At 73.2% G+C, this 57,671-nt stretch carries 41 protein-coding genes and 1 rRNA gene (1 of these 42 running past the window's edge); 12 read left to right on the top strand and 30 right to left on the bottom strand.

What is annotated here, in order from left to right:
• The 4 genes in view from ACIQIB_RS27690 to ACIQIB_RS27675 are tightly spaced (at most 14 nt apart) and all read right to left on the bottom strand, a layout consistent with a single transcriptional unit that may run on beyond the window.
• Positions 1–1,126 carry the 5' portion of an IucA/IucC family siderophore biosynthesis protein gene (locus tag ACIQIB_RS27690; protein WP_363609556.1) on the bottom strand. The gene continues 701 nt to the left of window position 1, outside the view, so only the first 1,126 of its 1,827 coding nucleotides appear in the window; its start codon is at positions 1,124–1,126; its stop codon lies off the left edge, out of view.
• Positions 1,104–2,555 (bottom strand): lysine N(6)-hydroxylase/L-ornithine N(5)-oxygenase family protein, encoded by a 1,452-nt coding sequence (locus ACIQIB_RS27685; protein WP_400761300.1) that lies wholly within the window; start codon positions 2,553–2,555, stop codon positions 1,104–1,106. Before ACIQIB_RS27685 ends, ACIQIB_RS27690 begins: the two co-directional genes overlap by 23 nt.
• A 14-nt stretch (positions 2,556–2,569) precedes the next feature.
• Positions 2,570–3,151: a GNAT family N-acetyltransferase gene (locus tag ACIQIB_RS27680; protein WP_363609560.1), complete on the bottom strand. Its 582-nt coding sequence runs from the start codon at positions 3,149–3,151 to the stop codon at positions 2,570–2,572.
• Positions 3,148–4,953, bottom strand: coding sequence for an IucA/IucC family protein (locus ACIQIB_RS27675; RefSeq protein WP_400657401.1), 1,806 nt, complete (start codon positions 4,951–4,953; stop codon positions 3,148–3,150). Before ACIQIB_RS27675 ends, ACIQIB_RS27680 begins: the two co-directional genes overlap by 4 nt.
• Positions 4,954–5,285: 332 nt before the next feature.
• Here ACIQIB_RS27675 and ACIQIB_RS27670 point away from each other — a divergent pair, with 332 nt between their 5' ends.
• Entirely contained in the window at positions 5,286–6,467 is a 1,182-nt protein-coding gene (locus ACIQIB_RS27670; protein WP_363609562.1) for a hypothetical protein, read from the top strand.
• A 40-nt stretch (positions 6,468–6,507) separates the two neighbouring features.
• Positions 6,508–7,647 carry a hypothetical protein gene (locus ACIQIB_RS27665; RefSeq protein ID WP_363609564.1) on the top strand — a complete coding sequence of 380 codons (1,140 nt, stop codon included), beginning with the start codon at positions 6,508–6,510 and terminating at the stop codon, positions 7,645–7,647.
• Between the two features lie 77 nt (positions 7,648–7,724).
• Here ACIQIB_RS27665 and hflX read toward each other — a convergent pair whose 3' ends face one another.
• From hflX to miaA, 5 genes are all read right to left on the bottom strand, one after another.
• Complete coding sequence (gene hflX / locus ACIQIB_RS27660; RefSeq protein WP_363609566.1) at positions 7,725–9,230, bottom strand: GTPase HflX; 1,506 nt, start codon at positions 9,228–9,230, stop codon at positions 7,725–7,727.
• Positions 9,231–9,338: 108 nt separating this feature from the next.
• The gene (locus ACIQIB_RS27655; RefSeq protein WP_400761296.1) at positions 9,339–11,735 is read right to left on the bottom strand and encodes a RelA/SpoT family protein; all 2,397 of its coding nucleotides are present in this window, start codon (positions 11,733–11,735) and stop codon (positions 9,339–9,341) included.
• 164 nt (positions 11,736–11,899) lie between these two features.
• Entirely contained in the window at positions 11,900–12,808 is a 909-nt protein-coding gene (gene dapF, locus ACIQIB_RS27650; protein WP_363609570.1) for a diaminopimelate epimerase, read from the bottom strand.
• Positions 12,809–12,895: 87 nt separating this feature from the next.
• Positions 12,896–13,405, bottom strand: a complete 510-nt coding sequence (locus tag ACIQIB_RS27645) for a hypothetical protein (RefSeq protein WP_363609572.1) — start codon at positions 13,403–13,405, stop codon at positions 12,896–12,898.
• 229 nt (positions 13,406–13,634) lie between these two features.
• Positions 13,635–14,585: a tRNA (adenosine(37)-N6)-dimethylallyltransferase MiaA gene (miaA, locus tag ACIQIB_RS27640; RefSeq protein ID WP_363609574.1), complete on the bottom strand. Its 951-nt coding sequence runs from the start codon at positions 14,583–14,585 to the stop codon at positions 13,635–13,637.
• 158 nt (positions 14,586–14,743) lie between these two features.
• On the opposite strand from miaA, the gene ACIQIB_RS27635 reads away from it, so the two are divergent.
• The gene (locus ACIQIB_RS27635; RefSeq protein ID WP_363609576.1) at positions 14,744–14,983 is read left to right on the top strand and encodes an antitoxin; all 240 of its coding nucleotides are present in this window, start codon (positions 14,744–14,746) and stop codon (positions 14,981–14,983) included.
• 50 nt (positions 14,984–15,033) lie between these two features.
• Here the strand turns inward: ACIQIB_RS27635 and ACIQIB_RS27630 are convergent, their stop codons facing one another.
• Entirely contained in the window at positions 15,034–15,732 is a 699-nt protein-coding gene (locus ACIQIB_RS27630; protein ID WP_363609578.1) for a class III extradiol dioxygenase subunit B-like domain-containing protein, read from the bottom strand.
• A gap of 66 nt (positions 15,733–15,798) precedes the next feature.
• Complete coding sequence (gene miaB / locus ACIQIB_RS27625; protein WP_400761293.1) at positions 15,799–17,295, bottom strand: tRNA (N6-isopentenyl adenosine(37)-C2)-methylthiotransferase MiaB; 1,497 nt, start codon at positions 17,293–17,295, stop codon at positions 15,799–15,801.
• A gap of 84 nt (positions 17,296–17,379) precedes the next feature.
• Between miaB and ACIQIB_RS27620 the strand changes: the two genes are divergently transcribed.
• Positions 17,380–18,399, top strand: coding sequence for a TAXI family TRAP transporter solute-binding subunit (locus tag ACIQIB_RS27620; protein WP_363609582.1), 1,020 nt, complete (start codon positions 17,380–17,382; stop codon positions 18,397–18,399).
• Positions 18,400–18,434: 35 nt separating this feature from the next.
• Here the strand turns inward: ACIQIB_RS27620 and ACIQIB_RS27615 are convergent, their stop codons facing one another.
• Together ACIQIB_RS27615 and ACIQIB_RS27610 are read right to left on the bottom strand one after the other, a co-directional pair.
• The gene (locus ACIQIB_RS27615) at positions 18,435–19,874 is read right to left on the bottom strand and encodes a sensor histidine kinase (protein ID WP_400761291.1); all 1,440 of its coding nucleotides are present in this window, start codon (positions 19,872–19,874) and stop codon (positions 18,435–18,437) included.
• 6 nt (positions 19,875–19,880) lie between these two features.
• Positions 19,881–20,633: a response regulator transcription factor gene (locus ACIQIB_RS27610; RefSeq protein ID WP_363609586.1), complete on the bottom strand. Its 753-nt coding sequence runs from the start codon at positions 20,631–20,633 to the stop codon at positions 19,881–19,883.
• A gap of 409 nt (positions 20,634–21,042) precedes the next feature.
• On the opposite strand from ACIQIB_RS27610, the gene ACIQIB_RS27605 reads away from it, so the two are divergent.
• The 5 genes from ACIQIB_RS27605 (at position 21,043) to ACIQIB_RS27585 (ending at position 26,449) form a co-directional block, all read left to right on the top strand.
• Entirely contained in the window at positions 21,043–21,816 is a 774-nt protein-coding gene (locus ACIQIB_RS27605) for an amino acid ABC transporter ATP-binding protein (protein ID WP_363609588.1), read from the top strand.
• Between the two features lie 133 nt (positions 21,817–21,949).
• Complete coding sequence (locus tag ACIQIB_RS27600) at positions 21,950–22,852, top strand: glutamate ABC transporter substrate-binding protein (protein ID WP_363609590.1); 903 nt, start codon at positions 21,950–21,952, stop codon at positions 22,850–22,852.
• Positions 22,853–22,905: 53 nt separating this feature from the next.
• On the top strand, positions 22,906–23,556 hold the full coding sequence (locus ACIQIB_RS27595) for an amino acid ABC transporter permease (protein ID WP_400761288.1): 651 nt from the start codon (positions 22,906–22,908) through the stop codon (positions 23,554–23,556).
• Positions 23,553–24,404 carry an amino acid ABC transporter permease gene (locus ACIQIB_RS27590; protein ID WP_400761285.1) on the top strand — a complete coding sequence of 284 codons (852 nt, stop codon included), beginning with the start codon at positions 23,553–23,555 and terminating at the stop codon, positions 24,402–24,404. The genes ACIQIB_RS27595 and ACIQIB_RS27590 overlap by 4 nt, the downstream gene beginning before the upstream one ends.
• A gap of 242 nt (positions 24,405–24,646) precedes the next feature.
• Entirely contained in the window at positions 24,647–26,449 is a 1,803-nt protein-coding gene (locus tag ACIQIB_RS27585; RefSeq protein ID WP_363609596.1) for an FAD-dependent monooxygenase, read from the top strand.
• 47 nt (positions 26,450–26,496) lie between these two features.
• Here ACIQIB_RS27585 and rny read toward each other — a convergent pair whose 3' ends face one another.
• The 7 genes from rny to ACIQIB_RS27550 form a co-directional block, all read right to left on the bottom strand.
• Entirely contained in the window at positions 26,497–27,951 is a 1,455-nt protein-coding gene (rny, locus tag ACIQIB_RS27580) for a ribonuclease Y (protein WP_400761282.1), read from the bottom strand.
• A 177-nt stretch (positions 27,952–28,128) separates the two neighbouring features.
• Positions 28,129–29,193, bottom strand: coding sequence for a recombination regulator RecX (recX, locus tag ACIQIB_RS27575; RefSeq protein WP_400761280.1), 1,065 nt, complete (start codon positions 29,191–29,193; stop codon positions 28,129–28,131).
• 4 nt (positions 29,194–29,197) lie between these two features.
• On the bottom strand, positions 29,198–30,313 hold the full coding sequence (gene recA, locus ACIQIB_RS27570; protein WP_363609600.1) for a recombinase RecA: 1,116 nt from the start codon (positions 30,311–30,313) through the stop codon (positions 29,198–29,200).
• Positions 30,314–30,489: 176 nt separating this feature from the next.
• The gene (locus ACIQIB_RS27565; protein ID WP_400657418.1) at positions 30,490–31,824 is read right to left on the bottom strand and encodes an AI-2E family transporter; all 1,335 of its coding nucleotides are present in this window, start codon (positions 31,822–31,824) and stop codon (positions 30,490–30,492) included.
• Positions 31,825–31,874: 50 nt separating this feature from the next.
• On the bottom strand, positions 31,875–32,069 hold the full coding sequence (locus ACIQIB_RS27560; RefSeq protein ID WP_363609603.1) for a DUF3046 domain-containing protein: 195 nt from the start codon (positions 32,067–32,069) through the stop codon (positions 31,875–31,877).
• Between the two features lie 49 nt (positions 32,070–32,118).
• Positions 32,119–32,673, bottom strand: a complete 555-nt coding sequence (locus ACIQIB_RS27555; RefSeq protein ID WP_400761277.1) for a GNAT family N-acetyltransferase — start codon at positions 32,671–32,673, stop codon at positions 32,119–32,121.
• Positions 32,674–32,759: 86 nt separating this feature from the next.
• Positions 32,760–34,328: a S8 family serine peptidase gene (locus tag ACIQIB_RS27550; protein ID WP_400761275.1), complete on the bottom strand. Its 1,569-nt coding sequence runs from the start codon at positions 34,326–34,328 to the stop codon at positions 32,760–32,762.
• A gap of 166 nt (positions 34,329–34,494) precedes the next feature.
• On the opposite strand from ACIQIB_RS27550, the gene ACIQIB_RS27545 reads away from it, so the two are divergent.
• Positions 34,495–39,249: an ATP-dependent helicase gene (locus tag ACIQIB_RS27545; RefSeq protein ID WP_400761272.1), complete on the top strand. Its 4,755-nt coding sequence runs from the start codon at positions 34,495–34,497 to the stop codon at positions 39,247–39,249.
• Between the two features lie 466 nt (positions 39,250–39,715).
• Here the strand turns inward: ACIQIB_RS27545 and ACIQIB_RS27540 are convergent, their stop codons facing one another.
• The 8 genes from ACIQIB_RS27540 to ACIQIB_RS27505 form a co-directional block, all read right to left on the bottom strand.
• Positions 39,716–40,084: a helix-turn-helix transcriptional regulator gene (locus tag ACIQIB_RS27540; RefSeq protein WP_363609610.1), complete on the bottom strand. Its 369-nt coding sequence runs from the start codon at positions 40,082–40,084 to the stop codon at positions 39,716–39,718.
• Between the two features lie 311 nt (positions 40,085–40,395).
• Positions 40,396–40,872 carry a CinA family protein gene (locus ACIQIB_RS27535; protein ID WP_363609636.1) on the bottom strand — a complete coding sequence of 159 codons (477 nt, stop codon included), beginning with the start codon at positions 40,870–40,872 and terminating at the stop codon, positions 40,396–40,398.
• A gap of 26 nt (positions 40,873–40,898) precedes the next feature.
• On the bottom strand, positions 40,899–41,480 hold the full coding sequence (gene pgsA, locus ACIQIB_RS27530) for a CDP-diacylglycerol--glycerol-3-phosphate 3-phosphatidyltransferase (RefSeq protein WP_400657447.1): 582 nt from the start codon (positions 41,478–41,480) through the stop codon (positions 40,899–40,901).
• Between the two features lie 53 nt (positions 41,481–41,533).
• Positions 41,534–43,015 (bottom strand): 30S ribosomal protein S12 methylthiotransferase RimO, encoded by a 1,482-nt coding sequence (gene rimO / locus ACIQIB_RS27525; protein ID WP_400657427.1) that lies wholly within the window; start codon positions 43,013–43,015, stop codon positions 41,534–41,536.
• A 96-nt stretch (positions 43,016–43,111) separates the two neighbouring features.
• Positions 43,112–43,975, bottom strand: coding sequence for a RodZ domain-containing protein (locus ACIQIB_RS27520; protein ID WP_363609616.1), 864 nt, complete (start codon positions 43,973–43,975; stop codon positions 43,112–43,114).
• A 275-nt stretch (positions 43,976–44,250) separates the two neighbouring features.
• Positions 44,251–46,938 (bottom strand): DNA translocase FtsK, encoded by a 2,688-nt coding sequence (locus ACIQIB_RS27515; RefSeq protein ID WP_363609618.1) that lies wholly within the window; start codon positions 46,936–46,938, stop codon positions 44,251–44,253.
• 124 nt (positions 46,939–47,062) lie between these two features.
• On the bottom strand, positions 47,063–47,695 hold the full coding sequence (locus ACIQIB_RS27510; protein ID WP_363609620.1) for a response regulator: 633 nt from the start codon (positions 47,693–47,695) through the stop codon (positions 47,063–47,065).
• A 300-nt stretch (positions 47,696–47,995) separates the two neighbouring features.
• On the bottom strand, positions 47,996–52,501 hold the full coding sequence (locus tag ACIQIB_RS27505) for a HAMP domain-containing protein (protein WP_400761349.1): 4,506 nt from the start codon (positions 52,499–52,501) through the stop codon (positions 47,996–47,998).
• A gap of 573 nt (positions 52,502–53,074) precedes the next feature.
• Between ACIQIB_RS27505 and ACIQIB_RS27500 the strand changes: the two genes are divergently transcribed.
• Both ACIQIB_RS27500 and ACIQIB_RS27495 read left to right on the top strand, forming a co-directional pair.
• Complete coding sequence (locus ACIQIB_RS27500; protein WP_400657434.1) at positions 53,075–55,636, top strand: SpoIIE family protein phosphatase; 2,562 nt, start codon at positions 53,075–53,077, stop codon at positions 55,634–55,636.
• 321 nt (positions 55,637–55,957) lie between these two features.
• Positions 55,958–56,521, top strand: coding sequence for an acetate uptake transporter (locus tag ACIQIB_RS27495; protein ID WP_400761269.1), 564 nt, complete (start codon positions 55,958–55,960; stop codon positions 56,519–56,521).
• A gap of 96 nt (positions 56,522–56,617) precedes the next feature.
• Here ACIQIB_RS27495 and ACIQIB_RS27490 read toward each other — a convergent pair whose 3' ends face one another.
• Positions 56,618–57,511: a phosphatase PAP2 family protein gene (locus ACIQIB_RS27490; RefSeq protein WP_400761267.1), complete on the bottom strand. Its 894-nt coding sequence runs from the start codon at positions 57,509–57,511 to the stop codon at positions 56,618–56,620.
• 75 nt (positions 57,512–57,586) lie between these two features.
• Positions 57,587–57,671 (bottom strand): 5S ribosomal RNA (gene rrf, locus ACIQIB_RS27485); the annotation flags it as partial.

Genomic DNA, 57,671 nt, shown 5'->3' with positions numbered 1-57,671 from the left:
CGGGGTCGAGGAACGGGCCGAGCGGTTCGCGCCAGATCGCGCCGAGGAGCTCCTTGTACTGGTACGGCGCCTCGGGCAGCTCGCGGTAGAGCGGGTGGTCGACGGTGACCGAGGCGATCTCGCCGAGCAGCACGACCCGGCACTCCTCGCGCAGGAATCGGTCGGCCTGCCGGAGGCCGTGGATCCAGGCGGTGACGGCGGGTGCGGCCAGCGTGCGCTCGGTGGGCAGGCCGCGCCAGACTAGGGTGTTGAGGATGGCGAGCGGCAGTTTGACGGTGCAGCGTTCGGGGTGGTCGGCGTTGAAGAAGGAGCGGATGGACTGCTGGGGCAGCCGTAGGTCGCCGTCGGAGGGCAGCGGGACGATCTCACCGGTGGCGATCCAGGGGGCGAACAGCGGGACGACGGTCTCGTCCCACTGCCAGGGGTGGACGGGCAGCAGCAGGTAGTCCCCGGCGTCCGGGCCGAGGGCCGCGAGCAGCGCGCCGGGGTCGTCGAGTTCACGCCGGTAGAGCAGTTCGGGGCGGTCGAGTCCGGGAACGCCGCGGTACTGGGCGAGGCGCTTGTGGACGGCGATCCAGGGCAGCGGCAGCGGGGTACGGGCCTCCGGGGTCCAGCGGGCGGCGTCGGTGGCGGAGAAGCCGATCCGGCCCTTGTTGGGGACGATCCAGGGGTGGCCGCCCTGCCGGCCCTCCAGCTCGGTGTGGCCGAGGTCGGCGAGTTCGGCGGCGGTGAGCGCGGTGGCGAGCTGGTGGGCGTCGGCGGTCAGGGTGGCGGTGAGTTCGCGGATCAGGTGCCCGGTGGTGTCGCCGCGCAGGCCGAGGGCATGCCGGGCGTACGGGAGGAACCGCAGCGGGTCGAGGCCGTCGGTCTTCGAACAGCGCACCGAGTCCTCGTCGACCTGCCAGCCGCCGTACGCCCCGCGGCGAGCGGTGAACCGGTACTCGGCCTCGGGCAGCCGCAGCAGGTAGCCGCCGACGGGCCCGTCGGGGGCCGGGGTGATCAGCTCCTCGTAGGCGAACTCGCCGAGCATCTTGGCCAGCAGCGTGCGGCCGGCCCGCCGCCAGTGCCCGGCGGTGAGCTGTGGTGGCAGGTACAGCTGCGGTTCAGCGGCCGGCGGCTGCGGCACGGGTCCACTCCTGGGGTCGCGGGAAGCCCGGGGCGGGGGCGGGGACGGGTGGTGCGGGCGGGGCGAAGCCGGTCCAGGCTGTACGGGTGGGCAGCCGGTGGACGGTCCGGCCGGTGACGGCGTTGAGGATCACGGCGGCCCGGTGGGCGCCGAGGCCCAGGTCGGGGGTGCCGACGCCGTGGGTGTGCAGTTCGGCGTTCTGAACGTACAGGCCTCCGGTGAGTTCGGGGAGGGTCGCGACACGGTGTTCGAGGTCGACCTGGTAGCGGCCGGCGGCGTCCCACTCGATCAGGTGGGAGAGCGGTTCCAGGGCGGCGGGGCGGGCGGCGCGGTAGCCGGTGGCGAGGACGACGGCGTCGGTGCGCAGCACGTGCTCGGTGCCGGAGTCGAGGTGCCGGCAGTGCAGTTCGAGGGCGCCGCCGGGGCCGGGCCGGGCGGCGGTGACGGCGGTGCCCGGGGTGATCTCGACCGGGGTGCTGTCGATCGGGCGGCCGATGGTCCGCTCGTACAGGTGGTCGTGGATCTCGGCGAGGGTCTCGGCGCTGGCGGCCTTGTGCAGCTGCCACTGGGCCTCGACCAGGGGATCGCGGACGCTCGCGGGCAGGCTGTGGAAGTAGCGGGTGTAGTCGGGGGTGAAGTGCTCCAGGCCGAGCTTGGAGTACTCCATGGGGGCGAGCGCCCTGGTCCGGGTCAGCCAGCGCAGCCCGGTCCCCTCGTCGCCGTGGGGCGCCGCGCCGCGAGCGGCACCACCGTGGACGGCATCGCCGTACCGGCGGAGCAGGTCCAGGAAGACCTCGGCGCCGGACTGACCGCTGCCGACGACGGTGATGTCACGGGCGCCGTCCAGGGCGTCCCGGCGGTCGAGGTAGTCGGCGGAGTGGAAGACGCGCGGGTGTCCGTCGAGGGCGGCGAAGGCCTCGGGCCGGACCGGCCGGGTGCCGACGCCGAGCGCGAGGTTGCGGGCCTGCACCTCGGTGCGCCGGCCGGTGGCGATGGACCGCAGCTCGACCCGGAAGTGGCCGCCGCCGGCCGCGGCCACCCAGTGCAGGGCGGTGACCTCGGTGCCGAAGCGGCAGTTGCCGAGCCGTTCGGCGGCCCAGCGGCAGTAGTGGTCGTACTCCCGGCGGGGCAGCTGGAAGCGCTCGGCGAAGTAGAACGGGAAGAGCCGGTCCTGGTCGCGCAGGTAGTTGAGGAAGGACCAGGGGCTGGTCGGGTCGACCAGGGAGACCAGGTCGGCAAGAAACGGCACCTGCATCCGGGCCCCGTCCACCAGCATCCCGGGGTGCCAGCGGAACTCCGGGCGCTGGTCGCAGAAGAGCGTGCGCAGGCCCGGCACGGGCTCGGCGAGCGCGGCGAGCGAGAGGTTGAACGGGCCGATGCCGACGCCGAGCAGGTCGTAGGGCCCGGCCTGGGGTGCGGGGGTGTCCATGGGGTGGGGGTGTCCTAGGAGGCGTGAGGGCGGCGCGCGCGGACCATCAGGGCGGCGCGTTTGGCGGGCAGGTCGAGGTCCGCGGCATGGGCGAAGCCGGCCCGTTCGAAGGCCCGCACCGAGCGCCGGTTCCGGACGTCGGGTTCGGCGACCACCCGCTCGCAGCGCGGCCGTTCCCGCAGGATCCGGTCGGCGAGGGCGGCGAGCAGGGTGGCGCCGAGGCCGCGGCCGCGGCGGTCGGCGGGGCCGAGCAGCAGGTGGACACCGGTGTCGTGGGGCCGGGCCGGGTAGTGCCGGGCGAGCGGGTCGAGGTCGGCGCGGTAGATCTCCCAGTAGCTCATCGGGGCGCCGTCCAGCAGCCCGAGACAGGGCACGCTGCGACCGTCGCCGTCGAGTTGGGCCCGCAGGTGCCGTTCGGTGGCGGCGGGCGGGCCGTCGAGCTCCCAGAAGGCGGCCACCTCGGGGTCGTTCATCCACCCGGCGAGCAGGTCCAGATCGGCGGGAAGCCGGACCGGCCGGAGCCGGAACTCACCGGCGGCGGTGGTCATGCCGCCCCGGCCGGGCACGCCGTCGAGCGGGCAGGCGGGAGGCGTCACGCGCCGGCCACCGGGTTGGGGATGTCCACGTAGACGGACTGGGTGGCGACCGGGCCGACGAGTTCGTCCATGCCGTTGATCCGGGTGAGCAGGTTGGCCTTGCAGGGCAGGGTGGGCGCGTCCAGCAGCAGGCCGGGCAGCGCGGAGCCGGTGGCGGTGACCCGCGGACCGGACAGGAAGCCGCGCAGGGCGGCCAGCAGCACGCTCTCGTCGGCGAGCCGCTGGGAGCCGAAGGCGCCGATCAGTCCGAGGATGTGGTTGATGCCGAGGTAGTAGGCGAAGTGATGGTCGATCACCTCGTCGGCGAGGAAGGTGTCGCTCCGGGCGCCGAGGCCGGGCAGCCGGGCGGCGAGCCGCTCGGCCGCGCTCTCCCGGTAGTAGAAGCCCTGGTTGTCGCGGTAACGGCCGCCGTTCGGCCAGCCGTCGGCGTCGAGCAGGACGAGGCTGTTCTGCTGGTGGGCCTCCAGCGCGATGCCGGCCTGACCGTCCAGCCACAGGACGGGCAGCACGACGGTCTCCAGGTAACGCAGGAACCATTCGGCGGCCACGGTGCGCAGCGGGCGGCCGCAGCGGGCGGCGAGCGCGCGCAGGGTGTCGCCGAGCCGGGACGGCACGACGGAGCCGGTGCCGAGCGGCTGTTCGGCGACCAGCCCGGCGACGCAGAGGGCGCGCTCGGTGGGGCCGAAGGGCTGGGCGCGCAGCACGGTGTCCAGGCCGCCCGGGTCGCCGAGGCCGGGGTGGTCCACGCCGATCCAGGCCGGGTCGCGGACGACGTCGAAGCCGGGGTGGGCGGCCCGCCACTCGGCGGCCAGGCCACTCTCCAGCAGCCGGTGCACCTCCAGGCCGCGGTGGAGTTCCTTGCGGAGGTTCTCCCGGCGGGAGTTGGTGATCCGCAGGCCGAGCGAGAGCTTCAGCATCCAGGGGGTGCCGGGCCGGTAGACGGTCCGAACCGAGGAGGTGGGGTGCCAGGGTTCGCCGGACGGGCCGAGGTCGTGCAGCAGGCCGGCGGCGAGCAGCTCGGCGACGGCCGGGCGCAGCGCCAGCTCGCGGGCCTGCCAGGGGTGCAGGGGCAGCGCGGCGGTTCCGCGCGGGAGCCGGGCCCGGTCGCCGAGGAGTCGGGCGGTGATCCGGTCGGCGCTCTCGGCGACGGCGGAGCCGGCCGCGAGCAGCTCGCGGTCGACGGCGTACCAGTGGAGCTGGAAGGAGCCGTGGAGTTCCGGGGAGTACGCGGCGCTCTGCGCGGGGCCGAGGCCGTCGCGGCTCTTGGGGGTGGGGTGCAGCGGGTGGCCGAGCAGCAGGGACTGTTCGGCGGCGAGGAAGTGCGAGCCCTCCGGCCCCCCGGGGGCGGCGGCGGTGCGGCGGTGGGCCAGGATGTCGGCGGTGCGGACCACCGAGTCGGCGACCCGGGCGGCGAGGTCGGCGACCTGGCCGGGGTCGGGGCGCTCGGCGGCCGCGGTGGCGAGCAGCGCGGCGGTGGTGACGGCGTCCACGGGGGCGTCGGCGGTACCCTCGCCGGCCGAGAGGGTGGCGGCGCCGAAACGGTGCCAGCCACCCGGCGACCAGTAGCGGACGGGCGCGGAGAGCAGGGCCGCGCCGCCGAGGACGGCGACCCGCAGCTTCCCGTCCGGGCCGGGGGCGGCGCCGGTCTCGCGGGTCCAGCAGCGCAACAGCGCCTCCAGGGCGGCCTGTTCGGCGGCGACGGCGGGGTCGGGGTGCAGCAGCAGGTCGGGCTGCGCCGGGCGGTCGGGGGAGGTCCGGCAGGCCGGGATGTGGGGCGGGGCTCCGGTGAGGGCGGTGGTCAAGGCTGCTCCTTGGGGCGCGTGGGGGTGCGGACGCGCAGGGATGCTGGAGAGGATGTGGCGGGCGCTCTCATCGTCGCGTCAGGTAAGGGTTACCTATCCCTGACGGGTGATCACAAGGACGGCTCACTCGTCCGGGTGAAGAGCGGTGATTGTTCACCACTCGGCGGGGAGTGCCTGTTGTTCCAACGACGCCGCCGGGAGTTCGTCACAGATTGATGACCTCCGACCGGGGCCGCAACCCGGGGGTCGGCCCGTGTCGTCCTGGTGGCCAGTGGGAGACTCCAAGGCGGCGAGCCGCCGGCGCACCGGACTACCAGGGGGAAGCGAACACCATGCCATTGATCCACCGGTCGGCCCTGGCCGCGGCACTGGCCGCGGGGACGTTGCTCGCCGTGAGCGCCTGCGGGCCGGACGGCCCCTCGGGCGGGGGCACCGCCGCTCCGCCACCCGCCTCGGCGAGCGCCGCGACCACGGCCGCCGCCGGGAGCGGCGGGGTGATCGGCGGGCTCACCCTGCCCTCGGGCATCCCGACCAGTCTGCTGGAGGGCCTGCCGAAGAGCTGGGACGACCTGAAGAAGTGGAACTTCCAGGACTGGGACAACTGGGCGTCCAAGCACGTCTTCAACAACCCGGTCGTGAAGGACTTCTGGAACCCGGACAAGATGGGCGACTCCAAGCCCGCCGACCCGGCGCCGCCGACCGCGAAGCCGGCCGACGGCGCCGCGGTCACCGATCCCGAGCCGGCGCCGGTCAAGGCGGTGCCGGTGGCCCGCCCGTACACCAAGCAGCCTTCCGGGAAGGTGTTCTTCAGCGCCCAGGGCGGCCGGGGCAACTGCTCGGCGACGGTGGTCACCGACCCGGCGCACCCGGGCAAGAGCAATCTGGTCTGGACGGCCGGGCACTGCGTGCACGAGGGCAAGGGCGGGAACTTCTTCAAGGACCTGGTGTTCGTGCCCGCCTACAACAACTCCGGTGCCTCCAGCGGCGGCAAGAAGGCCCCGCTCTCCGAGCTGGCCCCGCTCGGCACCTGGTGGGCGGACCAGGTGACGACCTCGCCGCAGTGGATGGTCGAGGGCGGCGGTAGCGGCGATGCCGCCAACCAGTACGACTTCGCCATCATGCGGGTGCACAACCAGAACGACAGCGGCAAGTCGCTGGAGGAGGCGGTCGGCGCGGCCGTCCCGGTCTGGTTCGACGCGCCGCGCGACAAGCTCGCCGTCTCGGCCGTCGGCTACCCGCTCTACAAGCCGTTCGACGGCCAGGAGCTGTACAAGTGCGAGGGCGGCCGGCCGACCCGGCTCTCGTTCGACCCGAAGCGGCCGCCGATGCTCACCATCGGCTGCACCATGACCCAGGGCTCCAGTGGCGGCGGCTGGTTCGCCACCATGCCGGACGGGAAGACGGCGCTGGTCAGCAACACCTCGGTCGGCACCCAGGACCACACCTCGCTGAGCGGCCCGTATCTGGAGGCGGTCGCCAAGCAGGCCCTGGACTGGATCTCCAAGAAGCAGTAGCCGCCCCTACCTCCACCACGTCCACGGGAACCGATCCACCATGCCGAAGACCAGCCGGGCCGGCGCGCCGCGGCGCCGGGCCGCCCTGGCCGGCGCCGTGTCGCTCGTCGCGCTGCCGTTCACCGCGACGGCCTGCGGGCCGGACGGCGCGGCGGGCACCGGCAGGCCCGCGGCGACCGTCGCCGCGGGCCTGCCGGGCGCCGCGCTGCCCGGCGGCCCGCAGGAGCCGGCGAACTGGAAGGTCGACGACTGGACGAGGTTCGCCCGCGAGAACGCCTTCAGCAACGAGGTGACCCAGGGCTTCTGGTCCACCGCCAGGATGGAGAAGGCCAAGGGCCGGGCCACGCCGCAGTTCTCGTACCGGACGGCCGGCGGCGACGTCGAGCGGGACGATCCGCCGGCCGCCGTCCCGGCCACCCCGCAGCCGCACCCGTACAGCCAGGCGACGGCCGTGGTCGGCAAGATCTTCATGACGGCGTCCGGGGGCGACTCGACGTGCTCGGGCACCGTGGTCTCCGATCCGGCCCAGCCGGGCCGGAGCAACCTGGTCTACACCGCCGCGCACTGCCTGCACGACGGCAAGGGCGGCGGCTGGCTGAAGAACATCGTCTTCGTGCCGGGCTACAACCGCGACGGCCAGGCCGTCCGGGGCAGGCCGTACACCGAGCAGCAGGTCGCCCCGTACGGGCGGTGGACGGCGGTGCGCGCGCTGGTCTCGCCGGCCTGGGTGAAGGAGAGCGGCGTCGGCCCCGGCTCCCCGTACGACTACGGGATCGTCCGGGTCCGCGACGAGAGCGGCTCCGGCCGGTCGCTGGAGGAGACGGTCGGCAGCTCCGTCCCGGTCTGGTTCAACGCCCCGCGGTCCCAGATCACCTCGGTGTTCTCCTACGGCTACCCCGCCGAGCGGCCGTTCGACGGCATGGAGCTCCACCACTGCGACGCCGCGGCCAGGCCCGCCAGGCTGTCCTTCGGCCCGGCCCACCCGCCGATGTACGTGATCGGCTGCACGATGACCGGGGGCTCCAGCGGCGGCGGCTGGTTCATCAACAAGGACGGCAAGCCGAACCTGGTCAGCGTCAACGCAATCGGCAACCGCAACCCGTCCGAGTACCTGGCCGGGCCGTCCCTCCAGGACCAGGCCAAGCAGGCCTTCGACTACTTCAGCAAGAACGCGAAGTAGCCCGGGAACGCCGACGGGCCCCGGTCTCCGTGAAGGAGACCGGGGCCCGTCCGGTGTCGTCCGGGCTCAGCCCTGGCTCAGCCCTGGGTCAGCGCCACCGTGTAGCGCTCCAGCTCGGCGGCCAGCTCCGCCGCCACCTTGGCGCGCAGCAGGGTGCCCTCGCCGGTGTGCTCGGTGGAGATCAGCTCGCCCTCGGCGTGCACCCGCGAGACCAGGTCCCCCCGGGTGTACGGGACCAGGGCCTGCAGCTCGATGGCGGGGCGCGGCAGCTCGTCGTCGATGAGCTTCAGCAGCTCGTCGATGCCCTGGCCGCTGCGGGCCGACACCACGATGGCGTGCGGCTCGCGGCGCAGCAGGCGCTGCAGCACGTGCGGGTCGGCGGCGTCCGCCTTGTTGATCACCACGATCTCCGGCACGTTCTGCGCGTCGACCGAGACGATGACCTCGCGGACGGCGGCCAGCTGCGTCTCCGGCTCGGGGTGCGAGCCGTCCACCACGTGCAGGATGAGGTCGGCGTCGGCGACCTCCTCCATGGTCGAGCGGAACGCCTCGACCAGGTGGTGCGGCAGATGCCGGACGAAGCCGACGGTGTCGGCCAGGGTGTAGAGCCGGCCGCTCGGGGTCTGGGCCCGGCGCACGGTCGGGTCGAGGGTGGCGAACAGCGCGTTCTCCACCAGTACGCCCGCTCCGGTGAGCCGGTTGAGCAGCGAGGACTTGCCGGCGTTGGTGTAGCCGGCGATCGCCACGGACGGCACCTGGTGGCGCTTGCGCTCCTGGCGCTTGGTGTCGCGGCCCTTCTTCATCTCGGCGATCTCCCTGCGGAGCTTCGCCATCTTCTCGCGGATCCGGCGCCGGTCGGTCTCGATCTTCGTCTCACCGGGACCGCGGGTGGCCATACCGCCGCCGGAGGAGCCGGAACCGCCACCACCCATCTGCCGGGAGAGCGACTGGCCCCAGCCACGCAGCCTCGGCAGCATGTACTGCATCTGGGCGAGCGAGACCTGCGCCTTGCCCTCACGGGACTTGGCGTGCTGGGCGAAGATGTCCAGGATCAGGGCCGTACGGTCGACGACCTTGACCTTGACCACGTCCTCCAGGTGGATCAGCTGGCCCGGGGTGAGCTCACCGTCGCAGACCACGGTGTCGGCGCCGGTCGCCGCGACGATGTCGCGCAGCTCCTTGGCCTTGCCGGAGCCGATGTAGGTGGCCGCGTCGGGCTTGTCGCGTCGCTGGATGACGCCGTCCAGCACCTGGGAGCCGGCCGTCTCGGCGAGGGCGGCGAGCTCGGCCAGCGAGTTCTCCGCCTCCTCGGCCGTGCCGTCGGTCCAGACGCCGACGAGCACCACGCGCTCCAGGCGGAGCTGGCGGTACTCGACCTCGGTGACGTCCTCGAGTTCGGTGGAGAGGCCGGCGACGCGGCGCAGCGCGGCTCGCTCGCTGCGGTCGTACTGGTCGCCGTCGTAGTGGTGGCCGCGGTCCTCGTCGATGGCCGCGAGGTCCTCGTCCATGAGGGCTTCCGCCCGCATACCGTCCAGGCGGCGCGGGGCGTCGGCGTGGTCGCGGGTGTCGAACGTGGAGGTCATTCTGTCCTTTGGCTGCTGGTACGGATGGCCTGTGCACGACCGCGGGCAACGGTCGCACTCGGAGTCTGCCCAGCTGCCGCCCCGTCTACCGCTCGGGCGAGGTGTGAGCTACCCCTCAGGGCCGCGGGTGGCACTGGGGCTCGTGTGCCCAGTCAACGCCGCGGACCGGCCGTGCATTCCCCATGATGGTCGCACGCCCGGTGCGGGCGGGTCATCCTTATTTCCCGCCTCACGCGCCCTGGCCGACTCCGGCGCGCGCGCCGGGGCGCGTACGGCGCCTCCCCCCTCGGGTGCGTGCGGGCGGCTGACGTCGTACACCCCGGAGACCCTCAGCATCGCCCGCATCACGGCGGGCAGCACGGCCGGCTCGGGCAGCTCGACGGTGTAGGTGTGCCGGACCCGCAGCTCCTGCGGCGGCTCGACCTCGGCCGAGACGATTCCGACGCCCTCGCCGGAGATCGCCGCGGTGAGGTCGGCGAGCAGCCGGGGCCGGTTCAGCGCCTCGGCCCGCAGGGTGACCCGGTACCCGGAGGCCGGGGTTCCGCCGGGCTGCCAGTGGATCTCCAGGACGCCCCGCCCGGCCGCCCGCATCCGCTCCCCCGCCGGGCAGCCGGTGCGGTGGACGGCGACCGCGCCGCCCCGGATCGGGAAGCCGCTGACCTCGTCCGGCGGAACGGGCGTGCAACAGCGGGCCAGCCGGACCGGCGCCCCGGGCCGGCCCTCCACCGCCACCGGGGCGGTGCCGCGCTCGGCGACCCGGTGCGCGGGCGGCGCGGGCTGCCCGGCGGAGGGCCCGGTGCGCACCACCGGCAGGCGCGTGGGGTGGCCGGCCAGCCAGCGTTCGATGGCCAGCCGGGCGGCGGGGGTCCGGGCGTGCGCCAGCCACTCGGGCGCCGGTCCGGACGGCTCGGCGGCCCGCGGGCCGTTCTCGGTGAGCACGGCGAGCAGGTCGCCGTCCTGCAGCACGGTGGACAGCGCGGTGAGCCGCCCGTTGACCCGGGCGCCGATGCACCGGTGGCCGGTCTCCTCGCCGAGCAGGTAGGCGGCGTCCACACAGCTGGCGCCGGCCCTCAGCTGAAGCGTTTCGCCGGTCTCGGTGACCACGGTGATCTCGCGGTCGCCGGCGAGGTCGGCGGTGAGCGCCGACCAGAAGGCGTCCGGGTCGGGCGTCTCCTGCTGCCACTCGAGCAGCCGGCTGAGCCAGCCGGGCCGGGCCGGATCGGTGCGGTCCAGCTCATCGCTCCCGGCCCCGGCGCCGGCGCCGGACGCCCCGGCAGCGGACGGCCCCCCGCCGACCGCCGCCGCGCCGGGCTGCTTGGGGTCGCCGAGGGCCACCACCCCGGTCTCCGCGACCTCGTGCATCCGCCGGGTGCGGACCAGCACCTCGACCACCGCGCCGCCGTCGAGCGCCACGGCGGTGTGCAGCGACTGGTACAGGTTGAACTTGGGCGCCGCCACGAAGTCCTTGAACTCGCCCGGCAGCGGCGTCCAGCAGGTGTGCAGCTCGCCGAGCACCGCGTAGCAGTCCGCGTTCTCCTCGACCACCACCAGCAGCCGCCCGAAGTCGGCGGGCTGCGCCCCCTGCGGCCGCCCGTCCCGGCCCCGCGCGGCGGCCCGCTTGAGCAGCACCCGGTGCAGCGAGACCAGGTGCCGGGGGCGCACGGTGACCTCGGCGGCCACCCCGGTCTCGGCGAGCTGACGGGCCAGCGTACGGGCGAACGGGGCGAGCAGGGCGTCCGGTTCGGCCTCGTGGCCGGCCACCAGGGCCCGGGCCCGGGCGTACTCCTCGGGGTGCAGGGTGGCGAAGACGATGTCCTCCAGCTCGGCCTTGAGCACCTGGATGCCGAGCCGTTCGGCCAGCGGGATCAGCACGTCCCGGGTGACCTTGGCGATCCGCACCTGGCTGGCCGGCTTCATGTGCCGGATGGTGCGCATGTTGTGCAGCCGGTCGGCGAGCTTGACGACCATCACCCGGACGTCGTCCCCGGTGGCGACCAGCATCTTGCGGAAGGTCTCGGCCTCGGCCGCCGCACCGAAGTCGACCTTCTCCAGTTTCGTCACCCCGTCGACCAGATAGGCGACTTCGGGGCCGAATCCTTCGCTCACCTGGTCGAGCGTCAACTCGGTGTCCTCGACCGTGTCGTGGAGCAGCGAGGCGACCAAGGTGGTTGTCCCGGCGCCGAGTTGGGCCAGGATCATGGTGACGGCCAGCGGGTGGGTGATGTACGGCTCGCCGCTCTTGCGCTTCTGGCCGCGGTGGCTCGCCTCGGCGAGCCGGTAGGCCCGGCCGAGCAGGCCGAGGTCGGCCTGCGGATGGTGGCGCCGGTGTGCCTGCACCAGCGGTTCGAGCGCATCGGGGACGGGCGGGCGGTCGGTGGCCAGCAGGGCGGCGCGCCCGGCCCGGCCGAGTGCGGCCCGGCCGAGTCCGCCGAGGGGCCGCTTGGGCCCGGCCTGCCGTGCGGATGTCGGCTGCCCCGCCAGGGGCTGCCCGGCTTCGATGGTCATCGGCACCTCCGGCAGCGGTCACCGGAGCCTTGGCCGACCCGGTGGTCCATGCTACCGAGCAGAGCACGTTCCGCGGTGCGCTGCTTCCTGTCCGTCAGCCGGATCACCCGAACGGGGGGATTCAGCACCGCCCGAATTGGGCAAAACGCCCGCCCCCGAAGGGCTCAGCCCCGGAGCACGCCGAGCCACCCCGGGTCGAGCCGGCCGCTGGCCACGATCACCGCGGGGCCGGTCATCTCCACCCGGCCGTCCGGGTGTTCGGCGATCACCAGCCGGCCGCCCGGCACATCCACCGTGTAGCTGACGGTCTCTCCGGTGACCGCCGGGTCGGCGCCGTCCCGACGGGCCGCGGCCACCGCGACGGCACAGGCGCCGGTGCCGCACGAGCGGGTCTCGCCGGAGCCGCGCTCGTGCACCCGCATCGCGACGTGGCGCGGTCCGCGGTCCACCACGAACTCGACGTTGACGCCTTCCGGGTAGACCCCCTCGGGGCTGGTCAGCGGCGCGGTCAGCAGGTCGCCGGCGTGGTCCAGGCTCGCCACGAAGGCCACCGCGTGCGGGTTGCCCATGTTGACGTTGCGGGCCGGCCAGCGCCGCTCGCCGACCGCGACCTCGATCCCGTCCGGTCCGGGCAGCACCGCGCGCCCCATCTCCACGGTGACGTCGCCGGGCGTACCGTCCTCGGCGGCCTCGGCCACCCTGACCCGCCGCACGCCGGCCCGGGTCGCCACCGTCAGTTCGCCCGGCTCGGCCAGCCCGGCCTCGACCAGGTAGCGGGCGAAGACCCGCACGCCGTTGCCGCACATCTCGGCGATGCTGCCGTCGGAGTTGCGGTAGTCCATGAACCACTCGGCCCGGTCGGCCTGGTCCGCGGCGGCCGGGTCGGCGGCGGAGCGCACCACCCGCAGCAGCCCGTCACCGCCGATACCGGCCCGGCGGTCGCAGAGCGCGGCGACGGCCTCGGGGCCGATCGCCAGCCGGCCGTCCGGGTCCGGGAGGATGACGAAGTCGTTCTGGGTGCCGTGCCCCTTGAGAAAGAGGAGGCCAACGGGCTGCTGGGAGGATTCGCTCACCCTCCCGATGGTACTGAGCCACCGCGCAGGGCACCGGCCGGGCCCGTAGGGCGGACCGGACGACCGGCCGGACGGCCCCGGCAGGCCTCAGCGCAGGTGGACGACCCGCCACAGGGCGAGCGCGCAGGCGGCCAGCGCGATCAGGGTGTAGATCACGATCGCCTTCCATCCGGCCCGTTCGCCGGAGCCGCGGCGCGGCAGGCCCGGCCACTTGTACCCGGCGTGCCGGGCGGCCATCGCCCCCCAGCCGACCGAGGCGGCGGTGAGCAGCATCCCGAGCATCCCGACCATCGCGGAGCCGGTTCCGCCGGAGCCGAAGGCGAGCGGGAAGGCGAACATCAGCGAGCCGACGGTGGCCAGCAGCGCGATCGGCAGCGTCTGCCACCAGCGCAGCCGGCGGCGCGGGCGGATCTCCCGCTCGTGCACCGCGCCGGAGGGGGTGCGGGTGTCCAGCGCGGGCAGCGCGACCGCGTAGGAGGTGGGGGCGTCGAGGCCCGCCAGCACGGGCAGGTCCGGCAGGGTCGAGGCGTCGGGGCCGTCGGCCTCGGCGGTGGCGCTCCCGCTCTGCCCGGATTCGGGGCCGGTACCCGTCGACACGCGGCCTCCCCTGACAGTTCGACACGAGTGCGGACTCGCGGCCGGACGCGACCGGCCCTCGCGGACCGGCCCTTATGGCATCGATGATGGCATGTCCAGGGGGGCGTTCCGGGCCTGACCGGGGCCATCGGGTGATCCGTGGCCATCACGTGATCGGGCCGTAACCGCCGGTTCGTTCTGCACGCCCGCCTGCGCGCGCAGGTGCACCGCCGGATTGGCCGGATACCGCCTACGCGCCGTCCTTTTCCTGACGTTCGATCAGCTCCAGCGAGTCCGCCAGCAGCTCGGCCGGGTCGGCACCGGCCGGGCGGGAGAGCCAGTGGATCCGGCCGTCCCTGCGGAACCAGGACTCCTGGCGGCGGGCGAACCGCTTGGTCGCCCGGACGGTCTCGGCGCGGGCCTCGTCCTCGGTGCACTCTCCGGCGAAGTGGTCCAGCACCTGCTGGTACCCGAGCGCCCGGGAGGCCGTGCGCCCCTCGCGCAGGCCGAGCCGCTCCAGTGCCCGCACCTCGTCCAGCAGTCCGGCCTCCCACATCCGGTCCACCCGCAGGGTGATCCGCTCGTCCAGTTCGGGCCGCGGCACCGCGACACCGATCTGCACCGCGTCGTAGACGGCGGTGTTGCTCGGCAGGTTGGCGGTGAACGGCTGCCCGGTGATCTCGATGACCTCCAGCGCCCGGACGATCCGCCGGCCGTTGCCGGTCAGGATGGCCTCGGCGGCGGCCGGGTCCAGCTCGGCCAGCCGCCGGTGCAGCGCGTAGGGGCCGGCCTGCTCCAGCTCGGCCTCCAGCCGGGCCCGGACGGCCGGGTCGGTACCGGGGAAGTCCATCTCGTCGATCGCCGCCCGGACGTACAGCCCGGAGCCGCCGACCAGGACGGGGGTGCGGCCGGCCGCGAGCAGCCGGTCGATCTCGGCGCGGGCGAGCCGCTGGTACTCGGCGACGCTGGCGGCCTCGGTGACGTCCCAGATGTCCAGCAGGTGGTGCGGGACGCCGTCGCGCTCGGCCCGGGTGAGCTTGGCGGTGCCGATGTCCATGCCCCGGTAGAGCTGCATCGAGTCGGTGTTGATCACTTCGCCGTCGAGACTGCGGGCGATGGCGACGGCCAGGTCGGACTTGCCGGCGGCGGTCGCGCCCACCACGGAGACGACACGGGGCTGAACGGTACGGGAGCTGCTCACGGCACCAGTCTCGCAAAACCGCCGCCGCGCCGTTGACCTCCCCGCCCGACTGGTCCTATTGGGTGACGATATGCCTGATTAAGGCCAGGTCTGCGGTTGAGAACGGTTCGACCGCGACGGACGTTGAGCAGAAGACAGAAAGGAACGGTGAGAACGCCATGGGTCTGATGGACAACCTCAAGGGCAAGGCCGGAGAGCTCAAGGAGAAGGCGAGCGAGCTGGCGGGCAAGCACAGCGAGCAGATCGACAACGTGGTGGACAAGGCCGGCGGCGCGATCGACAAAGCCACCAAGGGCAAGTACACGGAGAAGATCGAGACCGGCACCAGCAAGGCCAAGGGCGCGGTGGACGACTTCGCCCACAAGCCGCAGCCGGGCAACGGCGGCCCGTCGGCCTGACCCGCGTTCCGGTCACCCCGTTCCGGCCGGTCGTGCCCGGCCGGAACGGCTCAGCCCCAGGACGCCACGACGTACCCGACGCCGTACGGCGCGTCCTGGTAGCCCAGCCGTGCCTTGAGGCCGGCGCCCTCCGCGGCGCCGGCCAGCACCTGCCAGGGGGCCCGGCCCTCGGCCCGCAGCTCGGCGGCCAGCCCCTGGTCCACGGCGGCCAGCGCGGCCAGGTCGGCCGAGCCCAGCGCCTCCGCGAGCGCCGCGTCGAAGCCCTCGGCGCGCTCGTCCAGGTAGCCCGGCGCCTTCACCGAACGGCAGGCGCTGCCGTCCCCCATCACCAGCAGTCCGACCCGGTCGGCCAGCCCGGCCAGGCCCTGGCCCAGCCCGAGCATCCGGTCGGCGGGCGCGTCGGCGGGCACGGCGCAGGCGTGCGTCGGCAGGGCCGCCCCGGCCCGCTCCAGCAGCCAGGCGCCGACGGTCAGCGAGGGCGCCAGCTCCGGCCCCTCGACCCGGCCGGACGGCAGCCTGGCCACCAGCGGCACCCCGTAGCGGTGGAAGGAGCCGGCCCCGCCCTCCGTCCACACCTCGGCCTCCGGCCCGGTGCCGACCACCACAACCAGGTCCGGCCCGGCCCCGAGCAGTGCCGCCACCGCCTCGTCGCAGGCGGCGCGCAGCGGCTCCAGTTCGGCGGCCGCCCCGGCGGCGACCTCCGGGACGAGCAGCGGCGGACAGGGGCAAACGGCGGCGGCTACCAGCATGCGGATCACTCTAACGAAAGCGGCCCGGCGGGATCACCGATCCCGCCGGGCCGCCCTGGGCCATGGTCAGTCGCCGCAGCAGCCGCCCGCCGGGGCGGCGGCCGGCGCCGCGGGGGCGCCGATGGTCGGCAGGCCGAGCATCACTCCCGCGGGCTTGGCGGCGGGTGCCGCCTGGCGCTTCTCCCAGGCGTCCCCCGCCCGGGTGCGGCGCACCGCGAGCGTCGGGCCCTCGGCGAGCAGGTGGTGCGGGGCGGCGTAGGTGATCTCGACGGTCACCATGTCGCCGGGGCGCACCAGCTCGGCGGGCCGGGTGAAGTGGACCAGCCGGTTGTCGGGCGCGCGGCCGGAGAGCCGGTCGGTCCGGTCGTCCTTCTTGCCCTCGCCCTCGGCGACCAGGATCTCCAGGGTGCGGCCGACCTGCTTCTTGTTCTCCTCCCAGGAGATCTCCTCCTGGAGCGCGATCAGCCGGTCGTAGCGGGCCTGCACGACGGCCTTCGGCACCTGGTCGGCCATCTCGGCGGCCGGGGTGCCGGGGCGCTTGGAGTACTGGAAGGTGAAGGCGTTGGTGAAGCGGGCCTCGCGGACCGTGTGCAGGGTCTGCTCGAAGTCCTCCTCGGTCTCGCCGGGGAAGCCCACGATGATGTCGGTGGAGATGGCCGCGTCCGGCATCGCCTCGCGCACCTTCCGGATGATGCCGAGGAAGCGCTCCTGCCGGTAGGAGCGGCGCATCGCCTTGAGCACGGTGTCCGAGCCGGACTGCAGCGGCATGTGCAGCTGGTGCATCACGTTCGGGGTCTCGGCCATCGCGGCGATCACGTCGTCGGTGAAGTCGCGCGGGTGCGGCGAGGTGAAGCGGATCCGCTCCAGGCCCTCGATCTGCCCGGCGGCGCGCAGCAGCTTGGAGAAGGCCTCGCGGTCGCCCAGGTCGGAGCCGTAGGCGTTGACGTTCTGGCCGAGCAGGGTCACCTCGATGACGCCCTCGCCGACCAGCGCCTCGATCTCGGCGAGGACGTCGCCGGGGCGGCGGTCCTCCTCCTTGCCGCGCAGCGCGGGCACGATGCAGAAGGTGCAGGTGTTGTTGCAGCCGACCGAGATGGCGACCCACGCGGCGTACGCGGACTCGCGGCGGGTGGGCAGGGTGGAGGGGAAGGTCTCCAGCGACTCCAGGATCTCGACCTGGGCCTTCCGTTCGATCGCGGCCCGCTCCAGCAGCGCGGGCAGGTGCCCGATGTTGTGGGTGCCGAACACCACGTCCACCCAGGGGGCCTTGCGGACGATGGTGTCGCGGTCCTTCTGTGCCAGGCAGCCGCCGACGGCGATCTGCATGCCCTTGTGGCGGCTCTTGACCGGCGCCAGCTGCCCGAGGTTGCCGTACAGCTTGTTGTCGGCGTTCTCGCGCACCGCGCAGGTGTTGAACACGACCAGGTCGGGGTCGCCGTCCTGCCCGGCCTTCACGTACCCGGCGTCCTCCAGCAGCCCGGACAGGCGCTCGGAGTCGTGGACGTTCATCTGGCAGCCGTACGTGACGACCTTGTAGCTCTTCAATCCGCTCTCACCGCTCACCAGACCAGGGTACGGGCAGCCGCGAAACGCTTTCCCCGCCGGTCGCCCCTCCCGTTCGCCCCGGCGGACTGGCACTATCCCTGCATGGCCCCCAGCTCTCCGCACCGACTCGGCACCGCCGTCCGCGCGGCGGCGCACAGCCCGCTCTGGCGGACCGTGCTGGTCCTGGTGCTGGTGGCCGCGGGGCTCGGCGGCTGGTGGCTCTCGACCGGCCGCTCGCCCTCCTATCCGCGCGGCGAGACGGGCTTCGCCACCGGGGTGCAGCGCGGCGTGTACGACCGGTACGGGCAGCTGTTGCAGACGCACATCGCCAAGGCGATGCCGGGGGTACGGCTGCGGCTGGACAACTCGCAGGGCTCGCTCGACAACCTCGCCCGGGTGACCGGTGGCCAGGACGACTTCGCCATCGCCACCGCCGACGCCGTCGCCCAGTACTCCGGCCCCGGCAAGGAGCGGCTGCGGGCCATCGCCCGGCTCTACGACGACTATTTCCAGTTGATCGTGCCGGCCTCCTCGCCGGTGCACCGGGCCGCCGACCTGAAGGGCCTGCGGGTCGGCGTCGGCCAGTCGCTGTCCGGGGTGAACCTGGTGACCAGGCGGCTGCTCTCCTCGGCCGGGCTCGACCCGGACCACGACATCAAGCCCGCCATGCTGGGCATCGGCGACGCGGTCGACGAGCTGCGGGCGGGCCGGCTGGACGCCTTCTTCTGGTCCGGCGGCCTGCCGACCAGCGCGCTCACCGATCTCTCGGAGCACACACCGATCAGGATCGTGCCGCTCGGCGACCTCGCCGAGGCCGTCCACCAGGTCCCGGGCGGCGGCACCGACGCCTACCGGGCCGCCACCATCCCCAAGGGCACCTACCCCGGCGCCGAACCGGCGGACGCCGTCGCCACCGTGGCCGTGCCCAACCTGCTGATCACCCGGGACGATGTGGACACCGATCTGGTCCAGGGCATGACCAGGGCGGTGATAGACAGCCGGGACCAGATCGGCGCCAAGGTCCACGCCGCCCAGCTGGTCGATCTGCGCACCGCCGTCTACACCGACCCGCTCCCGCTGCACGAGGGCGCGATGCGCTACTACCGCTCGGTGAAGCCCTGAAGCCCTGAGGCCCGGGAAACCGCGGGACAGGGGTGCTACGCCCGGCCCTTCTCCGGCCGCGGCACCGCCAGGGTCACCGCGAGGCCGGTCGGCTTCACCGGGGCGAAGGTGAGCGAGCCGCCGCCGGCCTGCAGCAGGGTGCGGGCGATGGAGAGGCCGAGGCCGGAGCCGTCCACGTTCTGATGGCGCGCACTGCGCCAGAACCGGTCGCCGGCCCGGGACAGCTCCTCCTCGGTGAGGCCGGGCCCGTTGTCCGAGACGGTCACCGCGATCTCCTTGCGCTGCACCGCGACCAGCAGCCGCACCCGGCTGCCGGCCGGCCCGAACTTCAGCGCGTTGTCCAGCACCGCGTCCAGCGCGCTGCCGAAGCCGATCGGGTCGGCCATGCCGAGTGCCAGCGCCGGCCCCTCCCGGCCGAGTTCGATCCCGCGCCGCACCGCCACCGGCCGCCAGGCGTCCACCCGGGCCAGGGTGAGCGCGGCCAGATCGGTCGGCTCGGGCTCGGGGCGGGCGTGCTCGGCGGTGGCCAGCCCGAGCAGGTCGTCCAGCACCCGGGCGAGCCGGGTGCCCTCCTCCCGGACCCCGCCGAGCTCCTCCTCGTGTCCCTCGGGCAGCTCCATGCCCAGCAGCTCGACCCGCAGCATCAGCGCCGCCAACGGGTTGCGCAGCTGGTGCGAGGCGTCCGCGACGAAGGCCTTCTGCTGGTCCAGGGCGAGCACCACATGGTCGGCCATCTCGTTGAACGACCGGGCGAGACGCTGGAGCTCGGGCGGTCCGCCGCCGGGTGCCACCCGGGCGGCCATCCGGCCGGTGGCGATGGAGTGGGTGGCCCGGTCGAGGGTGCGGACGGGGCGCAGCACCCACTCGGTGAGGCGTACGGCCAGCAGCACCGCGACGATCATCGCGGCCGCCTCGCCGGCCCCGATCACCAGCCAGCTGTGCAGCACCCGGGCGCGCATCGGGCCGGTCGGGGACTCGCTGAGCACCACCGCCACCACGTCGCCGTCCCGGACCACCGGGGCGGCGATGGTCAGCGTCCCGTCGGTGGTCCACGGCCAGACCTGCCGCGGGTTGTGGCTGCGCCGCCCGTCCAGCGCCTCCTGGAAGGCCTGCTCGCCCCAGCCGCCGGCGGGCACCCGCCAGTCCGCCGGGGCGGCGGCGATGGGGACGCCGTCACGCTGGAAGATGCCCAGCCTCACCCCGTACAGCTCGTGGTAGCGGGCCACCTCGGCGTCCAGCGCGTGCCGCCGGCCGAGCTCGCCCGGCGCCGGCCCGGGCTCGCCCTTGACGGCCGTCTCCGGGGCCGAGGGGCCCGCGGTGGGCAGGTCCTGGGCGAACCGGGCGGCGTCGTCGATCCGGTCGACCAGCACCCGGCTCTGCTCGGCGGCGGCGAACGCCGCGGCCAGCGGCAGCCCGAGGGCGGCCAGCACGCAGAGCATCAGCGCGAGCAGGATGCCGAGCAGGCGGTTGCGCACGTGCGGTCAGCGCTCCGCGCGGGCCGGGGGCGGCTGCCCGGCGGAGGCCGGGGACTCGGCGATCAGCCGGTAGCCGACGCCCCGGACGGCCTCGACCAGGCCGGGCAGGGCGAGCTTGGTGCGCAGCGAGCCGATGTGCACCTCCAGGGTGCGGCCGTTGCCCTCCCAGCCGCTGCGCCAGACCTCGCTGAAGATCTGCTCGCGCCGGTAGACCACGCCGGGGCTCTGGGCGAGCAGCGCCAGCAGGTCGAACTCCTTGCGGGTGAGCGGCACGTCGCGGCCGTCCACGCTGACCCGGCGGCGCTCGCGGTCGATCCGGATGCCGCGGGACTCCAGCGGCCCGCGCTGCTGCGGCACCGTGTCGGGCGCGGGGGCCGCGGCGGCGGTGGGCGCGGCGCCGCGCCGGGCCACGGCGTGGATGCGGGCGAGCAGTTCGCCCATGTCGTACGGCTTGGTGACGTAGTCGTCGGCGCCGAGGTTGAGCCCGTGGATCCGGGAGCGGATGTCGGCTCGCGCGGTCACCATGATCACCGGCACGCCGCTGCCGGCCCGGATCCGGCTGCACACCTCGAAGCCGTCGCGGTCGGGCAGCCCGAGGTCGAGCAGGACCACCCGGTACGGGTCGTGGCCGTCCGGCACCAGCGCGTCGAGCGCCTCGTGCCCGCTGCGGGCGTGCCTGACCTGGAAGCCGTGCCGGCCCAGGACCGCGACCAGCGCGGCGGCCACGCGTTCGTCGTCCTCTACGAGCAGCAGTCGCATCGTTCCTCCTTCCTCCGACGTTTCCAGGGGTGTCGTGCGGTGTTCCCAGGGGTGTCGTGCGGTGTTCACGGGCCCCACCGGGCAGGTCCCGGTTCTGCGCAGTATGGGCCAGCGGGCCGTCCGGCGCCAGGCTCGGCCACGGTCCGGAACCGCGCGGGACGGCGCGCGGCGGGGCGGGTGCCCGCTGTCACCGTGCCCGTACCGGACGCGCGTGAACAGTGCCCGCCCGGCGTGTGGCCGGATCGTGATCCTCAAGTTCCGCTCAGATCGGCTGACGTGACATCGTCAGGGCTCCTATGGTCACCCCACCGGGGGCCGCGGCTCCGCCGGCTGCGGCCCCCGGATTTCGTACCACCACTGCCGCCCAAGGGAGTTCAGCTCTCCGGGCCGACACGAGGGAGCAGGCGCGATGACCGAGGGCCCCACCGAGGACGCCAGCGCCACGCCCGCTCCGCTGGTGGTGCTGAGCGGGGTGAACAAGCACTTCGGCGCCCTGCACGTGCTCCAGGACATCGACCTGGAGATCACCGAGGGCGAGGTGGTGGTCCTGATCGGACCCTCCGGCTCGGGCAAGTCGACCCTCTGCCGGACGATCAACCGGCTGGAGACGATCGACTCCGGCACGATCACCATCGACGGCCGCCCGCTGCCCGCCGAGGGCCGGGAGCTGGCCAGGCTCCGGGCCGAGGTCGGCATGGTCTTCCAGAGCTTCAACCTGTTCGCGCACAAGACCGTGCTGGAGAACGTGGTGCTCGGCCAGGTCAAGGTCCGCGGGATCGCCCGCGAACAGGCGGTGCGGACCGCCCGGGACCTGCTGGAGCGGGTCGGCGTCGGCGCGCAGGCGGACAAGTACCCGGCCCAGCTCTCCGGCGGCCAGCAGCAACGCGTGGCGATCGCCCGGGCGCTGGCGATGAACCCCAAGGTGATGCTCTTCGACGAGCCCACCTCGGCACTCGACCCGGAGATGATCAACGAGGTGCTGGAGGTCATGCGCCAACTGGCCGCGGACGGCATGACGATGGTCGTCGTCACCCACGAGATGGGCTTCGCCCGGTCCGCCGCCAACCGCGTGCTCTTCATGGCGGACGGCCGGATCGTCGAGCAGAACACCCCCGAGGCCTTCTTCACCGCACCCCGCAGCGAACGCGCCAAGGACTTCCTCTCGAAGATCCTGCACCACTGACCGTTCCGATGACCGCTCCGAGTTGACGCGCGGTCAGCGGCGGCAAGCGCGCCGCCCGCCCGCGCCGTCGCATGCACCGTCCAGACGCCAGCGCCCGGTAGAACCGTGGCCCAGCCCGAGGAGATCCACCCTCATGAGGACTCGTCGCACCTTCGCCGTCGCGCTCTGTGCCATCGCGCTCACCGCCACCGCCTGCGGCAAGGACGGCTCGCCCGGCGACGCCGCCGCGACCGCGAGCAACGCCCCGAAGCTGCCCACCTACACCGTCAAGACCGACGCCAAGCTGGACGGCTCGCCGGTCTTCGCCGAGGCCAAGAAGCGCGGCCAGCTGATCATCGGCGCCAAGTCCGACCAGCCGTTCCTCGGCTTCGAGGACATCGCCAGCGGTGACCGCAGCGGCTTCGACATCGAGATCGCCAAGATGGTCGCCGCCGACCTCGGCTTCACCCCGCAGCAGATCAAGTGGCAGACGCTGGTCTCCTCGCAGCGCGAGCCGGCCATCGCCAAGAACCAGATCGACTTCTACGTCGGCACCTACAGCATCAACGACGAGCGCAAGAAGCTGGTCTCCTTCGCCGGCCCGTACTACATCGCCGGGCAGGACCTGCTGGTGAAGGCGGACAACACCGCCATCACCGGCCCGGACTCGGTCAACGGCAAGAACGTCTGCACGGCCACCGGCTCCACCTCGATCAAGAACATCCAGCCGTACAACGCGAAGATCACCCAGTTCGACACCTACTCCGCCTGCGTGGAGAAGCTGCTGTCCGGCGAGGTCGACGCCGTCACCACCGACGACGCCATCCTCAAGGGCTACGCCTCCAAGTACGCGCCCAAGCTCAAGGTGGTCGGCCAGCCGTTCACCAAGGAGAACTACGGCGTCGGCCTGAACAAGGACGACGCGGTGCTGCGCGCGGCCATCAGCGACGCCCTCAAGGCCCACCAGGACAACGGCGACTGGAAGAAGGCGTACGACGCCACCCTCGGCCTCTCCGGCTCGGCCGCCCCGCAGCCGCCGGCCCTGGAGCGGTACTGATCCCTCCGTCGCTTCCGACCGTTCCTGACCGCTCCTGAGAGGAGGGCCGCCACATGGGCATACTGTTCGAGGACGACAACTTCGCGCTGTTCCGCGACGGTTTCCTGCAGACGATCGAGCTGAGCGCGCTCAGCGCCCTGCTCGCCCTGCTGCTGGGCACCCTGCTGGCGGCCTTCCGGGTCTCCCCCGTCCCGGCGCTGCGCGGCTTCGGCACCGCCTGGGTGACGTTCTTCCGCAACACCCCGCTGACCCTGCTGTTCTTCGCCGTCGAGTTCGGGCTTCCACCGCTCGGCGTGCACTTCAGCCACCTCACCTTCGCGGTGCTGGCACTGGGCGGCTACACCGCGTCCTTCGTCTGCGAGGTGCTGCGCTCGGGCATCAACACCGTGCCGCTCGGCCAGGCGGAGGCCGCCCGCAGCCTCGGCATGACCTTCGGCCAGACCCTCACCCTGATCGTCCTGCCGCAGGCCGCCCGGACCGTACTGGCGCCGATGAGCAGCGTCTTCATCGCCCTGCCGAGGAACTCCGCGATCGCCGGCGCGTTCAGCGTGAGCGAGCTGTACAGCGTGCAGCAGACGCTCTCCGAGCGCGGCTACTCGATCTTCGCGATCTTCTTCTGGGTGGCCTGCGCCTATCTGGTGATCAGCGCCACCGTCGCCCTGCTGTTCCGCTTCCTGGAAGACCGACTGGCGGTGGCCCGATGAGCTCCCTCTTCACCCGCTCCGCCACGGCCGGCGTCCTCTACGACGCCCCCGGCCCCCGGGCCCGCGCCCGGTACCGGCTGTTCGGCGCGCTGTCGCTGGCCGGCATCGCCGCCCTGCTCTGGTACGTGATCGCGAGCCTCGCCGGGAACGGCCAGTTCGACTCCCAGCTCTGGGAGGCGTTCGAGTACAGCACCGTCCAGCAGCGGATCGTCGACGGACTGCTGGCCACCCTGGAGGCCTTCGCCCTGGCGGCGGTGCTCTCGCTCGCGCTGGGCGCGCTCCTGGCGGCCGGCCGGCTCTCCGACCACCGGTCGGTGCGCTGGGCGGCCACCACCTTCGTCCAGTTCTTCCGGGCGATGCCGCTGCTGATCCTGATCGTCGCGCTCTACTACGCCTTCTTCGCCAAGGAGCCGATGTGGGCCCTGGTCCTCGGGCTCACCCTCTACAACGGCTCCGTGCAGGCCGAGATCATCCGTACCGGCGTCAACGCCGTCCCGCGCGGCCAGGGCGAGGCCGCGTACGCGCTCGGCCTGCGCAAGACCCAGGTGATGACCACCATCCTGGTGCCGCAGGCGGTGCGCTCGATGCTGCCGTCGATGATCGGGCAGCTGGTCGTCACCCTGAAGGACACCTCGCTCGGCTTCATCATCACCTACCACGAGCTGCTGTTCGTCGGTAAGGCGATCGCCAGTCAGCCGATCAACGCCGCGGGCTTCCCCTACATCCCCGTCGTCCTGGTGATCGGGCCGATCTACATCGCGATGTGCCTGCTGCTCACCGCGCTCGCCCGGTGGATCGAAGCGCGCGGCCGCCGCGGCGCGAACCGGCGCACATCGGCTGCTGCTTGACGGACACGCAGGTGAACTGTTGCATTGCTCTTCGTGACACCATCCGGGACCATCCTCGCTCTGCGCCAGAGGGCGCGCCGACGCGGAAAGCGACGAGCGACAGACGACGCAGGAGCGCCAGAGCGAGGAGTGTGCGTGTCGGGTCCCGAGCGCCCCGCCGGTTCCGGACGCCCGGCCGCGAACGGGCGGGTCACCGCGTATGACGCCGCCCCGCCGGCCCGCCCCCGCCCGGAGGTCCCGGCATGGACCCGGTGATCGTGGTCGGGGCCGGACCGGTCGGTCTGGCCCTGGCCCTCGCGCTCGCCCGGCACGAGGTGCCGACGATAGTCCTGGACGAGGGTTCGGGGCTCTGTCCCGAGGGTCCGCGCAGCGTCGTCCTCGGCGCCGACACCGCCGCCTTCCTGACCCGGATCGGTTACCCGAGGGCCGTCTCCGACGCCGCCCAGTGGGACGCCTTCACCATCTGGCGCCGCCGCCAGGAGGTACTCCGGATCGACCTCGCCGGCACCCCCGTCCTGCACCTGCCGCAGCACCGCCTCCAGCGCGGCCTGCGCGACGCCCTGACCGGCACCCCGCTGGTCCGCCTCGTCCCGCTGAACCGGGTGACCGAACTCGAACAGGACCGCGACGGTGTCAGCGTCCGCACCCGCAACCCGCAGAACGGCACCGAGACCTGGTGGCGCGGCAGCCACCTGGTCGGCTGCGACGGCGCCCGCTCCGCGGTCCGCAAGCTGCTGAGGATCCGCTTCCCCGGACGCCCGGCCGTCGACCGCAACGCCATCGCCACCGTCCGCGTGGACCTCCCCTTCAACGAGGCCCGGCTGCACCGCGAACCCCCGTGGCGCGGCGACCGCGAGGCCTCCGCCCGCCCGCTGCCGGACGGCGTCTGGCGCCTCGACTGGCGGCTGCCCCCCGGCCGGCCCGCCGCCACCGAACCGGTGGACCCGCACGCCACCTGGCCCGGCATCGTCACCGGGGACACCCTGCTCACCCGGGTGACCTCCACCCTCACCGGCTGGTGCGGCGAACTGCCCCGGTACGAGCTGCTCGCCGCCGCCGACCACACCGCCCAGCAGCGCCTCGCCGCCCGCTTCCGCAGCGGCCGCTGTTTCCTCGCCGGCGACGCCGCCCACCTGCACGGCGCCCTCGGCATGCAGAACCTCGCCGACGGGCTGCGCGACGCCGACAACCTCGCCTGGCGGCTCGCCCTCGCCTGGCACCTCCACTCCGGCGGCCCCCAGCCCGGCGGCTCACTGCTCGACGGGTACGAGGCCGAGCGGCGCGGCGCGGTCGGTGCCCGGCTGCGCGCAGTCGACCAGGCCATGCCGATGCTGCGCCCGCTGCGCGGCTGGCAGCAGACCCGGCGGTCGCTGCTCACCGGATCGTTCCGCAAGCACGCGCCGCTGCTCGCCGACGGCCAGCTGGGCACCGGCCGCTTCGGCGGCGCCCCCGCCTACCCGGCGGCCCCCTCCGGTGTCCCCGCCCGGGTGCCGGTGCAGCGCGGCACGCGCGGGACGACCTCACTCAGCGAGCTGCTGCCCACCACCGCGCCCGGCGTGCTCGTCCCTGACCTGCCGGTGCTCTCCACCGACGGCACCCCCGACCAGCTGCACGCCCGGCTCGGCGCGACCTTCCTGCTGCTGCTCGTCGCCCCCGGCACCGCCGTCTGGTCCGCCGAACACTGGCTGGGCGCCGGGCTGATGCCCCGGCTCGCCGAGGTCGCCGCGGCGCTGCCGGTGCCGGCCGAGGTACTGGTCACCGAGGAGTACCCGGGCGCGGGCCCGCACACCGTGCTGCTGATCCGGCCGGACGGCCACCTGGTCGGGATCACCCAGGGCGCGGCGGCCGAGGACCTCCAGGCGCTGGCCGACCGGGCCCGGGGCGGCCCGGCGCCGCTCCCCGGCGCCCCCGACCCGGAGCCGGGCCCGGAGCAGGCCCCTGGGCCCGGGCCTCGGTCCGCCCCGCAGGCTTCGCCCCAGCCCACCCCGCAGCCCACCCCGCACGGTGCCGTCCGGTCCGTCCGGCGCCCGGGCGGACTCGCGTAGCCGGGCCACCTCCGCGGGGCCCGGCGTCCGACCCGACCGGTCCGGCCTCAGCGGGCCACTTCGGTGACCCGGCTCTCCCGGACCACCGTCACCCGGATCTGTCCCGGGTAGGTCAGCTCCTCCGCCACCTGCTTGGCGACCTCGCGGGCGATCACCTGTGCCCCGAGGTCGTCCACCACCTCCGGCCGCACCATCACCCGCACCTCGCGGCCGGCCTGCATCGCGTACACCGCGGCCACCCCCTCGTGTGCCCGGGCGATCTCCTCCAGCCGCTCCAGCCGGCGCACATAGACCTCCGCCGACTCCTTGCGCGCCCCCGGCCGACCGCCCGAACAGGCGTCGGCGGCCTGGGTCAGCACCGCCTCCACCGTCCGCGGCTCCACCTCTCCGTGGTGCGCCGCGATCGCGTGCACCACCTCCGCCGACTCCCCGTGCCGACGGGCGAACTCCGCCCCGACCGCCGCATGGCTGCCCTCGACCTCGTGCGTCAGGGCCTTGCCGATGTCGTGCAGCAGCGCCGAGCGCCGCACCGGCTCCGGGGCCACCCCGAGTTCGGCGGCCATCATCCCGGCCAGGTGCGCGGACTCGACCAGGTGCCCGAGCACGTTCTGGCCGTACGAGGCCCGGTAGCGCAGCGTGCCGAGGGTCCGGACCAGCTCCGGGTGCATGCCGTCGATCCGCACGGCCAGGAGGGCGTCCTCACCGGCCCGCACACAACGCCGCGCCACCTCCTCACGGCTGCGCTCGTGGACGTGCTCGATCCGCAGCGGGTGGATCCGGCCATCCTCGACCAGCTGTTCCAGGGTGAGCCGGGCGGTCTCCCGGCGGACGGGGTCGAAGCAGGAGAGCTGTACCGAGGCCGGGGTGTCATCGACGATCAGATTGACGCCGGTGACGGATTCGAAGGCCCGGATGTTGCGGCCTTCGCGGCCGATGATCCGGCCCTTCATCTCCTCGTTCGGCAGCCGGAACACCGACACCGCCGTCTCGGCGGTCTGCTCGCCGGCCAGCCGCTGGATCGCCCCGGCGACGATCCCCCGGGCCAGTCGCTCGCCCTCCTCCTTGGCCGCGCGCTCGATCTCCCGGACGGTGACGGCCGCCTCCCGCCGCGCCTCGGCCTCGGCCTCCCGGACGAGTTCGGCCCGGGCCTGCTCGGCCGACAGCCCGGCCGCCCGTTCCAGCGCCCTCGCCCGATGTGCCACCAGTTCGATGGCCTCGCTCCGGGCGCGCTCCAAGTCGACGGACCGTTGGGCGAGTTCGCCCTCCTGTACGCGAAGCCGGCCCAGCTCCTCGGTCAACCGCTCTTCCCGGCGGTCGAGTTCGGCCCGCTGCCGGGCGGCCTGTTCCTCGGCCCAGCGCCGGGTCCGCTCCGTCTCGGCGGTGGAGCGCCGCTGTACGGCCTGGAGGCGCCGGACCATCAGCCAGGCCGACACCACGACGACGATCAGGACGCCCGCCAGCAGCAGGGAGGCTACCGATCCGGTGCTCACCGCGATCCTCATCCTGCCCACTCCCCGTCCCTGCGCGGCACGCCGCCCGGAACCGCCCGCGACCGGGCCTCGGACAGGCCTGCCCGAGGTGTGATCGGGGTGCTCCCGCACTGAGTGCGAGGCTAAGCGCGGGTTACGAAACGGTCAATACTGGCCTGGGAGTTGGCCAACTCCGGCACAACGGCGTGATCACTCCCACTCCTCGCCTGACGGACCGTCCATGCAGCCCTCGCCGGACTCCTCCTCGTCCAGCACCTCCCGGACCACCCGGTAGGCAAGCCCCTCGGAGTAGCCGCGCCGGGCCAGCATGCCGACCAGTCGGCGCATCCGGGCCTGCCGCTCCAGGCCTCTGGTCACCCGCAGTCTGCGTTCGACCAGGGCCCGGGCCGCGTCCTCCTCGTCGTCCTGGTCGAGCTGCGCGACGGCCTGCTCGACCAGGTCGCCGGCCACCCCCTTGGTCCGCAGCTCCTGGGCCAGCGCGCGCCGGGAGAGACCGCGGACGGCGTGCCGGGACTCCACCCAGGCCTGGGCGAAGACCGCGTCGTCGATCAGCCCGACCTCTTCCAGCCGGGTCAGCACCCCGTCGGCGACCTCGTCCGGGATCTCCCGCTTGCGCAGGGCGTCGGCGAGCTGCTTGCGGGTCTTGGCCGCACCGGTGAGCAGCCGCAGGCAGATGTCCCGGGCCCGGGCCTCGGGGTCGGCCGTCTCCTCCGCCCCGGACCTCCCGGGCTGTCCGGACCGCTTGGCCGGCTTCGTCCGCCGGGCCGCCCCGGGCTCCGGGGCGTCATCGCGGCCGTCACGATCGTCGAGACCGGTACGTTCGTCGCGGCCGTCGCGCTCATCGCGTTCCGCCCGGGTGCGGGCCCGACGCGCGCGCGGCCCGGTGTCAGAGGAGGAGGCGGCCGCACCCCCGTGACCGGCCGCCTCTCCCCCGGCCCGGCGACCGGGGGCTGCCTCCTCCTCCAGCGCCGAACGGCGTCGGCGCCGGCCCGTGGGCAGGTCCGACGCGGACACCAGCCCGAGCCCGCCCCCCACGGCGTCCATCGGCCCAGGGCCCGTCTCCGGGCCACGTGCCGCCTGGCCCGGCGCCCGGCCGGCCCGCCGCGACGGCGCCCGCCGGGAGGCCCGCTCCGGCTCCGGTTCCCCCCCTGGGTCCGGCTCCGGCTCGGCCACCGCGGCGAACCAGTCCGGCGGCCCGTAGTCGTCGTCCGGGCCCGCCGGGCCGTCGCCCGTCACCGTGTTGTGCTGTGTCAACGGTTCAGGCCTTGGCGGCCGCCGCCGTCTTCTTCGCCGCGGCCGTCTTGGTGACGGTCGCGGTGATCGGCTTGGCCCCGCTCTCGGCGGCGGCCGGCGCCTCGCCCTCGGCCGGCTCCTCCGTCTTCGGGCCGATACCGAGCTTGCTCTTGATCTTCTTCTCGATCTCGTCGGCGAGCTGGGGGTTGTCCCGCAGGAAGTTACGGGCGTTCTCCTTGCCCTGGCCGAGCTGGTCGCCCTCGTAGGTGTACCAGGCACCCGACTTGCGGATGAAGCCGTGCTCGACGCCCATGTCGATCAGACCGCCCTCGCGGCTGATGCCCACGCCGTAGAGGATGTCGAACTCGGCCTGCTTGAACGGCGCGGCGACCTTGTTCTTGACGACCTTGACGCGCGTGCGGTTACCGACCGCCTCGGTGCCGTCCTTGAGGGTCTCGATCCGGCGGATGTCCAGGCGGACGGAGGCGTAGAACTTCAGCGCCCGGCCACCGGTCGTGGTCTCCGGCGAGCCGAACATGACGCCGATCTTCTCGCGGAGCTGGTTGATGAACACCGCGGTGGTGTTCGACTGGTTCAGCGCACCGGCGATCTTGCGCAGCGCCTGGCTCATCAGTCGGGCCTGCAGACCGACGTGCGAGTCACCCATCTCGCCCTCGATCTCCGCACGCGGGACGAGCGCCGCGACGGAGTCGATGATCACCAGGTCGATCGCGCCGGAGCGGATCAGCATGTCGGTGATCTCCAGTGCCTGCTCACCCGTGTCCGGCTGGCTGACCAGCAGGGCGTCGGTGTCCACACCGAGCTTCTTCGCGTACTCCGGATCGAGCGCGTGCTCCGCGTCCACGAACGCGACCGTGCCGCCGGCCCGCTGGGCGTTGGCCGCCAGGTGCAGGGTCAGCGTGGTCTTGCCGGAGGACTCGGGGCCGTAGATCTCGACCACCCGGCCGCGCGGGATGCCGCCGACCCCGAGGGCGACGTCCAGGGCGGTGGACCCGGTGGGGATCACGTCGATCGGCTCGTTGGCCTTCTCGCCCAGGCGCATCACCGAGCCCTTGCCGAACTGCCGCTCGATCTGGGCGAGCGCGGTCTCAAGAGCCTTCTCGCGGTCCGTACCTGCCATGGCTTCCACCCTCGGGTTCTGTGCTGTGCGCTTCATCGTTCTCGACGCTAGCGCGTCCCACCGACAATCGGCCCAGACCGGGCTCCGCCTGTGGAAAACTCTTCGCCGGAGAGTACAAAGAACATCTGTTCGATTCAAGCGGGATTCGTTCGCACAAGCCGCCCGGCCGCCCCCCGCTACCCCTCCTCGCCTTCGTCGCCCCGCCCCCGACCTGCGGTTCCGTTCTGCTGCTCGCCCGCCCCGACCATCCGCCGCAACCGGCTCGCCGCCTTCCGGCGCAGCTCCCGCCGGGCGCGTCGCTGCTCCCCCCGGTCGATCCGCGGGTCGGTGGCGACCTCGTACCGGCGCACATAGGTGCCGACGAAGCCCTGCAGGGTGGCCGCCGCCGGAATGGCGATCAGCGCGCCGACGGCACCGAGCAGCGCCGCGCCCGCGATCACCGCGCCGAACGCCACGGCCGGGTGCACGTCCACCGTCTTCGCGGTGATCCTCGGGTGCAGCAGGTAGTTCTCGATCTGCTGGTAGACCACCACGAACGCCAGCACCCAGAGCGCGTCCACCGGCTCCACGGTGAGCGCGACCAGCACCGGCAGCGCACCGGCCAGATAGGTGCCGATGGTGGGCACGAACTGGGACATGACGCCGACCCAGATCGCCAGCGCGACCGAGTACGGCAGGTCCAGCAGCGCGAACATCACCCAGTGCGCCAGCGCCGACGCGACCGCGAGCAGCGCGCGCGAGTACAGGTAGCCGCCGGTCTTGGCCAGCGCGATCTCCCAGGCCCGCAGCACCTCGCCCTGCTTGGCGGGCGGCAGCATCGAGCAGACCGTCCGGCGCACCCTGGGGCCCTCGGCGGTGAAGTAGAAGGTGAAGAGGCCGACCGTGAAGGCCTGGAACAGCCCGCCGATCAGGGTGGAGGAGACGCCCCAGACGTTGTCGGCGGCCTGCTGGGCGTAGCTCTCGATGGCGCCGGAGTCCTTGAGCAGCTTCTTCTGCAGCTCGTCCAGCGACAGGTCCTGATGGAAGGTCTTGTTGATCCAGTTGATCAGATTGTCGAGCAGATGCGGCAGGTCCCCGGCGATCTTCGCCACCTGATCGACCAGCAGGGTCCCGAGCGCGGTCAGGAATCCGGCCACGGCGACCACGACCGCGACGAAGACCAGGAAGGTGCCGATGCCGCGCCGCACACCCCGGGCCGCCATCCGGTCCACGGCCGGCTCCAGCGCCAGCGAGAGGAAGAAGGAGACCAGCAGCATCACGAAGAGGTCGATCAGCTGGTGGAAGGCCCAGTCGGCGAGCTGGAACAGCCCGACCAGGACCAGCGCCAGCACCATCGCCCGGGGCAGCCAGCGCGGCATCCCGGTGCCCCAGAGCCCGCCGCCCGCGTCCGGGGACAGCGGCGGCGCGGGCTGCAACGGCTCGGGCTGCGGCGGTGCGGGCTGCGGGCCCGGGGCCTCGTCGACGACCTGCGTCAACCTGTCCGAATTCTGCTGTTCTGCACTGCTTGTCACTCGGACAGTCTGGCCCATCGCCGTCGCCCGCCCGAGCACCGGGCACCGGCTCAGCGCAGCAGCGACGAGACTCCCTGGGTGTCACAGACCACACGCCAGACGTCCTTGGCCTCCCAGCCCGCGTCCAGCGCCTGCCGGATCGTCCGCCCGCCCAGCTCGCTCATCACATGATCAGAGGCGAAGGACTCCGCGTACGCCTCACCGAAGTGCGCGTACATCCGTCGCCAGAACTCCGTCAGCCTCATGGCCACCAGTATCCCGGACCCGGGCCGGGGCGCCGCGGCCGAGGCGGCCTCAGGGCCTCCGGCCCGCCGCCTCCAGCGCGTACTCGACCTCGCCCAGCTCGCTGCCGGGAATCGGCTCGGGGTGGTCCTCGTGGAAGGTCCGCACACAGGAGAGCCCGGCCTTCGCCATCACCCGCCGCGAACCACTGTTGACCGTCATCGTGTACGCGACCACCCGGCGCACACCGAGCTCCTCGAAGCCCCGGCGGACCAGCGCCCGCGCGCCTTCCGTGGCGTAGCCCCGCCCCCAGGCCGACCGGCGCAGCCGATAGCCGAGTTCGACCTCGCCCCGGTCCTCCGTGCCGGTCGGCCGGAACTCGAACCAGCCGAGAAAGGCACCGCCCACCCGCTCCTCGGCGGCCCACCAGCCGAGCGTGCCGTACCGCTCGTAGTGGTCGAGAAAGCGCGGCAGCACCTCGCGCTCGACCACCTCGCGCGGGGTGGCCCGGCCGCCGGTGAGGTACCGCATCACCTCGGGGTCGCCGTCCAGCTCCACCAGGTGGTCCACGTCGGCCCCGGTGAAGCGGCGCAGCACCAGCCGCTCGGTGGTCAGGAAGACGGTCATGCCCCCGATCGTCGCCGATCGTGCCCCACCTGTCACCGGGTTTTCCGCCCCCTGCCGGGCGTTCGCGGTCGCCCGGCAGGGGCGGCTCAGTGCGGCAGCGCCAGCGTCCCCGCGCCGTAGTACTGCCGGTCGCCGCAGGCCCGCGGGCCGGGCGGACAGGCGGCCGCCGCGGCGCCGGCCAGCAGCGCGGCGAGCCGGTCCGAGCCCCAGTCCGGGTGCAGCGCCGCGGCCACCGCGACCGCGCCGGTGACGTGCGCCGCCGCCATCGAGGTGCCGGCCAGCGCGGCGTACCGGCCGCCGGGCCAGTCGGAGACGATCGCCCCCTGCGGGCCGCCGTCCGGGTCTCCCCCCGGGGCGGCCAGCGAGACCTTTCCACGCCCGTAGTTGGAGTAGGCGGACGGCTGGCCGTCCCGGTTCACGGCGGTGACCGTGACCACGCCGGGCAGTTCACCGGGCAGCCGAACGCACTCGGTGCCGACGTACCGGGACTGCGCCGGTCCTGAGGTGCGGTCGTTGGGACTGCGGTCGTCGGTCCTGGCGGCCCCGAGGTCCTGGCTGTCGTTCCCGGCCGAGGCCACCACCACCGCGCCCCGGCGCTGGGCGTACCCGGAGGCCCGGGCCACGGCGGTGATCAGCGCGGCCTGGTCCCGGTCCTCGGGGCAGTTGTACTTCCACGGGTCCGCGAAGTAGCTGTTGTTGATCGCCTTGGCGCCGTGGTCGGCGGCCCAGAGCATGCCGCAGACGATGTTCTCCGCGTAGTACTGGCCGAGCGGGCCGAGCAGCCGGACCGCCGCGATCCGGACGCCGGGGGCGACCCCGGCGACCCCGCGGCCGTCCCGGGCGGCCCCGACGATCCCGGCGACGTGGGTGCCGTGGCCGCTCTCGCCGATCCCCGGGTCGGGCCGCCAGACGCCGGTCCGCCCGTCGGGGCGGCCGTCCGCGCAGGAGGCCGAGCTCTTCGGGTCGACCGCGGCGCGCAGGTCGGGGTGGGTGTCGTCGACGCCTGAGTCGAGCACCGCGACCAGCACCCGGCGCAGCGCGTCGGCGGAGGGCCTGCCGGGGTCGGCGGCCGGACCGCGCAGCAGGGTGGGCGAGGCGCCGGCCGCGCCGAGCAGGGCGAGATTCCAGGCATCGTGTTCGCCCGGGTCCGGCACGGTGACGGAGGCGTCGTCCCCGCCGTCCGCGCTGCCGCCACCCGGCCGTCCGCCGTCCGCATCGACGTCCGCCCGGTCCGCGCTGTCGCCGGCACCGGCACCGGCACCGAAGTCCCCGGCGCCGGCCAGCGGCCGGGGCGGGCCCGGCACCGGTGCGGTCCGGGTGGCACCGACGGCGGCCACCCCGGGCCGGCCCCGGACCTTGTCGGCGAAGCCACCGGTCGCGTACGCGAGCACGGCCCCGATCTGCGGGTACTCCTGGACGACCTGCCCGCCCGCGGCACGCGCCTCGGCCCCGGCCCGGGCGGCCCCGGCGGCGTCCTCCTGCTCGGCCAGCACCAGGTAGCTGAGGTAGGCCCGCCCCGGCCCGGCCACGTACGGGACGGCACCGACGACGACCAGCGCGGTGAGCAGCATCGCGAGCAGGGCGCGGACCGACGCCTTGGCGCGGCGCGGGACGGCGCAGGCGGGACCGCGGCCGGACGGGTGCACCTGCGCCATCGCACGGTCTCCGCTCGTCGGTCCCGGTGGTCACGGGAGGATCACGGGTCTGAATAATCACCATAGGAGCGGATTGTCTGTTTTGCCTTTTTGGCTCTTCCGGACGGCACAGCCGCGACCGCCCCACCACGGCTCCCTTGTCAGTGCCACCGGGCACCATGGGGGCATGGCACCCCAGACCCGGAACCCGTCGCCCGCCGGCCCCCCGGCCGATCCGCTGGCCGGATTCGCCCCGGCCACCCGGGCCTGGTTCACGGGGGCCTTCACCGCGCCCACCACCGCCCAGGCCGAGGCCTGGCACGCCATCCGGCAGGAGACCGACGTCCTGGTGGTCGCCCCCACCGGCTCCGGCAAGACCCTCGCCGCGTTCCTCTCCGCCCTGGACCGGCTCAGCACCACCCCGCCCCCGGCCGAACCCAAGCGCCGCTGCCGGGTCCTCTACATCTCCCCGCTCAAGGCCCTCGCCGTCGACGTCGAGCGGAACCTGCGCGCACCGCTGACCGGCCTGCGCCAGGCCGCCGTCCGGCTCGGCCTGCCCGAGCCCGAGGTCCAGGTCGGCATCCGCTCCGGCGACACCCCCGCCGCCGACCGCCGCCGCTTCACCACCCACCCGCCGGACATCCTGATCACCACCCCCGAGTCGCTCTTCCTCCTGCTCACCAGCGCCTCCCGGGAGGCCCTGCGCGGCATCGACACGGTGATCCTCGACGAGGTGCACGCCGTCGCCGGCACCAAGCGCGGTGCCCACCTCGCCCTCAGCCTGGAGCGGCTGGACGAGCTGCTGGAGCGCCCGGCCCGCCGGATCGGCCTGTCCGCCACCGTCCGCCCGGTCGAGGAGGTGGCCCGCTTCCTCAGCCCCCGGCGCGGCGCCACCGTCGTCCAGCCCGCCGCCGCCAAGGAGTTCGACCTCTCGGTGGTCGTCCCCGTCCCCGACCTGGACGACCTGCCCACCGCCCCCGCCACCGGCGGCGGTCCCCCGGCCTCGCGGCCGGGAGGTGCCCCCACCGACACCGACCCGGCCCGGCAGGCCTCCATCTGGCCGCATGTCGAGGAGCGGATCGTCGACCTCGTCCAGGCCCACCGCTCCACCATCGTCTTCGCCAACTCCCGTCGGCTCGCCGAGCGCCTCTGCAACCGGCTCAACGAGATCGCCTACGAGCGCGCCGTCGGCGAGCCCCTGCCCGAATCCCACGCCCCCGCCCAGCTGATGGCCGAGTCCGGCACCGCCAAGGGCGCCCCGCCCCTCCTCGCCCGGGCGCACCACGGCTCGGTCTCCAAGGAGCAGCGCGCGCTCGTCGAAGAGGAGCTGAAGGCCGGCCGGCTGCCCGCCGTGGTCGCCACCTCCAGCCTGGAACTCGGCATCGACATGGGCGCGGTCGAGCTGGTCGTCCAGGTGGAGTCCCCGCCCTCGGTCGCCTCCGGCCTCCAACGGGTCGGCCGGGCCGGCCACCAGGTCGGCGCCGTCTCCACCGGCGTCTTCTTCCCCAAGTACCGGGGCGATCTGGTGCAGTCCGCGGTGGTCACCGAACGGATGCGGGCCGGGCGGATCGAGGCGCTGCGCATCCCGCGCAACCCACTGGACGTGCTCGCCCAGCAGCTGGTCGCCATGACGGCCCTGGACACCTGGCCGGTGGACGACCTGCTCGCCCTGGTCCGCCGGGCCGCGCCGTTCGCCACCCTCCCGCAGTCCGCCTTCGACGCCGTCCTCGACATGCTGGCCGGCCGCTACCCGTCGGACGCCTTCGCCGAACTCCGCCCCCGCCTGGTCTGGGACCGCGTGGCGGGCACCGTCACCGGCCGCCCCGGCGCCCAGCGGCTCGCCGTCACCTCGGGCGGCACCATCCCCGACCGCGGCCTGTTCGGCGTCTTCATCGCCGGCTCCGCCGCATCCGAGGCGAAAGCGGGCAGGAAGGGCGGCGGCCGGGTCGGAGAGCTCGACGAGGAGATGGTCTACGAGTCCCGCGTCGGGGACGTCTTCACCCTCGGCACCACCTCCTGGCGGATCGAGGAGATCACCCACGACAAGGTGCTGGTCACCCCCGCCCCCGGGATCCCCGGCCGGCTCCCGTTCTGGAAGGGCGACACCCTCGGCCGCCCGCTCGAACTCGGCCGCGCCCTGGGCGCGTTCACCCGCGAACTCGGCGCCCTCCCGCCCGAGGCCGCCACCGCCCGGCTCCAGCAGGCCGGTCTGGACGACTGGGCCGCCGCCAATCTGCTCGCCTACCTCGCCGAACAGCGCACCGCCTGCGGCCACCTCCCGGACGACCGCACCATCGTGGTCGAGCGCTTCCGCGACGAACTCGGCGACTGGCGGATCGTCATCCACTCCCCCTTCGGCGCGCAGGTGCACGCCCCCTGGGCGCTCGCCCTCGCCGCCCGGCTGCGCGAGAAGCACGGCCTCGACCCGCAGGTCATGCACGCCGACGACGGCATCGTGCTCCGCCTCCCCGACGCCGACCTGCTCGACTTCCCCATGGAGCCGCCGGAGCGGGCGAGTTCACCGGACGACGCCCCGGTCGGCGCCGACGCCGCGCTGTTCGACCCCGGCGAGATCGAGCAGCTCGTCACCGACCAGGTCGGCGGCTCCGCCCTGTTCGCCTCCCGCTTCCGTGAGTGCGCCGGCCGCGCCCTGCTGCTCCCCCGGCGCAGCCCCGGCAAGCGCACCCCGCTCTGGCAGCAGCGCCAGCGCGCCGCCCAACTCCTCGAGGTGGCCTCCGAGTACGGATCCTTCCCGATCGTGCTGGAGGCCGTCCGGGAGTGCCTCCAGGACGTCTTCGACGTCCCCGGTCTGGTCGAGCTGATGGCGGACCTCGAATCCCGCGCGGTCCGCGTGGTCGAGGTCACCACCCCCGAGCCCTCCCCGTTCGCCCGTTCCCTGCTCTTCGGCTACGTCGCCCAGTTCCTCTACGAGGGGGACTCCCCGCTCGCCGAGCGCCGCGCCGCCGCCCTCGCCCTCGACTCCCGGCTGCTCTCCGAACTCCTCGGCCAGGCCGAGCTGCGGGAGCTGCTCGACCCGCAGGTCCTCGCCGAGCTGGAGGCCGAGCTCCAACGCCTCACCCCCGAGCGCCGGATCAAGGACGCCGAGGGCGTCGCCGACGCACTGCGCCTGCTCGGCCCGCTCACCGAGGCCGAACTGACCGCCCGCGGCGCCGATCCGCTCTGGGCGCTCGAACTCGAAGCGGCCCGGCGGCTGATCCAGGTCCGGATCGCCGGAGAGCGGCGCTGGGCCGCCGTCGAGGACGCCGGACGGCTCCGCGACGCCCTCGGCACCCCCCTGCCGGTCGGCGTCCCCGAGGCCTTCACCGAGCCGGTCAAGGACCCGATGGGCGACCTGCTCGCCCGGCACGCCCGCACCCACGGCCCGTTCACCGCCGCCGAGGCCGCCGCCCGCTTCGGTCTCGGCACCGCCGTCGTCACCGGCACCCTGCACCGGCTCACCGCCACCGGCCGCCTCGTCCAGGGCGAGTTCCGCCCGGTCGAGGGCCACACCGCCACCGTCGAATGGTGCGACGCCGAGGTCCTGCGCCGGCTGCGCCGCCGTTCGCTGGCCGCCCTGCGCCAGGAGGTCGAACCCGTACCGCCCCGCGCGCTGGCCGCGTTCCTCCCGCAGTGGCAGCACCTGGCCGGCCACCGGCTGCGCGGCCCCGACGGCCTGGTCCGGGTGGTCGAACAGCTCCAGGGCACCGCCCTGCCCGCCTCCGCCCTGGAGAAGCTGATCCTCCCGGCCCGGCTCGCCGACTACTCCCCCGGTCTGCTGGACGAGCTGATGGCGGCCGGCGAGATCGGCTGGTCCGGTGCCGGCGCCCTGCCCGGCACGGACGGCTGGATCAGCCTGCACCTCGCCGAGAACGCCCACCTGCTGCGCCCCGAGCCCGTCCCGCCCGCCGTCACCCCCGTGCACACCGCCGTGACGGCGGCCCTGACCGGCGGCTACGGCCTGTTCTTCCGCCAACTGGTGGAACGGCTGCGCGCCGAGGGCCTGACCGAGACCCCCGAGCCCGAGATCGTCGAGGCCCTCTGGGACCTGGTCTGGGCCGGGTACGTCAGCAATGACACCCTCGCCCCGCTGCGCGCCCTGCTCGGCTCCGCCCGGACGGCCGGGGCCACCGCCCACCGTGCCCCGCGGGCCACCCCGCGCGGCCGCTACGGCGGCGCGGGCCGCCCCTTCGGCCGCGCCGGCGGCGCCCTGCGCAGCGGCCCGCCGACGGTGGCCGGGCGCTGGTCGCTGCTGCCCGCCTTCGCCGCCGACCCGACCGTCCGGGCCACCGCCCGGGCGCAGAGCCTGCTGGACCGGCACGGCCTGCTCACCCGGGGCGCGGTGGCGGCCGAGCGGGTGCCGGGCGGCTTCGCCGGGGTGTACCGGGTGCTGTCCGCGATGGAGGAGCGCGGCCGGGCCCGCCGGGGCTACTTCGTGGAGGGGCTGGGCGGCGCCCAGTTCGCCATGGAGGGCGCCGCGGACCGGCTGCGGTCCGTCAGCGGCCGGCTGGAGCGCGCCCGGGCCACCGAGTGGCCGGCCCGCCCCGCCGCCGAGCCGCCGCAGCTGCTGGTGCTGGCCGCCGCCGACCCGGCGAACGCCTACGGCGCCGCCCTGCCCTGGCCCGAGCCGCCCACCGCTGCGGGGGCCACGGAGGCGAGGGCGCACCGGCCCGGCCGCAAGGCGGGCGCCCTGGTGGTGCTGGTCGACGGCGAGCTGGCCCTCTACGTCGAGCGCGGTGGCAAGTCCCTGCTGGCCTGGCCGGAGGACGAGGCCACCCGCGCGGCGGCGGCGTCCGCCCTGGCCGCGGCGGTCCGCCAGGGCGCGCTCGGCAGTGTCACCGTCGAGCGCGCCAACGGCGAGCCCGCCCTGGGCTCGGCCCTGGGCGCCGTCCTGGAGGAGGCCGGCTTCCACGCCACCCCCCGGGGCCTGCGGCTGCGACCGTAGGCCTCACCGACCACACCGGCCGCACCAATCACACCGGCCCCGCACCGGTAAAGAGCCCGTATGCCACGGCGAAGGCCGCGGGGTCGTTGCCAACCCCGCGGCCTTCGTCAAGCAATCAGTCGCTGATGTCACCCGATCGGAGGTTCCGCCTCCACCCGGGCCACGGCCTCACCCGTTCGGTGCCGGGATGGTCCGGTGGCACTCCAGTCCGCGTGGACCGGAATCAGACCGAGCCCCCAGCCGCCGGCCACGAGCAGTCCCAGCACGGCCCCGTCGGCCAGTTCCCCCTGGACGGCCGACAGCCACCAGCAGAGTCCGCCCACCAGGACCACCAGGCGCCATCGAAGCGGCCGGGGAATCGTTCGCCCCAGCCGTATTCGGGCCTCGGTGCACGCCGTCGAAGCTCTCCGCACGACCGCCTCCTTCGCTCGCCCCGGGCACCAGGCGCCCGGGCGTCGAGGCCAGGTCAGGCGGCGACCACGTCCATCGCGGCAGCCTTGGGCGAGAGGTTCGCCCGGTCGGTGCCGGGGGCGGGCAGCGGTACCGGTTCGAGCACCGGCCTCAGCAGTTCACCTTCGGAGAGGGTGGCCATCGACGCAAGTTCGGCGAGCGACAGCTCGTCACTGACCTCGCGCATGACCTCGGACATGCGGACGTCGAGTGCGTCGCAGATCGCGGAGAGCAGCTCCGAAGAGGCCTCCTTCTGCCCCCGCTCGACCTCGGAGAGGTAACCGAGCGAAACCCTGGCAGCTGCCGACACCTCGCGAAGTGTGCGGCCCTGGCGCTGGCGCTGCCGACGCAGTACATCGCCCAGTAGGCGACGGAGCAGGATCATCGGTGCCTCCCTCCTCGGACTGCGGATCGAGATGTCACGTCCCCACCGTACCGCCTTGCCCGCTTCGCGTGCGGGGACCATGGTCGTGTTCACTCTGGGCTGCAAGGCTGTCCCCTCCCCTGTTTCGGTGTCGTTCCCGGGCCTGCGGACCCCTCGTCGGACCCGTCCTGCGGCACCCGGCCACCGCCGCGCAACTCGTTCGCCACCTGGTTTCTGCCCAACCAGGCCCTTGGATGTAACACGATCCTCCAGCTGCGCCATACCCGTACGCCAGTTCGGCAGATCTCGGTTCGATGGAGCTCTCGACGGGTTCAGTGCACGGCCGGGCCGGACGGCAGCCGCCCGACGAGCAGCTCCAGGGCGGCGGTGACCGCCCTGTGACGGATTGTGGCACGCTCCCCCGACAGCCGTGGCGAACTGACCAGAGTTCCCCCCGGACCGGCGACGGCGAGGTGCACCGTGCCCACCGGCTGCCCGTCCTGCGGCTCCGGACCGGCCACCCCGGTCGTCGCGAGCCCGTACGTGGCGCCCAGCAGCCGTCGTACGCCCTCGGCCATCTGCCGGGCCACCACGGGGTGGACCGGCCCGTACACGGCCAGCAGGCCCTCGTCGACGCCGAGCACCGAGGCCTTCAGCTCGGTCGCGTACGCGGTGACCGAGCCCCGGAAGGTCGCGGACGCCCCGGGAACGTCCACCAGCGCGGCCGCCAGCAGCCCGCCGGTCAGCGACTCGGCGACCGCCACCGTGCTGCCCTCCCCGCGCAGCGCGGTGTGCGCCCGCACCGCCAGCTCGTAGTCCACCCCGGTCTCCCCCGTCACCGGCCCGCGCGCTCCGCGGCCAGCCCCTCGCGGCGCATCCGAAGCGCCTGCCCGACGTAGTCCAGCGCGGTGCCGATGGTCAGCAGCACCGCCAGCGCCATCAGGACGGCCCGCGCGGTGGCCAGCCAGCCGGTCAGCTCCAGCACGTACATGCCGACGGCGATGCCCTGGGTGAGCGTCTTCAGCTTGCCGCCCCGGCTGGCCGGGATGACCCCGTACCGGATCACCCAGAACCGCATCAGCGTGATGCCGAGCTCGCGGGCCAGGATCACCACCGTGACCCACCACGGCAGGTCGCCCAGCACGGAGAGGCCGATCAGCGCCGCGCCCATGATCGCCTTGTCGGCGATCGGGTCGGCGATCTTGCCGAAGTCGGTGACCAGGCCCTTGCGCCGGGCCAGCTCCCCGTCGAACAGATCGGTGATCATCGCGACGGCGAACGAGGCCCAGGCCACCGCGCGCCACTTGGGGTCGTGTCCCCCGTCGGCGAAGAGCAGCGCCACGAAGACCGGCACCAGCAGCAACCGGAGCATCGTGAGCATGTTCGCGATGTTCCAGATCCCCGGCAACGGGGGCATCGCGGCCTCCGGTCTGTCCGGGTGGGCCGCGGCCGGGGCGCCGGGCCCGTTGGTCATTCCCCGGCTCCCGCGGCCTGGCGGACCCGTGTCTGCTCCAGCGCCTCGGCGACCAGGTCGACGCCCTCGCTGGCGACCACCCGGGCCCGGTAGAACTGGCCGACCTCGGGGTCCTCGACGCCGGTGAGCGTGGTGAGGCCGTCGGTCTCGGGCGCCTGGTGGGCGGCCCGGCCCTCGACCAGATCGCCCTCCACGGACTCGATCAGCACCTCGACCTCGCTGCCGATCCGCTGCTCGGCCCGCTGGGCGGTCAGCTCCTCGGCGAGCCTGGTCAGCCGGTTCAGCCGGTCCGCCACCACGTCCTCGGACAGCTTGCCGTCGTAGGTCGCGGCCTCGGTGCCGTCCTCGTCCGAGTAGCCGAAGACCCCGATCGCGTCCAGGCCGGCGTGGGTGATGAAGCGCTCCAGCTCGGCGAAGTCCTCCTCGGTCTCACCCGGGAAGCCGACGATGAAGTTGGAGCGGGCACCGGCCTGCGGGGCCTTGCCGCGGATGGTGCCGAGCAGCTCCAGGAACTGGTCGGTGCTGCCGAACCGGCGCATCCGGCGCAGCACCGCCGGCGCCGAGTGCTGGAAGGACAGGTCGAAGTAGGGCAGCACGTCGGCGGTGCCGGTCATCGCGTCGATCAGCCCGGGGCGCATCTCGGCGGGCTGCAGGTAGGAGACCCGGACCCGCTCGATGCCGTCGAGCGCGGAGATCTCGCCGAGCAGCGTCTCCAGCAGGCGGATGTCGCCGAGGTCCTTGCCGTACGAGGTGTTGTTCTCGCTGACCAGCACGACCTCGCGGACGCCCTGCTCGGCCAGCCACTGGGCCTCGTGCAGCACGTCGGAGGGGCGGCGGGAGATGAACGAGCCGCGGAAGGCCGGGATGGCGCAGAAGGAGCAGCGCCGGTCGCAGCCGGAGGCGAGCTTGACCGAGGCGACCGGGTTGTCGTCCAGCCGCTTGCGCAGGGTGCGCGGGCCGGAGGCGGGCGCGACGCCCTCCGGAAGGTCGGCGATGGTCTCGGCGGCGCCGTGGCCGGGCAGCGCGATCTCGGCGGCGGCGGCCTGGCGCTCGACCGGGCTCAGCGGCAGCAGCTTGCGGCGGTCGCGCGGGATGTGCGGGGCGTGGTGGCCGCCGGAGAGGATGGTCTGCAGGCGGTCGGAGATGTCCGAGTAGTCGTCGAAGCCGAGCACGCCGTCCGCCTCGGGCAGCGCGTCGGCCAGCTCCTTGCCGTACCGCTCGGCCATACAGCCGACCGCGACGACCGCCTGGGTGCGGCCGTGCCCCTTGAGGTCGTTGGCCTCCAGCAGGGCGTCGACGGAGTCCTTCTTGGCGGCCTCGACGAAGCCGCAGGTGTTGACGACGGCGACGTCGGCTTCGGCGGCGTCGTCGACGAGCAACCAGCCATCGGCCTCCAGTCGCCCGGCGAGTTCCTCGGAGTCCACCTCGTTGCGGGCGCATCCGAGCGTGACAAGGGCGACAGTACGGCGTTCAGGCATAGGGCCAAGATTAACGCGCGGCCCCCGGTGCCGTTCGCCCCGGAGGCCACGCGCCTCGGATTACCAGATCTTCACCGGGCCACCGGGCCCGCGCCGTCAGCCCGCCTGCGGGTCGCCGGGGGTGTACGTGACGTGCACCACCTGGCCGTCCTTGCCCGCCGGACCGAGATCCTTGCCGTTGACGTACACGTGCACGGCACCGGCGTTGCCGATCACCAGCTTGATCTGCTTGGGGTCGGTGAAGGTCTGGTCCTGGCCCTCCGCGATGTTGTTCTGGAACAGCGACTTCCCGTTGCCGTCCAGCGCGGAGACCCAGCTGGTGTCCTTCTCGGCGACCAGCTTCACGGTGACCTTGTCGGCCGGGACGGCGGCGATCGCCGCGGCGCTCGGCGCCGGGGCCGGCGGCTGCACGCTCGGCGAGGCGGCCGGGGCGACCGAGCCGGTGCCGGAACCGCTGGGCAGCGGCGCGCTGGCGGAGCCGGTGGTGGAGCCGCCGGTCTTGCCGCTGACCAGGTTGAAGCCGATCAGGGCGACCACCGCGAAGATCGCGGCGACCATGGCCGCCGTCCAGTTCGGCCGGCTGCGGCCGGGCACCTTGATCGGCCCGCTGTCGATCAGCTGGGTCGGCCGCTTCGCGGCGGGGGCGCCGCCGTGCGCGGCGTCGTACCGCGCCACCAGCCCGTCGCCGTCCACGCCGACGGCCCGGGCGATCAGGCGGATGTGACCGCGCGCGTAGAAGTCACCACCGCAGCGGGCGAAGTCGTCCGCCTCGATGGCGTGGACGATCGGCACCCGGACCCGGGTGGCGGTGCTCACCTGATCCACCGTGAGGCCGGCGTCGATCCGTGCGGTGGACAGCACCCGGCCGATGCTCACGGCATCGGCCGTCGGTTCCGCGCCGTCGGACGGCTGGACGGGCGTCGGGGCGTTCTCGCGGTCGGGGGACTTGCCGATGGTCACGGGGCACGCCTTTCGAGCGGATGGCCACCTGCTGGAGAACAGTCTAGGGGCGTGGACGGTTCGTTTCTCAAGCGGAACAGGCCCGAATGCGCGCGGCCTTCCCGGCCCGGGCCCGGCCGGCCGCTGACCGGCCGTCAGCACGAGGGCCGCCGTTCCCGGAAGCCCGCTTCCGGCCTGTGACGCGGTGTGCGTCCGATCGGTTCCCGCACACCGCGCCTACCCTCCTCCGAACGAGTGAACACCCCTCGGCGGTCGCCACCGTCCCCGGTCCGGAATCAGCCCCGGATGGTGAGGATGACGCCGTCGAGCTCCTCCGGTTTGACCAGCACGTCGCGGGCCTTGGAGCCCTCGCTCGGGCCGACGATGCCGCGCGACTCCATCAGGTCCATCAGCCGGCCGGCCTTGGCGAAGCCGACCCGGAGCTTGCGCTGGAGCATCGAGGTGGAGCCGAACTGGGTGGAGACCACCAGCTCGGCGGCCTGGATCAGCAGGTCCAGATCGTCGCCGATCTCCTCGTCGATCTCCTTCTTCGGCCCGGAGCCGACCGTCACGTCGTCCCGGTAGACGGCCGTCAGCTGGTCCTTGCAGTGCTGGACGATCGCGGCGATCTCCGCCTCGGTGACGAACGCGCCCTGCATGCGGATCGGCTTGCTGGCGCCCATCGGCAGGAAGAGCGCGTCGCCCTTGCCGATCAGCTTCTCCGCGCCGGGCTGGTCCAGGATGACCCGGGAGTCGGCCATCGCGGAGGTCGCGAAGGCCAGCCGGGACGGCACGTTGGCCTTGATCAGGCCGGTGACCACGTCCACCGAGGGCCGCTGGGTGGCCAGCACCAGGTGGATGCCGGCGGCGCGGGCGAGCTGGGTGATGCGGACCACCGAGTCCTCGACGTCACGCGGGGCGACCATCATCAGGTCGGCCAGCTCGTCGACGATCACCAGCAGGTACGGGTACGGCTTCAGCTCCCGCTCGCTGCCGAGCGGCGGGGTGACCTTGCCGGCCTTGACCGCCGCGTTGAAGTCGTCGACGTGCCGGAAGCCGTACGCGGCGAGGTCGTCGTAGCGCAGGTCCATCTCGCGCACCACCCACTGGAGGGCCTCGGCGGCCTTCTTGGGATTGGTGATGATCGGCGTGATCAGGTGCGGGATGCCCTCGTACGCGGTGAGCTCGACCCGCTTGGGGTCGACCAGCACCATCCGGACCTCGTCCGGGGTGGACCGGACGAGCACCGAGGTGATCAGGCAGTTGATGCAGGACGACTTGCCCGCGCCGGTCGCACCGGCGACCAGGATGTGCGGCATCTTGGCGAGGTTGGCCATCACCGTGTGGCCCTCGACGTCCTTGCCCATGCCGACGACCATCGGATGGGTGTCCTCGGCGGCCGTGCGCGAGCGCAGCAGGTCGCCGAGGTTGACCATCTCGCGGTCCCGGTTGGGGATCTCGATGCCGACCGCGGACTTGCCGGGGATCGGGCTGATGATCCGCACGTCCGGGCTGGCCACCGCGTACGCGATGTTCTTGCCGAGCGCGGTGATCCGCTCCACCTTGACGGCGGGGCCGAGCTCGACCTCGTACCGGGTGACCGTCGGACCCCGGGTGAAACCGGTGACCTTGGCGTCCACCTTGAACTCGGCGAAGACCCCGGTGAGCTGGGCCACCACCTCGTCGTTGAGGGCGCTGCGGGCCTTGGCCGGGCCGCCGCGCTCCAGCAGGTCCAGCGAGGGCAGCGCGTAGGTGACGTCGCCGGCGAGCTGGAGCTGTTCCATCCGCACCGGCGCCGGGCCGTGCTCCTCGGGCGCCGGCTGGGCGCCGCTGCGGGCGGCCGGGACGGCGGCCTCCTCCGGCGGGGCGGTGCGGTCCTGGACCTGGTGCATCATGTCCGCCACCGCCGAGGAGGCGGGCACGCCGTAGACCAGCGCGCCGTCCAGGTCGGCGGCCGCGCCGGCGGCGAGATTCCGGGTCGCGTACGGGTCGTCCAGGTCCTTCGCGAACATGTCGGGGACGGCGGCGGCCTCCTGCTCGTCCGGCTGCTTCCGCCGTCGGCGGCGCCGGCGGGCGGCGACCTCGTCCCCCGGGCTGTCACCGTCGGTGTCCACGGTGAAGGGCAGCGCCGAGGGGTCCGCGTCCTCGGGCGGCTCGGTGGACAGCTCACGCTCCGGCGTACGCCCCTCGCCCAGTTCGTCCTGCGGCCCGGGCTCGACCACGCCGAGCCGCACGCCGACGCCGCGCAGCCGCTCGGGGATGCGCTTGACCGGGGTCGCGGTGGTGACCAGCAGGCCGAAGAAGGCCAGCAGCAGGAGCAGCGGTACCGCCAGCGGCGGCCCGGCGGCCGCCATCATCGGGGTGGAGACGGCCCAGCCGACGATGCCGCCGGCCGTCCTTATCCGGGTCGCGCCGCTGCCCATCATGGGCGCGCCGCAGCCGATGTGGACCAGGCCGAGCACGCCGACCACCAGCGCGCTCAGGCCGATCATGATCCGCCCGTTGGCCTCCGGCAGTTCCGGGTGGCGCATCAACCGGATCGCGACCGCCGCCAGCAGGAACGGCACCAGTACGTCCAGCCGGCCGAAGAGCCCGGACACCACGTTGGTGGCCGCCTCACCGAGCCAGCCCTGCGGGCTGAACCAGGTGCCGGCGGCGGTGACCAGCGCGAGCGCGAAGAGCAGCAGGGCCAGTCCGTCCCTGCGGTGCTCCGGGTGCAGGTTCTTGGCGCCGTCGCCGAAACCGCGGAAGATCGCGCCGAGCCCGTTCGCCAGGCCGAGCCAGACGAACCGGACGGCGCGGAAGAGGAAGGGCTGCTGCGGGGGCGGTGCGGGGGCGGGTTTGGCCGCCGCCTTCTTCGCCGGAGCGGGCTTCCTGGCGGCCGTCTTCTTCGCGGGCGGCTTGGCCGGAGCCTTCGCCGCGGCCTTCTTGGACGGTCCCGGACTCGAGTTGCGTGCCGCGCTTCCGGGCGTACGTGTGGCCATGGTTCAGCAGCCTACCGGGGTCGGCCACCTGTGCACATGTGTCCGAGCCGGGGTGCCGGACGTGTCGCAGACACACCGTCACCCTGATCCACTTTCACCCGAAGGAGTGAAAGCAGTCCGGCGGCTACTCGGCGCCGGGGCGCATCGCCTCCAGCGCACGCCGCAGGCCGGCCAGCTTGCGCTCCAGGTGTGCCGCGGTGGCGGCCACGCCCGCGTCCTCGGTGGTGTCCAACTGCTTGCCGAGCGCCTCGGCCTGCTCCTCGACCGAGGCCAGCCGCGCCGACAGCTCGCCCAGCAGCGCGCCGCCGAGGGTCGACTGGCCACCCGCCTCCAGTTGCAGGCGCAACAGCGCGGCCTGCTCCTTCAGCTGGCAGTTCTTCATGTAGAGGTCGACGAAGACGGAGACCTTGGCGCGCAGCACCCACGGGTCAAACGGCTTGGAGATGTAGTCCACCGCACCGGCCGCGTAGCCGCGGAAGGTGTGGTGCGGCCCGTGGTTGATCGCGGTCAGGAAGATGATCGGGATGTCCCGGGTACGCTCGCGCCGCTTGATGTGCGCGGCCGTCTCGAAGCCGTCCATCCCGGGCATCTGGACGTCCAGCAGGATCACCGCGAAATCGTCGGTGAGCAGCGCCTTGAGCGCCTCCTCACCGGACGCCGCGCGCACCAGCGTCTGGTCCAGCGCCGAGAGGATCGCCTCCAGCGCCAGCAGGTTCTCCGGCCGGTCGTCGACCAGGAGGATCTTCGCCTTCTGCATTACGACCCGCCCTCCTGTCGCCTGCCTGCCTGGGGAAGGCACCCGCGTATTGCCCACCACTACCCCGGTCATGCTAGCCGCACCCCCTCGCCCGGCACATCGCTCCGTCGCAGAATGATCCGGAGCGGCGCGCACCCAGTGCACCGGCGCACGCTCAGCAGCGAGTCGCCATGTGGTCACTGTTCGCAACGATCGGTGACCCTACCGGGTTCCCGCCCCTCCCCGCCAGCAACCCGGCCCCCGGGCTGGCGCGAAGACCGGAGCCCGCTCCGGGGTTCACGCCCCCGGGTGGGACCGCGGTCAGTCGCGGTGCAGGCGCTGGTGCATCACCGCGAGCAGGTGGTCGGTCTCGACCGGCTTGGTGATGTGGTCGGTGGCGCCGGCCTCCAACGACTTCTCGCGGTCGCCCTTCATCGCCTTGGCGGTCAGCGCGATGATCGGCAGACCGGCGAACTGGGGCATCCGGCGGATCGCCTCGGTGGTCGCGTAGCCGTCCATCTCCGGCATCATGATGTCCATCAGGACCAGCGCCACGTTCTCGTGCTGCTCCAGCATCTCGATGCCCTCACGGCCGTTCTCGGCGTAGAGCACGGTCAGGCCGTGCTGCTCCAGCACGCTGGTGAGGGCGAAGACGTTGCGGACGTCGTCGTCCACGATCAGCACCTGCTCGCCGTCGAAACGGGTGTCCGACCGGCCGCCGTGGCGGGGCGCCGGGCCGGGCTCCGGCAGGCGGCCGTCGGCGGGCGGCTCCAGGGCCGCGGCCCGGCGGCGTTCGACGGCGCCGCGGCGGCGTTCCTCCGCGAGTTCGCGGACCTCCTGGGCCCAGTGGTCGGCCGGGTTCTCGCCGACCGGCACGGGCATGCCGGCCGACGTCACGGCGACCGAGGCGCGGACCGCCGGGGCGTTCGGCACCGCCTGCTGCGGGGCGGCGGTGCCCGGGGCCTCGGTGCGCAGGGGCAGGTACAGCGTGAAGGTGGACCCCTTGCCGAGCTCGCTCTCGGCGTGGATCTCGCCGCCGAGCAGCCGGGCGATCTCCCGGCTGATGGAGAGCCCGAGGCCGGTGCCGCCGTACTTGCGGCTGGTGGTGCCGTCGGCCTGCTTGAACGCCTCGAAGATCTCCCGCAGCTTGTTGTCGGGGATGCCGATGCCGGTGTCGGAGACCGAGAAGGCGATCAGCTCGTCGTCCGGGCCGGCGATCGCGCCGGCCTCCAGCAGTCGCTCGCGGACGTGCTGCGGGACGTCGGGGCCGGCCGGGCTGATCGAGAAGTCGACGGCGCCGCTGTCGGTGAACTTGACCGCGTTGGAGATCAGGTTGCGCAGCACCTGCTGGAGCCGCTGCTCGTCGGTGTGCAGGGTGACCGGCAGGGCGGGCGAGACCCGGACCGCGAAGTCGAGGTTCTTGTCCAGCGCGACCGGCTGGAAGGTGGCCTCCACGTAGTCGACCAGCTGGACCAGGGCGATCCTGGCCGGGCGGACGTCCATCTTGCCCGCCTCGACCTTGGAGAGGTCCAGGATGTCGTTGATCAGTTGGAGCAGGTCGGATCCGGCGCCGTGGATGGTGTCGGCGAACTCGACCTGCTTGGGCGAGAGGTTGCCCTCGTTGTTGTCGGAGAGCAGCTTGGCGAGGATCAGCAGCGAGTTGAGCGGGGTGCGCAGCTCGTGCGACATGTTGGCGAGGAACTCGCTCTTGTAACGGGAGGCCAGGGCGAGCTGCTCGGCGCGCTCCTCCAGGACCTGCCGGGCTTCCTCGATCTCGCTGTTCTTGATCTCGATGTCACGGTTCTGCTGGGCGAGTTGCTCGGCCTTCTCCTGCAACTCCTCGTTGGTGCGCTCCAGCTCCTCCTGACGCGCCTCCAACTCGGCGGACCGCATCGAGAGTTCGGCGGTCAGCCGCTGGGACTCCAGCAGCAGGCCCTCGGTCTTGGTGTTGACGCTGATGGTGTTGACGGTGACGCCGATCAGGTCGGCGATCTGGTTGAGGAAGTCCAGCGCGACGGTGGTGAAGGAGCTGAAGGTGGCCAGCTCGATCACGCCCAGCAGCCGGCCCTCGAACAGCACCGGAAGCACCACGATGTGGGCCGGTGAGGCCTCGCCGAGGCCCGAGGCGATCTTGAGATACCCGGGAGGCGCCTCCTTGAGGATGATCGGCCGCTTCTCCACCGCCGCCTGGCCGATCAGCGACTCACCGGGCCGGAACGTCGTGGGCATCGCCCGCCGCTGGTAGCCGTAGCTGCCGATCAGACGCATCACGGTGTCGTTCTCGTCGTCGTCCTCGGTGATCAGTTCGGCGGTCCGGCCGGCCGGCTGGGCGAGGAAGAACGCGCCGTGCTGGGCGGAGACCACCGGGGTCAGCTCGGTCATGATCAGCGAGGCGACCGCCTCCAGGTCCCGGCGGCCCTGCAGCAGGCCGGAGATCCGGGCCAGGTTGGTCTTCAGCCAGTCCTGCTCCTGGTTGGTGCGGGTGGTCTCGCGCAGGTTGGCGATCATCTGGTTGATGTTGTCCTTGAGCTCGTCGAGCTCTCCGGCGGCGTCCACGTCGATCCGCAGGCTGAGGTCGCCCCTGGTCACGGCCGTGGCGACCTGCGCGATCGCGCGTACCTGCCGGGTCAGGTTGTTGGCCAGCTCGTTCACCGACTCGGTGAGGTCCTGCCAGGTGCCGTCCACCCCGGGCACCCTGGCCTGGCCGCCGAGCCGCCCGTCGGTGCCCACCTCGCGGGCCACCCGGGTGACCTCGTCGGCGAACGAGCCGAGCTGGTCGACCATGGTGTTGATGCTGGTCTTCAGCTCCAGGATCTCGCCCCGCGCGTCGACGTCGATCTTCTGCGAGAGATCGCCCCGGGCGACCGCCGTGATCACCAGCGCGATGTTGCGGACCTGACCGGTCAGGTTGTTGGCCATCAGGTTGACGTTGTCGGTCAGGTCCTTCCAGATACCGGCCACGCCCGGCACCCCCGCCTGACCGCCCAGGGTGCCGTCGGTCCCCACCTCGCGGGCGACCCGGGTCACCTCCACCGCGAACGCGGAGAGCTGGTCGACCATGGTGTTCAGGGTGCCGGCGAGCGCCGCGACCTCGCCCTGCGCGTCGATGGTGATCTTCTTGGAGAGGTCACCGCGGGCCACCGCGGTGGCGACCTCGGCGATGTTCCGCACCTGGCTGGTCAGATTGGACGCCATGAAGTTGACGTTGTCGGTCAGGTCCTTCCAGATGCCCGACACCCCGCGCACCCTGGCCTGACCGCCCAGGATCCCCTCGGTGCCCACCTCGCGGGCCACCCGGGTGACCTCGTCGGCGAACGCCGAGAGCTGGTCGACCATCGTGTTCACGGTGGTGACCAGCTCCAGGATCTCGCCGCGGGCATCGACGGTGATCTTCTTCGACACGTCCCCGCGGGCCACCGCGGTGGTCACCTCGGCGATGTTGCGGACCTGGCTGGTCAGGTTGTTGGCCATCAGGTTGACGCTGTTCGTCAGGTCCTTCCAGGTGCCGGACACCCCCGGCACATTCGCCTGGCCGCCGAGGATGCCCTCGGTACCGACGTCCCGGGCGACCCTGGTCACCTCGTCCGCGAAGGCCCCCAGCTGGTCCACCATCGTGTTGATGGTGTTCTTCAGCTCCAGGATCTCGCCCCTGGCGTCCACCTGGATCTTCTGCGACAGATCGCCCTTGGCGACCGCGGTCGTCACCTGCGCGATGTTCCGCACCTGATCGGTGAGGTTGTTCGCCATGAAGTTGACGTTGTCGGTCAGGTCCCGCCAGACCCCGGCCGCGCCGGGCACCTGTGCCTGGCCGCCCAGCCGCCCCTCGGTACCCACCTGGCGGGCCACCCTGGTCACCTGTTCGGCGAACCCGGAGAGCTGGTCCACCATGGTGTTGATGGTGTTCTTGAGCTCCAGGATCTCGCCCCTGGCGTCCACCTGGATCTTCTGCGACAGATCGCCGCGCGCCACCGCCGTGGTCACCTGGGCGATATTGCGCACCTGACCGGTCAGGTTGTCGGCCATGAAGTTCACCGAGTCGGTCAGGTCCCGCCAGACCCCGGCGACGCCCGGCACCCGCGCCTGGCCACCCAGCCGGCCCTCGGTCCCCACGTCCCGGGCCACCGTGGTCACCTGCGCGGCAAAGGAGTTGAGCTGGTCGACCATCGTGTTGACGGTGTTCTTCAGCTCCAGCATCTCGCCGGCCACCTCGACCGTGACCTTGCGCGACAGATCGCCCTTGGCCACCGCGGTCGTCACCTGGGCGATGTTGCGCACCTGCGCGGTCAGCCGACCGGCCATGGTGTTGACCGAATCGGCGAGGTCCTTCCAACTGCCCGAGACGCTGCGCACCTTGGCCTGGCCGCCCAGCTTGCCCTCGGTGCCGACCTCGATCGCCACCCGGGTCACCTCGTCGGTGAACTCCGACAGCTGGTCCACCAGCCCGTTGACGGTCCGGCCGATCTTCAGGTACTCGCCGCGCAGCGGGTGGCTCACCCCGTTGCTGTGCAGCGAGCGCAGCTCCATCTTCTGGTCCAGGTCGCCCTCGGCGATCGAGGCCAGCACCCGGCCCACCTCGGCCATCGGCCGGGCCAGATCGTCGATCAGCGCGTTGCAGTTGTCGACCGCCGCCATCCAGGCACCCTCGCCCGCACCGGTCTCCAGCCGCTCGTTCAGCCGGCCCTCCCGGCCCACCGCACGCCGGACCCGGGCCAGCTCACCGGTCAGGTGCTGGTTGCGCTCGGCGACCTCGTTGAACACCGCGGCGATCTCCGCCAGCGGCCCGTCCCCCGGCACCATCAGCCGGCGCCTGAAGTTGCCGTCCCGCATCGCGGTGAGCGCGGCCAGCAGCTTGCGCAACTCGGCCGGCTCGGCTCCCCGGTTGTGGCTCGCTCGCCGGCCGACCGCGCTCCGCGGCGCGGTCCCGGACCGCCCGCCGCGCGGGGCGGGCGGCGTCGTACCGGTTGCGTCCTTGGTGGCCGAACTCAACGGGCCCCTCCCACATCGTGAACTGTCCGGTGACCGTCCGCGCCCGCTCCAGGGCCCGGCTCCGGGCACCGGCCCGGCGCAACAGCGTCCCGGCGACCGCTCACGGCCCACCGGCATCCACACCGACCGTACTGCTCCGACCGGCCGTCGCGGACCCCCCAGTCTGGCAGCACTGGCGGCGGGTATACGGCTGGTTGCGCTCTGTTGGTACCGCACCGGCCGAAACAGGTGGTCAGAATCACCCTCAGGTGCCTGTTTCGACGCCCCGCCCCCACGGGGAACCAACCGGAAAGTAGGGTGGGGCGCTGCACCGGACCACGACCCGACCCAGCGCCGCCGCTCACCCGCCGGCGCGCACGGGGAGTCGGCGCCGCACCCGGACAGCCCAGGCCAGAGCAGAGGAGAAGTGGCAACGTGGTCACCGCGCGCGCAGCCGCCACCTTCGAACCCGTCGGCCGCTCGGCCGGCGCCGCCCGCGGCTTCGTGCGGGACGCGCTACTGGGCTGGGGACTGCCCGAAGTCGTGGACGACGCGGTGGTGCTGGTCAGCGAACTCGTCACCAACGCCGTCGTGCACGCCGGCACCGCCGCCGAGGTCTGCTGTCTCAGGGAGGACGCGAGCGTCCGGATCGAGGTCACCGACCACCACCCCGAACGCGGCCTGCCGTCCTTCGCCGACGTCCCCGTCACCGCCTCCGACCGCTACGCCGACCCCGACGGCGAGGGCGGCCGCGGCCTGCTGATGTGCTCCGCCCTCGCCGAGCGCTGGGGCGTCGAGTACGCGGCCGGCTGCAAGACCGTCTGGTTCCGCCTCGCCCTGCCCGACCAGGTGGCCGGCACCCGCTACGCGGTACCCGCGACCCCCGGCAGCGAGCTGCCCAGCAGCCCGGGCCCGGTGCACGTCGCCGTCGTGCAGCTCGACGACGACGGCTGCGTCCTGGCCTGGAACCCGGACGCCGAGGCCCTCTTCGAGCACCCCGCCGACACCGTGCTCGGCCGTCCCTGGGCCGATCTCGCCGCCTGGCCGCAGTCCCCCGGCATCGGGCTGGGCCTCGCCGAGACGCTCCGCCTGGCCCGCTGGGAGGGCAGCTTCGGCCTGCGCTGCCCGGACGACCGGATCGTCGACGTCTACGGCCTCCAGGTCCGCGTCCGCGACACCGAGGGCGTCCCCTCCACCCTCTGTCTGCTCGTCCTCGAACCCGACCGCGCGGTACTCCGCTCCCCCGCCCGCGCACTGCCCGGCGACAAGAACGACCCCACCGGCGGCCGGCTCGACCTGCTCGCCGGTCCCGTCGTCGCCGACGACCTCGACACCCTGCTCCAGCGCACCGTCGAACGCGCCCGGGACCTGCTCGACGCCGATGCCGCCTACCTGCTGCTCACCAGCGACGACGAGACCGAGTTCGAGGTCCGCGCCGCCGCCGGCCTCACCATCGGCCACCGCCGCCCCATCCGCTTCCCGGTCGAGAGCGGCACCCGTTACGACTCCGCCCGCCTGCCCTCCGTCCACGAGGACCTCAGCACCCGGCCCACCGCGCTGCCGGTCCTCGCCGGCAGCGGCATGCGCTCACTGCTCACCGTCCCGCTCAAGGTCGAGGGCCGGCTGATCGGCTCCCTCGGCATCGCGACCACCGCACCCGGCCGGTACGACAACGAGGACGCGCTGCGTCTGCAGTTCGCCGCCGACCGGGTCGCCCTCGCCGTCGAGAGCACCCGGCTGACCGAGCTCGAACGGCTGCGCCGCGGCTCGCTCTCCTTCCTCGTCGAGGCCTCCGACCTGCTGGCCGGCACCCTGGAGCACGAGCAGACCCTCGCGCTGATGGCCCAGATGGCCGTCCCCACCCTCGCCGCCTGGTGCGCCGTCTACACCAACGGCGACCACGGCGCACCGGCCTCGCTCGCCTTCGTGCTGCACGAGGACGAGGACCGCATCGACCCGCTGCGCGCTCTCCTCGACAAGACCCCCGCCCCGGACTCCGGCCCCACCCACGGCGTCCGCTTCTGGCCCGCCCCGGTCGAGACCGCGCGCGCCAGCGGGCTCACCGACCACCCCGAACTCTCCGGCCTGCTCGGCGAAACGGTGGTCCTGCCGCTCACCGCCCGCAACCGGGTCATCGGGCTGCTCGCCCTCGGCACCCCGGCCGGAGTCCGGTTCCGCCAGGAGATCCTCGAACTCGCCGAGGACCTCTCCCGCCGGGCCGCCCTCGCGCTCGACAACTCCCGGCTGTACTCCGAGCGGACCGCCACCAGCCAGGCCCTGCAGCGCAGCCTGCTGCCACCGGAGCTCCCCGAGATCCCCGGCGTCGAGGTCGACGTCTACTACCAGGCCGCCGGCGAGGGCAACGAGGTCGGCGGCGACTTCTACGACCTCTTCACCATCCGCGAGGGCACCTACGGTTTCGCCATCGGCGATGTCTGCGGCACCGGCCCCGAGGCGGCCTCCGTCACCGGCCTCGCCCGGCACTCGCTACGGCTGCTCGCCCGCGAGGGCCTGGATGCCCCGCAGGTCCTCAGCCGCCTCAACGCGGCCATCCTGGACGAGGGTTCGCGCAGCCGCTTCCTCACCCTGCTGTACGGGGAACTGACGCCCCGACCGGACGGCAGCACCGAGCTCTCACTGGTCTGCGCCGGCCACCCGCTGCCGCTGCGTCTGCGTACCGACGGCCGGGTCGACCGGGCCGCCACCCCGCAGCCGTTGCTCGGCGTCATGGACGAACTCGAGCTCACCGCCGAACACTTGGTGCTCGCCCCCGGCGAGGTCCTGCTCTGCGTCACCGACGGGGTCACCGAACGGCGCGAGGGGCGGCGGATGCTGGGCGACGACGGCCTGGCCGAGGTGCTCACCGGCTGCACCGGGCTGACCGCCGGAGCGGTGGCCCTCCGGGTGCAGCGGGCCGTCGAGCGCTTCGCTCCGGAGCCGCCGTCCGACGACATGGCGATCCTCACCCTGCGGGTGCCGAACCAGCGGGTGGGCTGAGCGAGCCGGTCCGACCGACGGCCGATCGTGAGCGTTCCACAGCTGACAGCGCCACAAATTGTGCGATTCACAAGGGTACAAGCGAGCGGGGCCGGGTACACCGATCTCACCGGGGAACTTCCCGGAGGGGACCTCCGCCGACAGCCCTTCTGCCGGCCCATCACCTGACCGCCGCCGCCCGCACGCTCCCGTCGTGCGCCTTCGGCACGGCGTTCCGCGCGAATCGTCACGCGTCCTGGCACGCGTCCCGTCACGACACGCCTCATCGCACCTCATCGCACTGACTGCGCATGCGCGCGCCCAGAGTGAAAGGAGCCTCCGGTGAGCAATGAAGCTACCGGGGCACAGAACGCCCGTTCCACCGGAGCCGACGCGGGTAACCTCGGCTACCTCGCGCTCGGCCTGACACTGCTCGCCTACGGCCTGCTGTCCACCGGCATCTTCAGTGGCACCGGAGTCAAGGACGCAGCCTCTCTCGCCCACCTCGTCGGCGGTCTCACCCTGTTCATCGCCGGTATCTGGCAGCTCCGGGCCGGTGAGGGCTTCACCGGGACGGCCTTCACCAGCCTCGGCGCCTTCTGGGCCACCTGGTCCGCGGCCGGTGGTGCCGGAAAGAACGCGGCGGGCCTGTTCCTGCTGCTGTGGGCCCTGCTGGCCCTCACCCTGACCGCCGCCGCCTGGCAGTCCGGCCTGTTCAGCCGGCTCGTCTACGGTCTGCTGACGGTCTCGCTGGTGCTCTCCGCGATCGCCACCTTCAGCACCTCCGGTGGTCTCGCCAAGTTCGCCGGCTGGGTCGCCGCGGCCTCCGGGCTCGCCGCCTGGTACTGGGCCACCGCCTCGCTGACCAACAGCGGATGGGGCCGGGCCGCGCTCCCGGTCAAGTAACGGCCTGAACGCCGGTGGGGCCGGACCTCCCTTGTCAGGAGGTCCGGCCCCACCGGCCCGCGCGCGCCCGCTGGGCGCCGTCGTTGGACGCGGGGCCTAGCTTCCGGCCGAGGCCCGCTCGTCTGCCCGCTCGCCCGCCCGGGTGCCCGCCACCACGTCTGCGGCGCCCTCCGCCGTCCTGACCGCCGCACGCCGGGTCCACCAGCGCGCCACGCCGGCCTGGGCCGCGTACGCGAACAGCAGGATCGCGACGGCGACCAGGCCGTCCGCCCAGAAGTGATTGGCCGTGACCACCACGACCGCGACGGTCAGCACCGGGTGCAGCACCATCAGCCAGCGAAGCGGACTCCTTGACACCTTGATCACCGCCACCGCTGCCAGCACGCACCACGCCACGTGCACCGAGGGCATCGCCGAAAGCTGGGCGGCCACCACGACCCCGCCCACCGCGCCCCCGTACACCGACTGTCCGTACTCCGCGGCCACGTCGACGAACCCGTTCTGCGGGAGCATCCGGGGCGGCGCCACCGGGATGAACTGAACGGCGAGGCAGATCGCCGTCGTGATCACCACGGTGTTGCGGACCCACGTATAGCGCGCGCGATGCCGGACGAAGACCCAGAGCAGCACCCCGAGCATCACCGCGAAGTGCATGGCGGCGTAGTAGTAGTTGGCCGTCTTCACCAGCACCGGGTACGGCGTGGCGGCAGCCTGCCAGGAGGCCTCGTCCGGCAGGCCGACCGCCAACTCCGTCCGGTGGATCCAGCTCGCCCGGTCCAGCGCGTGGTCGGCGCTCATCACGGAGAGATGTCCGACCAACTGCCAGAGAGCGAACAGCGCCAGCAACGTGCCGGCTTCCCGCAGCAGCGCCGAAAGCGGGGCCCGCCGAACCCTGGAAGCCGCGTACGCCCCCCCGTAGAGAGCGACCGCGGCGCCCCCGGCGGACTGCCAGGTAAGGGTCAGGTTCTGCAACGGATCGCGCCTCTCCACCGAGCTGGTTTGCTGGGGAGACGTTAACGCAAAAAGACCCCCTCCCAAATGGGAGGGGGTCTTTTTGGAATGATTGTTCGGCGGCGTCCTACTCTCCCACAGGGTCCCCCCTGCAGTACCATCGGCGCTGTGAGGCTTAGCTTCCGGGTTCGGAATGTAA

This window comes from Kitasatospora sp. NPDC092286 (assembly GCF_044755565.1).
Lineage (GTDB): Bacteria > Actinomycetota > Actinomycetes > Streptomycetales > Streptomycetaceae > Kitasatospora.
This window is presented reverse-complemented; position numbering and strand designations above follow the sequence as displayed.

Coding starts and splice junctions, on each gene's coding strand:
- ACIQIB_RS27685 (WP_400761300.1), bottom strand. CDS start 2,555: ATGGACACCCCCGCACCCCAGGCCGGGCCCTACGACCTGCTCGGCGTC.
- ACIQIB_RS27670 (WP_363609562.1), top strand. CDS start 5,286: ATGCCATTGATCCACCGGTCGGCCCTGGCCGCGGCACTGGCCGCGGGG.
- ACIQIB_RS27665 (WP_363609564.1), top strand. CDS start 6,508: ATGCCGAAGACCAGCCGGGCCGGCGCGCCGCGGCGCCGGGCCGCCCTG.
- hflX (WP_363609566.1), bottom strand. CDS start 9,230: ATGACCTCCACGTTCGACACCCGCGACCACGCCGACGCCCCGCGCCGC.
- ACIQIB_RS27655 (WP_400761296.1), bottom strand. CDS start 11,735: ATGACCATCGAAGCCGGGCAGCCCCTGGCGGGGCAGCCGACATCCGCA.
- ACIQIB_RS27635 (WP_363609576.1), top strand. CDS start 14,744: ATGGGTCTGATGGACAACCTCAAGGGCAAGGCCGGAGAGCTCAAGGAG.
- ACIQIB_RS27630 (WP_363609578.1), bottom strand. CDS start 15,732: ATGCTGGTAGCCGCCGCCGTTTGCCCCTGTCCGCCGCTGCTCGTCCCG.
- ACIQIB_RS27620 (WP_363609582.1), top strand. CDS start 17,380: ATGGCCCCCAGCTCTCCGCACCGACTCGGCACCGCCGTCCGCGCGGCG.
- ACIQIB_RS27610 (WP_363609586.1), bottom strand. CDS start 20,633: ATGCGACTGCTGCTCGTAGAGGACGACGAACGCGTGGCCGCCGCGCTG.
- ACIQIB_RS27605 (WP_363609588.1), top strand. CDS start 21,043: ATGACCGAGGGCCCCACCGAGGACGCCAGCGCCACGCCCGCTCCGCTG.
- ACIQIB_RS27600 (WP_363609590.1), top strand. CDS start 21,950: ATGAGGACTCGTCGCACCTTCGCCGTCGCGCTCTGTGCCATCGCGCTC.
- ACIQIB_RS27595 (WP_400761288.1), top strand. CDS start 22,906: ATGGGCATACTGTTCGAGGACGACAACTTCGCGCTGTTCCGCGACGGT.
- ACIQIB_RS27590 (WP_400761285.1), top strand. CDS start 23,553: ATGAGCTCCCTCTTCACCCGCTCCGCCACGGCCGGCGTCCTCTACGAC.
- ACIQIB_RS27585 (WP_363609596.1), top strand. CDS start 24,647: ATGGACCCGGTGATCGTGGTCGGGGCCGGACCGGTCGGTCTGGCCCTG.
- rny (WP_400761282.1), bottom strand. CDS start 27,951: ATGAGGATCGCGGTGAGCACCGGATCGGTAGCCTCCCTGCTGCTGGCG.
- recA (WP_363609600.1), bottom strand. CDS start 30,313: ATGGCAGGTACGGACCGCGAGAAGGCTCTTGAGACCGCGCTCGCCCAG.
- ACIQIB_RS27560 (WP_363609603.1), bottom strand. CDS start 32,069: ATGAGGCTGACGGAGTTCTGGCGACGGATGTACGCGCACTTCGGTGAG.
- ACIQIB_RS27555 (WP_400761277.1), bottom strand. CDS start 32,673: ATGACCGTCTTCCTGACCACCGAGCGGCTGGTGCTGCGCCGCTTCACC.
- ACIQIB_RS27550 (WP_400761275.1), bottom strand. CDS start 34,328: ATGGCGCAGGTGCACCCGTCCGGCCGCGGTCCCGCCTGCGCCGTCCCG.
- ACIQIB_RS27545 (WP_400761272.1), top strand. CDS start 34,495: ATGGCACCCCAGACCCGGAACCCGTCGCCCGCCGGCCCCCCGGCCGAT.
- ACIQIB_RS27540 (WP_363609610.1), bottom strand. CDS start 40,084: ATGATCCTGCTCCGTCGCCTACTGGGCGATGTACTGCGTCGGCAGCGC.
- pgsA (WP_400657447.1), bottom strand. CDS start 41,480: ATGCCCCCGTTGCCGGGGATCTGGAACATCGCGAACATGCTCACGATG.
- rimO (WP_400657427.1), bottom strand. CDS start 43,015: ATGCCTGAACGCCGTACTGTCGCCCTTGTCACGCTCGGATGCGCCCGC.
- ACIQIB_RS27515 (WP_363609618.1), bottom strand. CDS start 46,938: ATGGCCACACGTACGCCCGGAAGCGCGGCACGCAACTCGAGTCCGGGA.
- ACIQIB_RS27510 (WP_363609620.1), bottom strand. CDS start 47,695: ATGCAGAAGGCGAAGATCCTCCTGGTCGACGACCGGCCGGAGAACCTG.
- ACIQIB_RS27505 (WP_400761349.1), bottom strand. CDS start 52,501: ATGCGGGACGGCAACTTCAGGCGCCGGCTGATGGTGCCGGGGGACGGG.